At 69.6% G+C, this 53,699-nt stretch carries 62 protein-coding genes, 1 tRNA gene and 1 pseudogene (1 of these 64 running past the window's edge); 31 read left to right on the top strand and 33 right to left on the bottom strand.

The features are described 5' to 3' along the window. The 13 genes from ACTWQR_RS29810 to ACTWQR_RS29750 form a co-directional block, all read left to right on the top strand. Positions 1-410: the 3' portion of an ATP-binding protein gene (locus tag ACTWQR_RS29810; protein WP_443230290.1), read on the top strand. The gene continues 55 nt to the left of window position 1, outside the view; the window shows 410 of its 465 coding nt (coding positions 56-465); the start codon falls outside the window, past its left edge; its stop codon occupies positions 408-410. A gap of 62 nt (positions 411-472) precedes the next feature. Continuing rightward, the gene (locus ACTWQR_RS29805; protein ID WP_443230289.1) at positions 473-1,201 is read left to right on the top strand and encodes a GntR family transcriptional regulator; all 729 of its coding nucleotides are present in this window, start codon (positions 473-475) and stop codon (positions 1,199-1,201) included. A 123-nt stretch (positions 1,202-1,324) separates the two neighbouring features. Further along, positions 1,325-1,675, top strand: a complete 351-nt coding sequence (locus ACTWQR_RS29800) for an SCO3933 family regulatory protein (RefSeq protein ID WP_383392472.1) — start codon at positions 1,325-1,327, stop codon at positions 1,673-1,675. 5 nt (positions 1,676-1,680) lie between these two features. Further along, positions 1,681-3,054, top strand: coding sequence for an FtsK/SpoIIIE domain-containing protein (locus tag ACTWQR_RS29795; protein ID WP_443230288.1), 1,374 nt, complete (start codon positions 1,681-1,683; stop codon positions 3,052-3,054). 89 nt (positions 3,055-3,143) lie between these two features. Then, positions 3,144-3,350: a hypothetical protein gene (locus ACTWQR_RS29790; RefSeq protein WP_443230287.1), complete on the top strand. Its 207-nt coding sequence runs from the start codon at positions 3,144-3,146 to the stop codon at positions 3,348-3,350. Between the two features lie 3 nt (positions 3,351-3,353). Continuing rightward, a complete protein-coding gene (locus tag ACTWQR_RS29785; RefSeq protein WP_443230286.1) occupies positions 3,354-3,968 on the top strand; it encodes a DUF2637 domain-containing protein in 615 nt (204 codons plus the stop codon). Positions 3,969-3,987: 19 nt separating this feature from the next. Next, entirely contained in the window at positions 3,988-4,206 is a 219-nt protein-coding gene (locus ACTWQR_RS29780; protein WP_443230285.1) for a hypothetical protein, read from the top strand. After that, positions 4,206-4,397, top strand: a complete 192-nt coding sequence (locus ACTWQR_RS29775) for a mobile element transfer protein (RefSeq protein ID WP_443230284.1) — start codon at positions 4,206-4,208, stop codon at positions 4,395-4,397. The genes ACTWQR_RS29780 and ACTWQR_RS29775 overlap by 1 nt, the downstream gene beginning before the upstream one ends. Positions 4,398-4,413: 16 nt before the next feature. Next, positions 4,414-4,608 carry a hypothetical protein gene (locus ACTWQR_RS29770; protein WP_269246680.1) on the top strand — a complete coding sequence of 65 codons (195 nt, stop codon included), beginning with the start codon at positions 4,414-4,416 and terminating at the stop codon, positions 4,606-4,608. Between the two features lie 13 nt (positions 4,609-4,621). Continuing rightward, positions 4,622-4,882: a SpdD protein gene (locus ACTWQR_RS29765; protein WP_328845177.1), complete on the top strand. Its 261-nt coding sequence runs from the start codon at positions 4,622-4,624 to the stop codon at positions 4,880-4,882. A gap of 152 nt (positions 4,883-5,034) precedes the next feature. Then, a complete protein-coding gene (locus tag ACTWQR_RS29760) occupies positions 5,035-6,312 on the top strand; it encodes a replication initiator (protein WP_443230283.1) in 1,278 nt (425 codons plus the stop codon). After that, positions 6,309-6,521, top strand: coding sequence for an excisionase family DNA-binding protein (locus ACTWQR_RS29755; RefSeq protein WP_443230282.1), 213 nt, complete (start codon positions 6,309-6,311; stop codon positions 6,519-6,521). The genes ACTWQR_RS29760 and ACTWQR_RS29755 overlap by 4 nt, the downstream gene beginning before the upstream one ends. Beyond that, a complete protein-coding gene (locus ACTWQR_RS29750) occupies positions 6,521-7,723 on the top strand; it encodes a tyrosine-type recombinase/integrase (protein WP_443230281.1) in 1,203 nt (400 codons plus the stop codon). The genes ACTWQR_RS29755 and ACTWQR_RS29750 overlap by 1 nt, the downstream gene beginning before the upstream one ends. Before the next feature lie 49 nt (positions 7,724-7,772). On the opposite strand, the gene ACTWQR_RS29745 is transcribed toward ACTWQR_RS29750, so the two are convergent. Continuing rightward, positions 7,773-7,846 (bottom strand) — tRNA-Gly (locus tag ACTWQR_RS29745). Between the two features lie 273 nt (positions 7,847-8,119). On the opposite strand from ACTWQR_RS29745, the gene ACTWQR_RS29740 reads away from it, so the two are divergent. From ACTWQR_RS29740 to ACTWQR_RS29720, 5 genes are all read left to right on the top strand, one after another. Then, positions 8,120-8,281: a hypothetical protein gene (locus tag ACTWQR_RS29740; protein ID WP_443230280.1), complete on the top strand. Its 162-nt coding sequence runs from the start codon at positions 8,120-8,122 to the stop codon at positions 8,279-8,281. Between the two features lie 80 nt (positions 8,282-8,361). Beyond that, the gene (gene dcd / locus ACTWQR_RS29735) at positions 8,362-8,937 is read left to right on the top strand and encodes a dCTP deaminase (RefSeq protein ID WP_443230279.1); all 576 of its coding nucleotides are present in this window, start codon (positions 8,362-8,364) and stop codon (positions 8,935-8,937) included. Positions 8,938-8,972: 35 nt separating this feature from the next. Continuing rightward, positions 8,973-9,482, top strand: a complete 510-nt coding sequence (locus tag ACTWQR_RS29730; protein WP_443230330.1) for a phosphoribosyltransferase — start codon at positions 8,973-8,975, stop codon at positions 9,480-9,482. A 197-nt stretch (positions 9,483-9,679) separates the two neighbouring features. Beyond that, positions 9,680-10,681 carry a DMT family transporter gene (locus ACTWQR_RS29725; RefSeq protein ID WP_443230278.1) on the top strand — a complete coding sequence of 334 codons (1,002 nt, stop codon included), beginning with the start codon at positions 9,680-9,682 and terminating at the stop codon, positions 10,679-10,681. Between the two features lie 118 nt (positions 10,682-10,799). Continuing rightward, positions 10,800-11,483 carry a hypothetical protein gene (locus ACTWQR_RS29720; protein WP_443230277.1) on the top strand — a complete coding sequence of 228 codons (684 nt, stop codon included), beginning with the start codon at positions 10,800-10,802 and terminating at the stop codon, positions 11,481-11,483. Between the two features lie 25 nt (positions 11,484-11,508). On the opposite strand, the gene ACTWQR_RS29715 is transcribed toward ACTWQR_RS29720, so the two are convergent. Next, complete coding sequence (locus tag ACTWQR_RS29715) at positions 11,509-12,687, bottom strand: sulfite oxidase (protein ID WP_443230276.1); 1,179 nt, start codon at positions 12,685-12,687, stop codon at positions 11,509-11,511. A 276-nt stretch (positions 12,688-12,963) separates the two neighbouring features. Here ACTWQR_RS29715 and ACTWQR_RS29710 point away from each other — a divergent pair, with 276 nt between their 5' ends. Further along, positions 12,964-14,343, top strand: coding sequence for an FAD-binding oxidoreductase (locus tag ACTWQR_RS29710; RefSeq protein WP_443230329.1), 1,380 nt, complete (start codon positions 12,964-12,966; stop codon positions 14,341-14,343). 89 nt (positions 14,344-14,432) lie between these two features. On the opposite strand, the gene ACTWQR_RS29705 is transcribed toward ACTWQR_RS29710, so the two are convergent. The 3 genes from ACTWQR_RS29705 to ACTWQR_RS29695 all read right to left on the bottom strand — a co-directional run bounded on the left by ACTWQR_RS29705 (position 14,433) and on the right by ACTWQR_RS29695 (position 17,421). After that, the gene (locus tag ACTWQR_RS29705) at positions 14,433-15,431 is read right to left on the bottom strand and encodes a Yip1 family protein (RefSeq protein ID WP_443230275.1); all 999 of its coding nucleotides are present in this window, start codon (positions 15,429-15,431) and stop codon (positions 14,433-14,435) included. A gap of 37 nt (positions 15,432-15,468) precedes the next feature. Next, positions 15,469-16,929, bottom strand: a complete 1,461-nt coding sequence (locus ACTWQR_RS29700) for an FG-GAP-like repeat-containing protein (RefSeq protein WP_443230274.1) — start codon at positions 16,927-16,929, stop codon at positions 15,469-15,471. A gap of 96 nt (positions 16,930-17,025) precedes the next feature. Further along, on the bottom strand, positions 17,026-17,421 hold the full coding sequence (locus ACTWQR_RS29695) for a nuclear transport factor 2 family protein (RefSeq protein ID WP_443230273.1): 396 nt from the start codon (positions 17,419-17,421) through the stop codon (positions 17,026-17,028). A gap of 242 nt (positions 17,422-17,663) precedes the next feature. On the opposite strand from ACTWQR_RS29695, the gene ACTWQR_RS29690 reads away from it, so the two are divergent. Together ACTWQR_RS29690 and ACTWQR_RS29685 are read left to right on the top strand one after the other, a co-directional pair. Beyond that, positions 17,664-17,918, top strand: a complete 255-nt coding sequence (locus ACTWQR_RS29690; protein ID WP_443230272.1) for a Scr1 family TA system antitoxin-like transcriptional regulator — start codon at positions 17,664-17,666, stop codon at positions 17,916-17,918. A gap of 44 nt (positions 17,919-17,962) precedes the next feature. Further along, positions 17,963-18,118 (top strand): annotated as a pseudogene (locus tag ACTWQR_RS29685) (DUF397 domain-containing protein); the annotation flags it as partial. On the opposite strand, the gene ACTWQR_RS29680 reads toward ACTWQR_RS29685, so the two are convergent. The 6 genes from ACTWQR_RS29680 to ACTWQR_RS29655 all read right to left on the bottom strand — a co-directional run bounded on the left by ACTWQR_RS29680 (position 18,112) and on the right by ACTWQR_RS29655 (position 28,088). Then, on the bottom strand, positions 18,112-19,464 hold the full coding sequence (locus ACTWQR_RS29680) for an FG-GAP repeat protein (protein WP_443230271.1): 1,353 nt from the start codon (positions 19,462-19,464) through the stop codon (positions 18,112-18,114). The pseudogene ACTWQR_RS29685 and the gene ACTWQR_RS29680 overlap by 7 nt on opposite strands. 15 nt (positions 19,465-19,479) lie before the next feature. Then, positions 19,480-20,910, bottom strand: a complete 1,431-nt coding sequence (locus tag ACTWQR_RS29675) for an FG-GAP-like repeat-containing protein (protein ID WP_443230270.1) — start codon at positions 20,908-20,910, stop codon at positions 19,480-19,482. A gap of 73 nt (positions 20,911-20,983) precedes the next feature. Then, entirely contained in the window at positions 20,984-22,462 is a 1,479-nt protein-coding gene (locus ACTWQR_RS29670) for an integrin alpha (RefSeq protein WP_443230269.1), read from the bottom strand. Positions 22,463-22,655: 193 nt separating this feature from the next. Next, positions 22,656-24,098 carry an FG-GAP and VCBS repeat-containing protein gene (locus ACTWQR_RS29665; protein WP_443230268.1) on the bottom strand — a complete coding sequence of 481 codons (1,443 nt, stop codon included), beginning with the start codon at positions 24,096-24,098 and terminating at the stop codon, positions 22,656-22,658. A gap of 29 nt (positions 24,099-24,127) precedes the next feature. After that, positions 24,128-25,543 (bottom strand): FG-GAP repeat domain-containing protein, encoded by a 1,416-nt coding sequence (locus ACTWQR_RS29660; protein WP_443230267.1) that lies wholly within the window; start codon positions 25,541-25,543, stop codon positions 24,128-24,130. Positions 25,544-25,796: 253 nt separating this feature from the next. Further along, on the bottom strand, positions 25,797-28,088 hold the full coding sequence (locus tag ACTWQR_RS29655) for a (Fe-S)-binding protein (protein ID WP_443230266.1): 2,292 nt from the start codon (positions 28,086-28,088) through the stop codon (positions 25,797-25,799). Between the two features lie 388 nt (positions 28,089-28,476). Here ACTWQR_RS29655 and dnaK point away from each other — a divergent pair, with 388 nt between their 5' ends. The 4 genes from dnaK (at position 28,477) to ACTWQR_RS29635 (ending at position 32,808) form a co-directional block, all read left to right on the top strand. Next, on the top strand, positions 28,477-30,354 hold the full coding sequence (dnaK, locus tag ACTWQR_RS29650; RefSeq protein ID WP_443230265.1) for a molecular chaperone DnaK: 1,878 nt from the start codon (positions 28,477-28,479) through the stop codon (positions 30,352-30,354). Beyond that, positions 30,351-31,052 (top strand): nucleotide exchange factor GrpE, encoded by a 702-nt coding sequence (gene grpE / locus ACTWQR_RS29645; RefSeq protein ID WP_443230264.1) that lies wholly within the window; start codon positions 30,351-30,353, stop codon positions 31,050-31,052. Before dnaK ends, grpE begins: the two co-directional genes overlap by 4 nt. 81 nt (positions 31,053-31,133) lie before the next feature. Beyond that, positions 31,134-32,324 carry a molecular chaperone DnaJ gene (gene dnaJ / locus ACTWQR_RS29640; RefSeq protein ID WP_443230263.1) on the top strand — a complete coding sequence of 397 codons (1,191 nt, stop codon included), beginning with the start codon at positions 31,134-31,136 and terminating at the stop codon, positions 32,322-32,324. A gap of 7 nt (positions 32,325-32,331) precedes the next feature. Next, complete coding sequence (locus tag ACTWQR_RS29635) at positions 32,332-32,808, top strand: heat shock protein transcriptional repressor HspR (RefSeq protein ID WP_443230262.1); 477 nt, start codon at positions 32,332-32,334, stop codon at positions 32,806-32,808. Positions 32,809-32,970: 162 nt separating this feature from the next. Here the strand turns inward: ACTWQR_RS29635 and ACTWQR_RS29630 are convergent, their stop codons facing one another. The 10 genes from ACTWQR_RS29630 to ACTWQR_RS29585 form a co-directional block, all read right to left on the bottom strand. Then, positions 32,971-33,225 (bottom strand): hypothetical protein, encoded by a 255-nt coding sequence (locus ACTWQR_RS29630; protein WP_443230261.1) that lies wholly within the window; start codon positions 33,223-33,225, stop codon positions 32,971-32,973. After that, positions 33,212-33,364, bottom strand: a complete 153-nt coding sequence (locus ACTWQR_RS29625; RefSeq protein WP_443230260.1) for a hypothetical protein — start codon at positions 33,362-33,364, stop codon at positions 33,212-33,214. Before ACTWQR_RS29625 ends, ACTWQR_RS29630 begins: the two co-directional genes overlap by 14 nt. A gap of 86 nt (positions 33,365-33,450) precedes the next feature. Next, positions 33,451-34,320, bottom strand: a complete 870-nt coding sequence (locus tag ACTWQR_RS29620) for a peptidoglycan-binding protein (RefSeq protein ID WP_443230259.1) — start codon at positions 34,318-34,320, stop codon at positions 33,451-33,453. A gap of 7 nt (positions 34,321-34,327) precedes the next feature. Next, positions 34,328-34,969, bottom strand: coding sequence for a hypothetical protein (locus ACTWQR_RS29615; RefSeq protein WP_443230258.1), 642 nt, complete (start codon positions 34,967-34,969; stop codon positions 34,328-34,330). Between the two features lie 55 nt (positions 34,970-35,024). Then, positions 35,025-35,204 carry a hypothetical protein gene (locus ACTWQR_RS29610; protein ID WP_443230257.1) on the bottom strand — a complete coding sequence of 60 codons (180 nt, stop codon included), beginning with the start codon at positions 35,202-35,204 and terminating at the stop codon, positions 35,025-35,027. Then, complete coding sequence (locus ACTWQR_RS29605) at positions 35,201-37,582, bottom strand: hypothetical protein (RefSeq protein ID WP_443230256.1); 2,382 nt, start codon at positions 37,580-37,582, stop codon at positions 35,201-35,203. The genes ACTWQR_RS29610 and ACTWQR_RS29605 overlap by 4 nt, the downstream gene beginning before the upstream one ends. 3 nt (positions 37,583-37,585) lie before the next feature. Further along, positions 37,586-38,413: a hypothetical protein gene (locus tag ACTWQR_RS29600; RefSeq protein ID WP_443230255.1), complete on the bottom strand. Its 828-nt coding sequence runs from the start codon at positions 38,411-38,413 to the stop codon at positions 37,586-37,588. Positions 38,414-38,422: 9 nt separating this feature from the next. Continuing rightward, a complete protein-coding gene (locus tag ACTWQR_RS29595) occupies positions 38,423-38,797 on the bottom strand; it encodes a hypothetical protein (RefSeq protein ID WP_443230254.1) in 375 nt (124 codons plus the stop codon). 64 nt (positions 38,798-38,861) lie between these two features. Further along, positions 38,862-39,503: a hypothetical protein gene (locus tag ACTWQR_RS29590; RefSeq protein WP_443230253.1), complete on the bottom strand. Its 642-nt coding sequence runs from the start codon at positions 39,501-39,503 to the stop codon at positions 38,862-38,864. Positions 39,504-39,520: 17 nt separating this feature from the next. Further along, entirely contained in the window at positions 39,521-40,030 is a 510-nt protein-coding gene (locus ACTWQR_RS29585) for a hypothetical protein (protein WP_443230252.1), read from the bottom strand. A gap of 127 nt (positions 40,031-40,157) precedes the next feature. Between ACTWQR_RS29585 and ACTWQR_RS29580 the strand changes: the two genes are divergently transcribed. Further along, positions 40,158-40,553: a DUF3592 domain-containing protein gene (locus tag ACTWQR_RS29580; RefSeq protein ID WP_443230251.1), complete on the top strand. Its 396-nt coding sequence runs from the start codon at positions 40,158-40,160 to the stop codon at positions 40,551-40,553. 99 nt (positions 40,554-40,652) lie between these two features. On the opposite strand, the gene ACTWQR_RS29575 is transcribed toward ACTWQR_RS29580, so the two are convergent. The 6 genes from ACTWQR_RS29575 to ACTWQR_RS29550 form a co-directional block, all read right to left on the bottom strand. Further along, positions 40,653-40,943 (bottom strand): hypothetical protein, encoded by a 291-nt coding sequence (locus ACTWQR_RS29575; RefSeq protein WP_443230250.1) that lies wholly within the window; start codon positions 40,941-40,943, stop codon positions 40,653-40,655. A gap of 116 nt (positions 40,944-41,059) precedes the next feature. After that, entirely contained in the window at positions 41,060-41,350 is a 291-nt protein-coding gene (locus ACTWQR_RS29570) for a hypothetical protein (RefSeq protein ID WP_443230249.1), read from the bottom strand. A gap of 130 nt (positions 41,351-41,480) precedes the next feature. Beyond that, positions 41,481-42,077 (bottom strand): phage tail tube protein, encoded by a 597-nt coding sequence (locus tag ACTWQR_RS29565; RefSeq protein ID WP_443230248.1) that lies wholly within the window; start codon positions 42,075-42,077, stop codon positions 41,481-41,483. 46 nt (positions 42,078-42,123) lie between these two features. Then, on the bottom strand, positions 42,124-42,525 hold the full coding sequence (locus ACTWQR_RS29560; RefSeq protein ID WP_423690671.1) for a hypothetical protein: 402 nt from the start codon (positions 42,523-42,525) through the stop codon (positions 42,124-42,126). Positions 42,526-42,986: 461 nt separating this feature from the next. Then, positions 42,987-43,178, bottom strand: a complete 192-nt coding sequence (locus ACTWQR_RS29555; RefSeq protein WP_443230247.1) for a helix-turn-helix domain-containing protein — start codon at positions 43,176-43,178, stop codon at positions 42,987-42,989. Then, positions 43,175-43,690, bottom strand: a complete 516-nt coding sequence (locus ACTWQR_RS29550; RefSeq protein WP_443230246.1) for a hypothetical protein — start codon at positions 43,688-43,690, stop codon at positions 43,175-43,177. The genes ACTWQR_RS29555 and ACTWQR_RS29550 overlap by 4 nt, the downstream gene beginning before the upstream one ends. 388 nt (positions 43,691-44,078) lie before the next feature. On the opposite strand from ACTWQR_RS29550, the gene ACTWQR_RS29545 reads away from it, so the two are divergent. The 3 genes from ACTWQR_RS29545 (at position 44,079) to ACTWQR_RS29535 (ending at position 46,359) form a co-directional block, all read left to right on the top strand. Beyond that, positions 44,079-44,525, top strand: a complete 447-nt coding sequence (locus tag ACTWQR_RS29545) for a helix-turn-helix domain-containing protein (RefSeq protein WP_443230245.1) — start codon at positions 44,079-44,081, stop codon at positions 44,523-44,525. A 34-nt stretch (positions 44,526-44,559) separates the two neighbouring features. Beyond that, positions 44,560-44,877 (top strand): hypothetical protein, encoded by a 318-nt coding sequence (locus ACTWQR_RS29540; protein ID WP_443230244.1) that lies wholly within the window; start codon positions 44,560-44,562, stop codon positions 44,875-44,877. Between the two features lie 378 nt (positions 44,878-45,255). Beyond that, positions 45,256-46,359: a sugar ABC transporter substrate-binding protein gene (locus tag ACTWQR_RS29535; RefSeq protein WP_443230328.1), complete on the top strand. Its 1,104-nt coding sequence runs from the start codon at positions 45,256-45,258 to the stop codon at positions 46,357-46,359. A gap of 169 nt (positions 46,360-46,528) precedes the next feature. On the opposite strand, the gene ACTWQR_RS29530 is transcribed toward ACTWQR_RS29535, so the two are convergent. The 5 genes from ACTWQR_RS29530 to ACTWQR_RS29510 form a co-directional block, all read right to left on the bottom strand. Continuing rightward, complete coding sequence (locus ACTWQR_RS29530) at positions 46,529-47,371, bottom strand: transglutaminase family protein (RefSeq protein WP_443230243.1); 843 nt, start codon at positions 47,369-47,371, stop codon at positions 46,529-46,531. A gap of 8 nt (positions 47,372-47,379) precedes the next feature. Then, on the bottom strand, positions 47,380-48,312 hold the full coding sequence (locus tag ACTWQR_RS29525) for an alpha-E domain-containing protein (RefSeq protein ID WP_443230242.1): 933 nt from the start codon (positions 48,310-48,312) through the stop codon (positions 47,380-47,382). Positions 48,313-48,383: 71 nt separating this feature from the next. Further along, on the bottom strand, positions 48,384-49,928 hold the full coding sequence (locus tag ACTWQR_RS29520) for a circularly permuted type 2 ATP-grasp protein (protein ID WP_443230241.1): 1,545 nt from the start codon (positions 49,926-49,928) through the stop codon (positions 48,384-48,386). Positions 49,929-50,002: 74 nt separating this feature from the next. Further along, positions 50,003-50,137 (bottom strand): hypothetical protein, encoded by a 135-nt coding sequence (locus ACTWQR_RS29515; RefSeq protein WP_443230240.1) that lies wholly within the window; start codon positions 50,135-50,137, stop codon positions 50,003-50,005. A 12-nt stretch (positions 50,138-50,149) separates the two neighbouring features. Beyond that, on the bottom strand, positions 50,150-50,500 hold the full coding sequence (locus tag ACTWQR_RS29510) for a Scr1 family TA system antitoxin-like transcriptional regulator (RefSeq protein ID WP_443230239.1): 351 nt from the start codon (positions 50,498-50,500) through the stop codon (positions 50,150-50,152). A gap of 312 nt (positions 50,501-50,812) precedes the next feature. Between ACTWQR_RS29510 and ACTWQR_RS29505 the strand changes: the two genes are divergently transcribed. Further along, positions 50,813-51,856 carry a LuxR C-terminal-related transcriptional regulator gene (locus ACTWQR_RS29505; RefSeq protein ID WP_443230238.1) on the top strand — a complete coding sequence of 348 codons (1,044 nt, stop codon included), beginning with the start codon at positions 50,813-50,815 and terminating at the stop codon, positions 51,854-51,856. Between the two features lie 134 nt (positions 51,857-51,990). Here ACTWQR_RS29505 and ACTWQR_RS29500 read toward each other — a convergent pair whose 3' ends face one another. Continuing rightward, positions 51,991-52,974 (bottom strand): helix-turn-helix transcriptional regulator, encoded by a 984-nt coding sequence (locus tag ACTWQR_RS29500; protein ID WP_443230237.1) that lies wholly within the window; start codon positions 52,972-52,974, stop codon positions 51,991-51,993. A 322-nt stretch (positions 52,975-53,296) separates the two neighbouring features. Here ACTWQR_RS29500 and ACTWQR_RS29495 point away from each other — a divergent pair, with 322 nt between their 5' ends. Beyond that, positions 53,297-53,632 (top strand): hypothetical protein, encoded by a 336-nt coding sequence (locus tag ACTWQR_RS29495; protein WP_443230236.1) that lies wholly within the window; start codon positions 53,297-53,299, stop codon positions 53,630-53,632. Positions 53,633-53,699: the final 67 nt, after the last annotated feature.

The following is a 53,699-nucleotide window of genomic DNA, read 5'->3' as shown; positions in this document are numbered from 1 at the left end:
TGATCCTGCACCCGGCGCCGGAGTCCGTACCCCGGGCCCGGAGCTGGTTCCGGAAGTTCATCGCCGCGTACAACCCGGCCTGCTCGATCGACGACTGCACGCTGATGGTCTCGGAGCTGGTCACCAACGCGATTCTCTACGGACGGGCGGATGAACCCTGGCTTGTGCGCGTTGAGTGGTACCGCGTGGAGACGTCGCTTCGGATCGAGGTGCACAACCCGGGGTTCCCGGCGAACGTGCGACTGCGGCGCCCAGAGGCCAGCGAGGCACACGGACGCGGCCTGTTCCTGGTCGACGCCATCGCCGACTCATGGCACTCCGGGCCCAGTCGATTCGGCGGGACCGTGGTCTCCGCCGTGGTGGCTGGCGCCTGGCCGTCGAACGAAGGATTCGGCCCCCTTCTACTGTGAGTGTGCAAGTGTCGCTAGTCTGGTTGACCAGTTGACTGGTCCAATCCCGACGGGCGGCGTTCATGGCGTATGAAGTGGAGCCACCGAAGTACGTGCGCCTCGCGCAGACCCTTCAAGGTCGCATCGAGGACGGCACGTACCCGCCCGGCACACGGGTGCCCAGTGAGAACCAGTTGGTGCAAGCCTTCGCGATGTCCCGCCCGACCGTCGTGCGAGCGCTGGAGCTGTTGAAGCGTGACGGCTGGCTGGAGTCCCGGCAGGGATACGGCACGATCGTGCGGGGACGCCCCGAGGCTGGCGAGCAGAAGGACCGCCGCGGTCGTTCGGCGCTGGAGCGCGACGAATCGCAAGCGCCGGGCCGCCTGATTGATGTCGGCCATGTGCCCGTTCCTGCTCGCGTTGCCTCGGCGCTCGGACTGCCCAAGCGGGCGAAGGTTCTCGTGCGCCGGTTCCTGGTGGAGGAGGACGGCGAAGCGGTCGAGTTGGTCTCGTCATACTTCCCTGCCGGCTTGGTCGAGGGAACCGAGCTGGAAACTTCCGAAGCCCTGAGCGGCAGCGTCCGTGAGCATCTTGAGGCGCGGAAGAAAGTGCGTTTCGACCACGTGACGGAACGGGTCTCGGCGAGATTGCCCGACAGCGGGGAAGCTGAACTTCTGGAGCTCCCTGAGGGTGTTCCCGTCCTCAGCGTGATGGTCATCGCCTGCGACACCTCGGGGCAGGCCTTGCAGGTCGTCGACGTACTGCTGCCTGCGGACCGGCAAGAGCTGGAAGACACCTACCGGCTGAACTGAGCTTCCTTCGGGGTGAGTTCCACTTGGTAGCCACTTGACAAGTCAACCTGGCATCCTTAACGTCGAACTTGCTAAGTCAACTTGTCATGTGGCGAGTTGATCCACTCAGAAGGAGAAATCTCTGTGCGTGTGATCCGTATTGACGCCTCGTCCGCCACGATCCTGCTCACCGAGGCGCCGTCGCCGAAGGTGCGCGACCGGCAGACCGGTGAGATCGCGAAGGACGCGGTGAGCGGCGAGGCACTGATGACGGTTGGCGTCGTCTTCATCGATGAGGGGGAGTCGTCGCTGATTCAGGTCACCATCCCCGAAAGCGGTGTGACGGACGGGCTTTCGGTCGGTGCTCCGGTCTCCCTGCCGGGTCTGATCGCCCGGCCGTGGGAGAGCGTGTTCAACGGCCAGCAGCGGCACGGCATCGCCTACCGGGCCACGGCCATCACTTCGGGCGCCTTCCCGGTCGCCCAGGCGGGCTGATCGACGTGACCGACCTCGTGACGTTGGCCGAGCTGGGCGGGTCGCTCGCTGCGATAGGCGGCGCGGCTTACGCCCGGCACGCCCACCCGGCGGCGTACTGGTCCACGGTCGGGCTGCCGGTATCGGTGGTCCGGCTGATGGCCTCGTACTCCTCGACCATGGACGCGTGCGGCCTGACGGTCGCGCCGTCCCGGCTGCGGGTACTGGCCGTCAAGGCCACGACTCGCCGTGAGGTCCGGCCCGTGCCCCCGCGGCGGGGCATGATCCGGCCCACCACGACCGGCTTGCGGCTCCGGCTGCGGTTGGCTCCGGGCCAGGAACCGGCGGATGTGGCGGCCTCGGCCGAACGGCTGCGGCACGCCTGGGGCGTTCACGCCGTGTACGTGCGGGACGTGAAGCCTGGAGTCGTGGAACTGCGGCTCGTCGGCTTCGACGTACTGCGCAAGGTGCGCATGCCCCGCCGGTTCGATGGCGGGCTGCTGCGGGTGCCGGTGGCGCTGCGGCAGGACGCGACCGCGTTCGTACGGGACTACCGGGCTGTACCTCATGAGCTGGTCCTCGGCGCCACGCTGTCGGGCAAGTCCATGTTCCTGCGCAACCTGCTGACCGGGCTGGCGGCTCAGCCGGTGGTCCTGGTCGGCATCGACTGCAAGCGCGGGGTCGAGCTGGCACCGTTCGCCGCCCGGCTCTCCGCGCTAGCGACCGACCCGGAGCAAGCTGCCGAGCTGCTTCCCGTGCTCGTGAAGGAAATGGAGGACCGTTACGACCTGATCAAGGCCCGACAGGGCATCGCCCCCGGCACCCCGGACGAGTCGATCACCTCGGACATCTGGGGGCTGCCCGAGAGCGAACGCCCGGCTCCCATCGTGCTGTTCATCGACGAGGTGGCCGAACTCTTCCTCATCGCCACGCGAAAGGAGGAGGAGCGACGGGACGAGATGGTCACTCAGCTGATCCGGCTCGCTCAGCTCGGCCGGGCCGCCGGTATCTACCTGGAGGTCTGCGGGCAGCGGTTCGGCGCCGAACTGGGCAAGGGCGCGACCATGCTCCGCGCTCAGCTCTCCGGCCGGGTCTGCCACCGCGTCAACGACGAAGCCTCCGCCAAGATGGCGCTCGGCGACATCGCCCCGGAAGCGGTCGGCGCTGCCTGCGCCATCGCTGCTGAGCTGCCTGGTCTGGCCGTGGTCGGTGACACCTCTGGCGGCTGGTCTCGCATCCGCACTCCGTACATGTCCCTCGCCGACGCTGCCGTCACCTGCCGTGAGACGGCGCATCTCGCCCCTGACGTACCGGCGCTCACGTCCTTCCGGCCGTACGTTCCGCCGGTGCCCGTGACGGTCGCCGAACCGGTGGCCACACCGCGCCCGGTCACCGACTAGGCGCATCCCATCCCACCGCCGGCGCGGCCATCCCGCGCCAACTCCCTACCCCCGCCATGCCCGAATCCGACCGAAGAACGGGAATCCTCATGTCCCATCGCCCCACAGTCGACGAGATCGCCGCCTTCCTCGCGGACCTCAAAGCCGTCTGCACCATAGGCGGCGATCCGGTCGAGCTGGCCGCTCGTAAGGCGGATCTATTGGAAGGCATCGCCGACGCCATGCCTGGCGACCAGGAGGCGACCGAGGTCGCCCGTGCGGCTCGCGTAACTGCTGACGAGGCTCGGGAGCAGTGAGCGATGCGCATCGGCCGTCTCCCGGTTGATCCGGTACTGATCCAAGCGGTCATCGCCGCTTCGCTGTCCTTCGCCCACCTGCACGACCTGGCCTCGGCCGCCGGACAAGACGGGTGGAAGGCGTGGGCCTATCCCATCTCCGTCGACCTGCTGATGGTGGCGGCCTGGCATCGACTGCGCTCCGGCGAGGCGAAAGCGGCCGGATGGTGCTGGTTCCTCGTCGCGCTCACCGCCTCGCTGGGTGCCAACGTCGCCACCGCCGGACTCCTCGACCTGAACGACGTACCGGCCTGGCTCCGCATCCTCGTCGCCGGATGGCCCGCCGTCGCCTTCCTCGGCGGAACCCTGCTCGCCCACGGCGCACCGACGCCCACAGAGGTTCCGGCGGCGGAACCAGAGCCCGCCCCGACCACCACGGCACCCGAACTCCCCGCGGCAGCACCGGAAACCGCCCAACCTTCCACACCCCCTGTCCCGCCCGCGCTCGTCGCCCTGGCGCACAAGCTCGCCGACGAACACCGCGCCCGGACCGGAACCGCCATCGACACCCCGACGCTTCGCGCCCGCCTCGGCGTACCCGCACCGCTCGCCGAAGCCATCGCAGCCCAACTCACTTGATCCCGGAGGACTTTCCACCTTGCGCCCGACCACGCTCCGCGCGCTCAAGCGCGCTGCCGAGCTGACCCGACAGAACCGCCTCACCGAAGCCGTGCTGATCGCCGAGCCCGTGATCCTTGCCGCCGACAGCTACGAGGGCGACGAGATCTTGCGCTGGCTGGCCGACCACGTCACCGACTTCACCGGCGAGACCCACGACGACCACAACGGCCGTCACAACCCGAAGGAGTCCACCTGATGCCCGCCCATCGCCGGTTCCGCAACGTCGTCCGCATCGGCCCCGTCCAGGTCGCCACGTACTACGACGGCCGGGGCCACGAGAAGCACACCGCCGCATGCATGGCTCCGCGCTGCGGCTTCTCCACGGACTACGACAGCCGTGCCGCTGCCGAGCTGGCCGCCCGCACCCACCGCTGCCCCGCCCGCTGACCGCCGAGGAGCTCCCGTGACCGTCTCACTGCCGCTCGTCTTCGTCCTGGGCGTCATCGCCTGGGCCGCGATCAAGTTCCTCGGCGTCCGCCTCTGGGTCGCCGCCGTGATCGCGCTGTTCGGCTTCTGGCTCTCGCACACGATCCTCGCCCCCGCCATCGAGTCCGGCACGCGTTCCGGGGTCGACGTCGTCAACGGCACCCACGACTGAGAGGAGTCCGGCCATGTTCCGCCCCAAGCTGCCCGACGCCCCGCCCCTGCCGACAACCGTCACTACTCAGCAGCACGTTCAGGCTCCGGCCGTTCCATCCGCCGGCCGCCCGGTCGCCCCATACGTGGGCGTCGGAGTCGGCGCGGTCGCCGCTGTGGTCGTCGTCGGCGTCGTCCTCACCGCGCTCCTGGCGGCCGTCGCCATCACGGCCATCTCGGTCGCCATTTCCGCTGTGGTCCTGCGCTCGCTCGTCAACGGCGCCAACAGGCGCTGACCGGCCGCCGGGGCGGCATCAACGCCGCCAAGCATCCCGCCGCCCCGGGGCCGTCCCTCCCAACCGCGAAACAGCCGAAAGGAACTCCCATCATCACCCGGCAGACTCCGCCCCCGCTGGCGGAACTCTCCACGCTGGCCTCCCTCGGCACCATGCCCGAGCTGGCCCGGCAACTCTCAGGCCTGGGCGGCTGCACCCGCCCCGTGCGCCTCGACGGCCACCGCACCGAGTACGAGATCAACAAGGCAACCGGCGAGATCGGCCGCACCCTGCACCACCTGGACTCCGCCACCCTCCCAGCCGGTCACCTCCTCGTCCGCTGCAACAACCGCCGCGCCACACGCTGTGCGGCCTGCGCCGAGACGTACCGCCGCGACACCTACCACCTGATCACCGCCGGACTCCGCGGCGGCAAAGGCACCCCCGAACAAGTCGGCACTCACCCACGCGTGTTCGCCACCTTCACCGCCCCGGGCTTCGGCCCCGTCCACAACCGCCCCACCAGCGGCCGCCCCTGCCGCTGCGGCGTCCGCCACGACCAGGAGGACGCGACCTTGGGCACGCCCCTCGACCCGGACACGTACGACTACGAAACGGCCGTCCTCTGGAACGCCCACGCCGGGGCCCTGTGGCGCCGGTTCTCCATCTACCTGCGCCGTGAGGTTGCCAAGCGCGCAGGTCTCACGCAACGCGCCTTCCGTGAGCACGCGCGCATCTCGTTCGCCAAGGTCGCCGAGTACCAGAAGCGCGGCGCCGTGCACTTCCACGCGGTCATCCGCCTCGACGGCCCCGAGGGCGGCGACACTGCACCGCCCGCCTGGGCCACCGCTGAACTGGTCACCGACGCCATCGGAGCCGCCGCCCGCGCGGCGCAGGTCGACGGTCCGGTCATCGACGGCCGCGCCCACACCTTCACCTTCGGCCGTCAGCTCGACGTCCGTCCCATTCGAACCGCCGACTTCGACGGCGGCCAGGAGCTGACCGAACGGGCCGTAGCCGCGTACATCGCCAAGTACGCCACCAAGGGTGCCGAGACGGCGACTGGCACCCTCGACCGACCGATCCGCTTCCTCGCCGAGCTGGCCCAAGCCAAACTCACAGATCACGCCCGACGCATGATCCGCACCGCCTGGGCCCTTGGAGCGCGCCCCGAGCTGGCGGACCTCCGCCTCCGGGCCTGGGCTCACATGCTCGGCTTCCGCGGCCACTTCTCCACGAAGTCCCGCCGCTACTCGACCACCCTCGGCGCACTCCGCACGGCTCGTGCCGACTGGCGCCGAGCGCAGGTCACCCCCGCCCCGCAGGAAGGCGAAACCACCCTCGTACTCGCGCACTGGGTCTTCGCCGGAACGGGCCTCAGCGCCGGTGAGGCCTGGCTCGCCACATCCCTCGAACCGGCCCCCGGAACGGAAGGAGAACCAACCCGATGACCGAGCGCTACCTGTCCGTCGACCAGGTCGCCGAGCTGCTCGGTACGACCGTCCGCTTCCCTCGGCGCCTGATCGAGGAACGGCGCATCCGCTACGTGAAGGTTGGCCGGCACGTCCGTATCCCGGAGAGCGCGGTCGAGGAGTTCATCGCATCCCGCATGGTGCATCCGCTGAGGCGGCCCCGTGCCCGCTTCAGGAGGGCTGCCTGATGGCCAATAGCAGGGGCCGACGACGGCGGTTCGGGGCCATCAGGAAGCTTCCTTCCGGCCGATACCAGGCGCGCTACCCGGGTCCTGACGGCGTGATGCGACCGGCCCCGTTCACCTTCGAAACGACGGCGGACGCTGACGACTGGCTTGCTGAAAAGCAGACGGAGATCAGGCGTGGTGAATGGCGGGACCCCGAAGCAGGCGCGGTGGGCTTCCGCGTCTACGCAGAGAAGTGGGTCGAGGAGCGGGAACTAGCGCCTCTCACTCAGGACCTCTACCGGTATCTCCTCGACAAGTACCTGTTGGCCAGCTTCGCCGAGTCCGACTTGGACGAGATCACTGCGCCACATGTCCGTGAGTGGCGGACAGCGCAGCTGCGAGCCAACGGTGGCAAGACGATGACGGCCAAGGCGTATCGGCTACTCAAGGCCATCATGGAAACCGCCGTTGATGACGAACTGATCCAACGCAACCCGTGCCGGATCAAGGGGGCCGGTAAGGAGAAGGCTGCTGAGCGGCGCATCGCCACCGTCGCCCAGGTCGACGCACTTGCCGAAGCCATCGGCATGCGGTGGCGGCTCATGGTCTACCTCGGTGCGTACGGCCCGATGCGGCCCGAGGAGCTGGCCGGCCTACGTCGTCGAGACGTCGACCTCGACGCCCTGCGGATTTGCGTTCGCCTTGCCGAGCCGGAGCGGATGAACGGGCGGCGCGTCCAGGGCGACACCAAGTCCGAGGCCGGAACCCGGAGTGTGATCCTTCCCGCGTTCCTCCGCCGGGAGCTCCGGTGGCACCTGGAGTCGTACGCCGAGCCGGGCCCCGATGGGCTGCTCTTCGTCGGCGAGAAGGGCGCCCCCTTCCGCCGTAGCACCTTCGGCCGGAAGTGGAGAAAGGCACGTGAGATCGTCGGCATGCCCGAGGGATTCCGGTTCTACGATCTCCGCCACACCGGACACACGCTTTCGACGCGCTCGGGTGCCACCCTCAAGGACACGATGGTCCGGGCCGGGCAGTCCTCGGAGAAAGCTGCGCTGATCTATCAGCACTCCGACGACGACCGACAGCAGGAAGTTGCTGCCGGGCTCGACGCGACCGTTCGCAAGGCACGCCAGGAAGTGCAGGAAGCTGCGGCCGTGCCAGATGAAGACACCCATGATCCAGAAGATCAGCGTTCTGGCACGAATCTGGCACGCGGCGAGTGATCACAGCGGACAGCAAAAAGGCCCGGGCCGATGACCTGGGCCTTTGTCATGGAGCGGGTGACGAGAATCGAACTCGCACTCTCAGCTTGGGAAGCTGATGTTCTACCACTAAACTACACCCGCGTAAGACGCCGACCAGACGATCGTGACCGGTGTCGGAAACGCGAAATCACCATACCTCATGCCTGGCCCCCGGCGCTGGAAGCCGTGGGGCCAGGTGCCGTTTCGGGGAGTGGACGGGGCTGCGGGGGACGGGAGTTGGGGCGTACGGTGGAGGGGTTGAATAAGGGTCGGGCGGGTTCGGGGTGCCGCCTGGAGGGCCGTCTCTTTCGTCCCGTAATGTGGCTTTCGTCGTCAGTCAGACGCGGCTCCTGGGGAAGGGACTCTGAGGACTTGATGGAACGCAACACCGTCGTCCGTTGTGCCGAAGGGCACGTGTTCAGCACCGCTTCGCTTCCGATGCAGCAAGCCGAGCGGCTCGGCCCCGGCCGGCTGATCCGTTGCCCCCGTTGTGCCCGGCTCCGCAATGTCGTGCCGGTGGAGTTCGAGAAGCGCTAGCCAACCACGTTCACATCCCCGCGGGCCCACCATGATCACCGGATTGTGGTGGGCCCGCGGGCTCTGCGTATCCTCAGGGCGTGCTTCTCTCAGACAAGGACATCCGGGCCGAGATCGACGCCGGGCGGGTCCGTATCGACCCCTACGAGCCATCCATGGTGCAGCCCTCGAGCATCGACGTGCGGCTCGACCGCTACTTCCGGGTGTTCGAGAATCACCGCTACCCCCATATCGATCCGTCGGTCGAGCAGGCGGATCTCACTCGGCTCGTCGAGCCCGAGGGCGACGAGCCGTTCATCCTGCATCCCGGGGAGTTCGTCCTCGCCAGTTCGTACGAGGTCATCACCCTGCCCGAAAATCTCGCCTCGCGGCTGGAAGGGAAGAGCTCCCTCGGGCGGCTGGGGCTTGTCACCCACTCCACCGCCGGGTTCATCGATCCCGGGTTCTCCGGGCACGTCACCCTCGAGCTCTCCAACCTCGCCACGCTTCCCATCAAGCTCTGGCCAGGCATGAAGATCGGGCAGCTGTGCATGTTCCGGCTCAGCTCGCCGGCCGAGTTCCCGTACGGCAGCGACCGCTACGGCTCCCGCTACCAGGGGCAGCGCGGGCCGACCGCCTCCCGCTCCTTCCTCAACTTCCATCGGACCCAGGTGTGAGTGACGGCCACATAAGCGGCGGCGTGAGCGGCGAAGTGAGTCCCGTGCGCGAGAACCTCTCCTACGAGCGCTTCGGTGTCGCCGTCCGTGAGCTCGCTCAGGTCATCGCCGACGACGGTTACGAGCCGGACATCGTGCTCTCCATCGCGCGCGGCGGCGTGTTCGTCGCCGGCGGGCTCGCCTACGCCCTGGACTGCAAGAACATCCACCTCGTGAACGTGGAGTTCTATACGGGGGTCGGGACGACCCTCGAGATGCCGGTCATGCTCGCTCCCGTGCCCAACACCATCGACTTCTCCGACAAGAAGGTGCTGATCACGGATGACGTCGCCGACACCGGCAGGACGTTGAAGCTCGTGCACGAGTTCTGTGTCGACGCCGTCGCCGAGGTTCGTAGCGCGGTGATCTACGAGAAGTCGCAGTCGCTGGTGAAGTGCGAGTACGTGTGGAAGCGGACCGACGAGTGGATCAACTTCCCGTGGAGTGTGCTGCCTCCCGTGCGTAGGTCGGGCGAGCCCGTCACGCCGTCGAGGGAAGCGCTCTAGCTCTGGCGCACGGGTGGCGACCTGCCTCCTGCGCGCGCCTCCCGCCTCGAATAAAGCACCCGACCAAAGCACCCCGACTAAAGAAACGCTTGCGTTTCTCTCGGGGTCGTCGTAGCTTTTTCGGTACGAAACCGTTTCGTTCCGATGGGGGCCAGGGTCATGCCAAGCCGCAGCAGCAAGCTCTCGGTGGGTCGTCGATGACGACCACTCCGGTCCTCCTGGCCGTCGTACTCTCCCTGGTCTCCGCACTCTGTTACGCCGCGGCCGCCGTCATCCAGGAACGGACCGCCGCGGACACCGCGAACCTGCGTGGCACGCTCGCCCGCGGCTCCTGGTGGGGGTCGGTCGCCCTCAACGCCACCGGTGCGCTGCTGCACGTGGTCGCCCTGCGCTACGGACCGCTGACCCTCGTACAGCCGCTCGGCGCGCTGAGTCTCGTGGTGGCGGTGCCCCTGGGCTCGCTGGTCACCCGCCGCCGGACCTCGGGCACGCAGTGGCGCGGCATGGCCCTCACCCTGCTCGGGCTGACCGTGCTGCTGACCCTCGCCGCCTCGGGCGGTGCGCCGAACGACACCCTGGGGAGTCCCGAGGCCTTCGGGCTCGCGACAGCCGCCGTCGGAGTCATCGCGGTGCTCGTCTCCTTCGCCTCGGGCCGCTCGGCGCTGGGCGGCCTCGCTTTCGCGGCGGCTTCAGGCATCGCCTCGGGCGTCGGCTCCACGCTGGCCCAGAAGCTCGCCGTCGGACCTGAGCTGTCCTGGAGCGTGGCGCTGGTGGCGGTCCTCACCGTGGCGTTCGCCGTGGCGGGGCTGCTGCTCTCCCAGAAGGCGTACCAAAGCGGCCTCGGCGGGCCCCTCGCCCTGCTCACCCTCGTCAACCCCGTCACCGCGTCCGCCATCGGCATCACCCTGCTCGGTGAAGGCCTCCAGTACGGCGGGACCGGCACGCTGTTCGCCCTCGCCGCCGCCGCGGCGGCCGCCCGCGGTGTCGTTCTGCTCAGCCGCCCCCAGCTTCACGACTCCCATGGCTCCCGCGACCAGCTGCGAGGACCGCGCCGTACAAGGCCGGATGCCGTGCCAGGCCTACGACCTGTCCGGCTCTTCCGGCTCTTCCGGGTCTCCCGTTCCGGGGCGGCGTCCACCGGGCGTGTACATGTGCGCGTGGTCACGGTCGACATCGCCGGCACGAGCCGGGCCCTCTGAGACCAAGACGGAGAACACGGAAATGAGTACGGACATGGCTACCCTTCAGCGCCACCCTCGGACGACTGCTCAGACGACCGCTCGGACGACGGCTCGGACAAGCGCTAGGACAACGACCGTGCGCGCTGCGGGACTTGTGGACGTACCCGCCGTGGTGCGTCTCATCGTCCCGCCCTCGTCCCACGCCGCGGACGGCTGCCCGGGACACCCGGAGGACTGGGGGCAGGCGCAGCGCGCCATGCGGTTGATGCTGGCCCACTACGCCCTCGAAGAGGGGCAGGTGTGGGTGGCCGAGCGCCAGGACGGCGTGCTCCTCGGGGCGGGCATCTGGCTGCCGCCCGGCACCGATACCGAGCCTCCCGACACGCGCTTCAGCAGCCTTCTCTCCCGTGAGCTCGCCACCGGCCGTCAACTCTCCACCGGCCGTCAACTGGCCACTGGCCGTCGATTCGCCACCGGTCGTGAAACCGCCATCGGCCGACGCGACCGCGCCGCCGTGCCGGCGGCGATGGAGGCGGCCGCGCCGGACGAGCCGCACTGGAAGGTCGTCATCGTCGGTGCGCTGGACGACACGGACACCTGGGACCGCACCGTGGTCGCCGACTTGCTGGCCCCGGGGCTGCGTGCCGTCGACGACCAGGCCGCCACCGCCGTCGCGATCACGATCTCCGCCCGCCAAGGGGAGCGGCTGCGGCCCTTCGGGTTCGGCCGGCCGCGCGAGGTCCCCCTCACGCCGGGCGCGAGCGCTTGGCTGACGACTCGTCGGACTCGTCACCCGAAGGGCCGGCTGGGCGGCGGCTGACGGGGCGGCACGCTGGGCGCGCGGCCTAGTGGTCCCGCGAGCCCTGAACGTCCTGGTGGCCTTGGGCCTCGTGTTCCTGGGGGCAGAACACCCGGACCCGCTGGACCAGGTTGTTGCCGAAGCCGCCCCGGTTCCAAGGCTGGTCGAGCGGCTGGGTGTTGCCCGCGGCGTCCGTGACGCGGGTGGTCAGGACGTGGGTGCCGGGGGTGGCCGTCCAAGACGCCTGCCAGTGGCGCCAGGACCAGGTGTGGGCGTTCGGCGGGGCGAGTTCCGCCTCCTGCCAGGAGTGGCCGTCGTCCGTGCTGAACTCGACCTGGGCGACGGGGGCCCGGCCCGACCAGGCGCGGCCCTCCAGACGCAGTGGACCGGGGCGTACGACCCGGGTGCGGGACATGAAGTCCGGGAAGCCGGGCGGGACCATCAGGGCCCGGGGCGCGATCCGGGTGACCGGGGTGCCCGGGTCGTCGGGGGACTGGCGGTAGCGGTAGGCCACCGTCTGCTGGAAGCCGGTGAAGGGCGTGTCGGTGAGGGTGATGTCGCGCAGCCACTTCACGTGGGCCATGCCGTACCAGCCGGGGACGACCAGGCGGACCGGGTGTCCGTGTTGCGGGGGGAGCGGGGCGCCGTTCATCTCGTACGCCACCAGGACCTCCGGGTCCGCGGCCGTGGCGTCCGCCAGGGGGAGGCTTCGTGCGTAGTCCTGTTCCACACCGCGTTCCACTCCGTGGTCGGCGCCGGTGAAGACCGCCTCCACGGCGTCCGGCTCCGTCCCGGCCTCGGCGAGCAGCGTCCGCAGCGGGACTCCGGTCCAGTCGGCGGTGCCGACCGCCTCGACCAGCCAGGGCTGGCTCACGGGGCGCGGGGTGAGCTGTGCCCGGCCGTTGCCCGCGCACTCCATCGTCACCCGGTGGGTCGCGGGCGGAAGGGAGCGGAGGGTGGCCAGGTCCAGGGTCAGGGGCGTACGGACCCGGCCGCGCACCGTGAGCGTCCAGGTGTGCGCGTCGGCGAGCGGGATGTCGTAGTGGATCAGGAGGTAGTGCAGGCCGGGGGGCGTGACGTCGTAGCGCAGGGTCTCCAGGGGGAGGCCGTGGTTGCGGGCCGCGAGGGCGAGCTCCTCGTGGGTGATGCCTTCGGCTGGGTCGGCGACGCGGCCCGGCGCGCTGATGGCATCCAGCGAACCCACCTCGGCTGTGCGACTGTCCATGGCTCCATGGTGCCCCCGCCGACCGGTCCGGGCACCTCCCTCGCAGCGTCCCCCTGCGTCGTCCTCCGCAGGGCCTCCGATTGCCAGTGCCCCCGAGCGGCGAGACCCTGGTGATGTCAGCCCTGTGGCGCATGCGTGCCCCTGTGGCTCATGACGAGGGCCATGGCGAGGCGATGGTGGTGGCGCAGGGAACGGCCGGGCGGTCACGCCGGACGGTTACCGGGCCTCGCGAGGAGATCGATCGTCATGAACGCTGCTAAGGCTGCCAACGCCGCCATGGACGGCCCCACGTTGGAGGCGATGCGGACCGTGCTGCGCGGCCCGGTCATCGGTCCGCAGGATGCGGGGTACAACGAGGCCCGCGCGATCTACAACGCGATGATCGACCGGCGGCCGGCCGCCTTCGTGCGGTGCGCGGACGCCGGGGACGTCATGAACGCGGTCGACTTCGTCCGCGACCACGGACTCGAACTCGCCGTGCGCGGCGGTGGACACAGCGGTCCCGGGCTGTGCCTGGTGGACGGCGCGGTCACCCTCGACCTGTCGCCGATGCGCTGGGTGCGGGTCGACCCCGTCGCGAAGACCGCGCAGGTCGGTGGTGGCAGCACGCTCGGCGACCTGGATCACGCCGGGCACGCCTTCGGTCTGGCCACCCCTGCCGGGATCATGTCGACGACGGGCGTCGGGGGCCTGACCCTCGGCGGCGGGCACGGCCACCTCACCCGCAAGTACGGGCTCACGGTGGACAACCTGCTCTCCGCGGACGTGGTCCTCGCCGACGGCAGTTTCGCCACCGCGAGCGACAACGAGAACCCGGACCTGTTCTGGGCGCTGCGCGGCGGGGGCGGGAACTTCGGGGTCGTGACGTCCTTCACCTACCGGCTGCACCCGGTGCACTCCGTGGGCGCCGGGATCACGGTGTGGCCCGTCGACCACACCCGCGAAGTACTGCGCTGGTACCGCGAGTTCCTGCCGCAGGCGCCCGAGGACCTGAACGGCTTCTTCGCGATGCTCGCCGTGCCGCCGGGCCCGCCGTTCCCGGAGGAACTCCACGGACACAAGATGTGTGGTGTCGTGTGGTGCTGGACCGGTGACCTGGCCGTACTGGACGAGACGCTCGCGGTCGTGAACGACGCGGGCCGGCCCGCCTTCCACTTCACGGCGCCGATGCCGTACCCCGGGCTGCAGACCCTGTTCGACGAGCTGATCCCCAAGGGCCTGCAGTGGTACTGGAGCGGCGACTTCTTCGACCGGATCACCGACGAGGCCGTGGACATCCACCTCAAGTACGGCGAGAACCTCCCCACCGACCTGTCGACGATGCACCTCTACCCGGTCGACGGCGCGGCCGCCCGGATCGGCCCCGACGACACGGCCTGGAGCTACCGCGACGCCGTCTGGTCCGGCGTCTTCGCGGGCATCGACCCCGACCCGGACAACGCCCAGCTCATCAGGCAGTGGGCCGTCGACTACCGGGAGGAGCTGCACCCGTACTCGATGGGCGGCGGGTATGTGAACTTCCTCGGCCCGAGCGAGGGCCGGGAGCGGGTCAGGTCCACCTACCGCGACCACTACGACCGGCTCGCGGAGATCAAGCGGACCTACGACCCGCTCAACCTCTTCCACGCCAACCAGAACATCGAGCCGGCGCCCTGAACGAGCCGGCGCCCTGACCGGGATGACCAGGGAGCTCCGACCCAGCGGGGGCCCCGGGACCGACCGGGCGCCCCGAACCGACCGTCGGTCTAGAACGTACCCAGCTTGATGATCGACAGCAGCGCGATCAGCTGGATCGCGGACGCGCCCAGGGCCTTCGGCCACGGCAGGTCGTGCGAATTCTTGACCATCAGCGTGAACAGCACGCCGGCCGCCACCCACGTCGCCCAGCCCAGGAGCTGCACGAACGACGCGTCGCCGCCCGCGAACATCGCGACGACCAGACGCGGGGCGTCGGTCAGCGACATGATCAGCATGGAGAGGCCGACCGTGGGCTGCCACGCGCCGTCGCCGCCGAGCTGGCGGGCGAGGGTGTGCGTGACCACGGCCAGGATGAACGAGCTGATGACGATCGCGATCGCCGTGGTCAGGACGATCGGCACGGCGGACGACAGCGTCGCGTTGATGACGTCCTCGCGGGCGCCGTCGAAGCCGAAGACCGCCAGCAGGCCGTAGAGGAACGTCACGATGAGGGCCGGGCCCCACATCGAGAAGTCGCGCATCTGCAGGAAGGTCTGGTTCGGGCGCATGACGACGCCGCTCAGCAGTTCCTTCCAGTGCAGGCGCGGGCCCACCGGGGGCGCGGTCGTCTGGCCCGCACGGTAGGTCCCGCCCTGGTTGTAGGGGTCTTCGCCGACCGAGAACGCCGTGGTGTGGCCCGGTTGGTTGGCCGCGTACGGGTCCGGGCCCTGGGCGTGGTGGTCGTGGTCGCCGAAGTACTCCGGCTCGCCGTGCCCGTTCGCCTGGGGCCACTGCTGCGGGCCGTTGCCGCCGCCCTGGCCGCCGCCGTACTGCTGCTGCGGGTACGGCTGAGGTGCGGGCGGATGGCCGTACGCCGGGCTGCCCTGGGGGGCCTGCCGACCGTACGGCTGCTGCCGCGGGTGTTGTTGCGGAGGCGCTTGCTGAGTGCGGTTGTCCCGGCCGCGTCCGATCCTGAATCCAGCCACGTAATCGAACGTACCTGGTCCCGCGAAGTGACGTGCCGGGCCCGGACCATCGGACCCGGCTTTGCGGCCGACCTGTGACATCCCCTAAGGGGTTTGCCAGGCGTTCCTCAGGGGCTTTTCAGTGGCTGCTCAGGGTTTTGCCGTACGTGAGCGCGCTTGACGCGGTGGGCAGGCCGAGCTTGGCGGGCGTGAAGGCGTAGGAGCCGTTGGCGGAGGCTCCCGGCAGGACCCAGACACCGCCCGACGCGGCGTTCTCGCCGGGTGAGCCGACCGCCACGTCCGGGGTGCCGTCGTGATCGTAGTCGCCGGACACGACGGCCGCGCCGAAGGCGTCCCCCGCCTCCGCGATGCCCGGGACGCGCGGGGTGTCCTGCTGGTACGCCACCGAGTGACCCTCGCCGTACGCGTCGACGAGGCCGGTCTCGCCGCCGAGAAGCAGGGTGGCGGAGCCCGCGCCGGCGCGTGTGCCGATCGCCTCGCCGGGGGCGCCCGCGACCAGGTCGTCGCGGCCGTCCCCGTTCCAGTCGAAGGCGGCGAGGGCGGCGCCGAAGCGGTCACCGTTCTCGGCGCGTCCGTACACGCCCACCGTGTCCTGGTTGAGCGTCTGCCTGCGGGAGCCGAAGCCGCCGGGCGCGGCGTTGCCGTAGTGGATGTGGATGCCGCCGCCCTTCGCGTACTCCTCAGGGCCGCACGGGTCGTCGATGTTCTCGTCGGCGATCTCGCGGCACTCGCCGAGGGCCAGGTCGTCGTTGCCGTCTCCGTCGAAGTCGCCGACCGCGAGCGCGGAGGCGGCCGCGTTGTCCGTGTTCCAGGTGTTGGCCATGCGCTCCTCCGCCGCGTCCCACGCCCACAGCCGCACGTGGGACTGGGTGTACGGGGCGTTGACCGTCCAGTACGCCAGCGCCAGGTCCGCCGTGCCGTCGCCGGTGAAGTCGCCGGTGGCCATGATCGGGGCGCGGCCGCCCATGGGGGTGGTGAGGACGGTGGTGAGGATGCCGTCGGCGGTGCGCAGGACGACCTTGTCCCTGCCGCCGATCAAGATGTCACTGTTGCCGTCGCCGGTCAGGTCGGCCGCCGCGACCGACCAGCCGTACGCCGACGACGCCGACGGGCCGATGAGGACGTTGGCCCCCGGACCCGGACCGTCCTTCGCACCGCCCACGACGGTGACCGCGCCCGCGTCCGCGCCGCGGCCGGTGACGTCCTCGCCGGGGGCGCCGACGAGCAGATCGGCGATGCCGTCGCCGTTGGTGTCCTCAAGGGCGACGGAGGCGCCGAAGCGGTCGCCCGCCTCCGGGGTGCCGGGGACCTCGGCGGTGGCCTGGTGGACGCGGATGCTTCCGTGGGCGCCGACGCCACTCCGGCCGCCCCAGACGACGTTGACGTACCCCGCCCTGGCCTTGCCGCCCACCGCGGCGTCGGGGACGCCGACGGCCAGGTCCGCGTAGCCGTCGCCGTTGAAGTCGCTGGGCACGGGCCGGGGCGCGATGGCGGCCGCGGTCGGAGTCGGCGTGAGGGTCAGTCCCGCGGTGGCCGCCGCGGCGACGGCGGCGGCCAGGGTGTACTTCCGTATGCGCACGGGCGCTCCAAGCGGTGGGTGAATCCCCGGGGGTTCGCGGGTTCACCTGTGTGACACCTGGAGGTCGTGCGGGGTTGTGCGGGGGCGTGCGAGGGTTTATGACCAGAACTCATCGACCCGGTCGATGTTCTCGACGCACTCGTCGAGATCGGTGACCTTGTCTCCGACGATCCGGAAGACGATGGCCCCGTTCTCGTCGAGCTGCTTGCCGCCGCGCTCCGCCGTCATGCGGTGCACGGAGACCACGTGGCCCCTGCCGTCGACGAGGAGGTTGCGCAGTTCGGCCTTGAAGGTGCTGTTCGTCTCCTGGAAGAGCCGCCCGTACATGTCGATGACCGAGTCCTGGCCCTTGTAGTCGCCGGACAGCGTGTTGTTGCCGGGCACGTGGTGCGTGACGTCCCCCGAGAACAGCTGGCGGAGGCCGTCCATGTCACCCCGGGAGAAGGCCTCGTAGCCCTTGCGGATGAGTTCGGCGTGCGGGTGTTCAGCCATGGTGATCGCCCCTTGCCGTTGTAGGAGATATACGGCTTACAGGACTAATTGTCCAGCTCTCCCAGTCTCGGGGCCACTGGAGGTCGGGTCCGGTCAGGTTCCCTTGGCGCCGAGTTCACACCAGACGTACTTGCCTGCCGAGCCGTTGACCTGGAACCAGCCCCAGTCGTCGGCGTACGCGTCGACGATGTGCAGGCCGCGGCCGGACCAGTCGCAGATGGGTGTGGGGGACGCGGCGGGGGGTGTCGGGTCCGTGTCCCAGGCGCCCAGGCGCCCAGGCGGACGGCTTCGCCGGAGTCGCCGATCCGGTGGTGTACGCGCGTGGCCCGGTTCCGCAGTTGGACACCGTCATGGTGGACAGCCAGCTTGGCGGTGCTTTCCTGGATGCGGAGGCGCAGCTCGCGCGCTATCGCGAGGTGCTCCGCAAGGTGGAGACGGCCGCGTTGGGGGTCGTAGAGTCCCGTGAGCTGATCCACCGACTCGCACAAGACTTGTGAAGGGGCAGAGCATGGCGCACGACATCGTGTAGCAGAAGTCCTCGTACTCCGGTGGCGGTGACTCGTCCAACTGCGTCGAACTCGCCGCCACCCAAGGAACCCTCCGCCTCCGCGAAAGCGACGAGCCCGACACCCTGATATCCACCACTGGTGCCGGACTCGCTGCCCTCATACGTCACCTGCGCGACGACCGTTACTGAAGGAACCCGTCCACCAACTCGTACTCCACCTCGGAGATCCCCGTGGTGGTGAGGCCGGATGCCGATCCCGGCAGACGGTAGGAGCCCAGGAAGCCCGTGACGAACAGGTCGGCGCGGCCGTCCTTGTTCGTGTCGCGGAGCCGGACCGTGGTGCCGAGCTGGTCGGCGGTGGACACCGCGCCGGGCACGCCCGCGGTGTTGCGGGCGAACCACTGGGAGCCTGTGCCGGTGAGGCCGCCGGAGCCGCCCTTCAGGAGGTGGAACCCGCCCGCGCTCTCCGCGCCGTCGATCGTCTCGCCCGGGGCGCCGATCGCCAGGTCCTTGTAGCCGTCCCCGTTGACGTCGGAGGCCGAGACGCTGCCGCCGAAGTAGTCGTCGGTCTCCGGGCTGCCCGCGACCCCGCTCGTGGCCTGGGTGATGCGGGTCATCGTGCCGGGGGCGGATGCCCCGCCGCGCCAGACGGCCACCGCGCCCGAGTACGTCTTGTACAGGGGCACGCCGATGGCGATGTCGCCGTACCCGTCCTTGTTGAAGTCGGCGATGACGCCGTCTTCGGGACTGTTGTGGGACGGGTCGAGGCGGATCGTCGCCCCCTTGGTGAGGGAGGTGCTGCCGCCCTTGATGAACCAGGCCTCGGTCGCCCCGGCCCCCCAGTCGCTGCCCAGGACGACCAGATCGGTCTTGGCGTCGGAGGTGACCTTCCCGGCGATGAGGTGCTCGGCGTCGAAGGTGGTTGAGTCCGACTGGGCCAGCTTGGTGACCGCGCCCGTGGTGCCGGACCTGGTGAAGCCGCCCCGGTAGACGAGTGCCTGGTGGGCGTTGACGACGGCGAGGTCGGCCTTGGCGTCACCGTTGAAGTCGCCGACGGCGAGGTCGTCGCCGAAGTTTCCGTAGGTCAGTTTCTCGCCCTTGTTGGCGAGGGCGGTGCCGCCGTTCAGGCCGGAGGCGGAGCCCCAGAGGATGGTCACCCCGCCCTGGTTCTCGTTCTCGCCGACGTCCTCGCCGACGGCGCCGACCGCGAGGTCGCCGTAGCCGTCGGAGTTGAAGTCGCCCGCGGCGCGGGTGTCGCCGAAGAAGTCGTCGGTCTCGTCGGCACCGGGGACGCCGTCGCTCGCCTGGGTGACGACCTGGGTCTTGGTGCCGGGACCGGTCGCCGTGCCGAAGGTGATACGGACACCGCCGCCCTTGCTGCCGGGGCCCCAGGCGTTGGCGTAGTCGCGGTAGCCATCGCCGTTGAAGTCGTCGGCGTACTTGGCCGGCGCGGCGGCAGCGGGGGCGGCAAGGGTCAGCGGGGTGAGCCCCGCTGCCAGGACGGCGGCGAGGGTCGTGGTGGTGCGGATGCGCATGATGGTTTCTCCTGATCAGCCCGCGAGGACGTTGCCGAAGTACGCGTCGCCCGAAGGGCCGCCCAGGGTCGTGCTGTTGAAGGACTTGGAGCCCGTGGCGGTGATGCCGGTGGAGGTGGTCTTGAAGAGCCAGGCCGCGCCGTCGCCGGTGTTCTCGCCCATCGCGCCCGCGACCAGCTCCGTACGGCCGTCGCCGTTGCTGTCGGTGAGCGCGACCGCGTCGCCGAAGTGGTCCTCGGACTCGGCCGTGCCGGGGACGCCCGACGTGCTCTGCGAGAACGCCTTGGCGCCGCTGCCGGTCAGGCCGGAGGCGGAGCCGCGCAGGACGACGACCGAGCCCGCCCACCTGGCCGAGCCGAGGGTCTCGTTCGAGGCGCCGACCGCGATGTCGGCGTACCCGTCGCCGTTCACGTCGCCCGCGGACAGGCTCCAGCCGAACGCGTCGTTCTTCTCGGCGGTGCCGGGGACGCCCGTGGTGTCCTGGTTGATACGGACCGGGGTGCGGGTGCTCAGGCCGCCCGCCGCGCCGTAGGTGACCGTGATCGTGCCGCCGAGGCCGCCGTTCGGCTCGTCCGTCGACTTCTCCATGAAGTTGCCGGTGACGATGTCCCCGTAGCCGTCCTTGTCGACGTCCGCGATGGTGGCCGCGTACCCGCCCGCCGCCTTGCTGCCCGGCTTCAGGCCGGTGGCCGAGCCGGTGTAGAGGACGCTGCGGGTGCGGTAGCCGCCGGTGATCTCCTGCTGGCCCATGACGAGCAGGTCGGTCGCGCCGTCGCCGTTGACGTTGCCCGCGACGATCTTGTCGGTGTTGATGCCGGTCTGGTCGTACGTGTCGATGCCGACGAGGGCCGCCGCCTTGCCCGTACGGGAGATGGGGCCCTTGAAGACGTTCAGCTCGGGGAAGGCGAGGTTGGCGGCCGCCAGATCGGTGGCGCCGTCTCCGTCGAAGTCGCCCACCGCGACGTCCCAGCCCAGCTCGTTGCGGTTCTCGGGCAGCGGCGAGCTGATGTCGGTGGCCGTTCTGAGGCCGTCCGCGCCGCCCCAGACCACGGTGATCGCGCCGGACTCGTCCGTCGAGCCGATGTGCTCGGCGTGCACGCCGACGACCAGGTCGGTGTACCCGTCGCCGTCCAGGTCACCGGTGGTGAGCCGGTCACCGAAGTAGTCGCCCGACTCCGGGGTGCCGGGGATGCCGTCCGTGGCCTGGCTGATCACCTGGCGCTTGGAGGTGTCGAGACCGCTCGCGGTGCCGTAGACCACGGCGACGTACCCGGCGCCGGACCTGCTCGACACCTTGGCGATGGGCGCGGCGATCGCGAGGTCGCGGTAGCCGTCGCCGTTGAAGTCGCCGCTCAGACCGGAGGGCGCGGCCGACCCGGTGGCGGGGAGGGCGGTGAGGAGGCCGGTGGCCAGGGTGGCGGCCAGGAGGAGGGTGCGCTTGCGCAAGGTGGCTCCATGGGGGAAGCCGGGCCCGGCACCTGTGGGGTGCGGGGCCCGGCCGGTTGGTGAGGGGGCGGGCTCAGTCGGCGAAGTTCGCGCCGAAGCCCGGGGAGCCGGTCGTCGCGACGCCCGAGGAGCTGGGGGAGACGGACCGCGAGCCCGTCGTGGTGATCTTCGTGCCGTCGGAGGGCAGGTACAGGACCGAGCCGTTGCCGCTGTTCTCGTACGAGGCCGCCAGCAGGTCCGCCTTGCCGTCACCGGTGACGTCGTCGAGCTTCACGTCCGAGCCGAGGCGGTCGTACTTCTCGTCGGTACCCGGGACGCCCGCCGTGCTCTGCGCGAAGTACTGGGCGCCGGACGCGGTGTTGATGCCGTTCGCCGAGCCGTACAGAACGGTGAGCGCGCCGGTGTCGACGACCGAGTTCAGGTTCTCGCCCGCGGCGCCGACGATCAGGTCCTGGTAGCCGTCGGCGTTGACGTCGCCCAGGTCCAGCTCGTAGCCGAACTCGTCGTTTTTCTCCGACGAACCCGGCACGTTGCCGGTGTTCTGGGTGATGCCCGTGGTCGAGCCGGGGCCGGACTCGGTGCCGTAGGTGATGTTCACCTTGCCGCCGAGCGCGGAGTCCGGGATGGCAGTGCCGTCGCCCGTCTCGTTGTTCCAGGCCGCGCCCGAGACGACGTCGGCGAAGCCGTCGCCGTTGACGTCGCCGATCGCGGTGATGATGCCCGGCTTCATGGACTGCCACGCGGACGCGTCGAGGCCGCTCGCCGTGCCCGGCACGAAGTAGTTGGTGTTCCAGCCCATGGCGGTTTCGGTCTCGTAGCCGTCGACCACGAGGTCCGTCTTCTTGTCGCCGTTGATGTCGCCCGCGGTGAGGTTGATCGGACCCCTGGCGTCGCCGCCGGACTGGATCGGGGGCTCGATCGTGTACCGGCCGCCCACCGCCGTGCCGGACGAGCTGATGCCGCCCTTGTAGACGTAGATGGTGCTGGACGTGTTGCCGACGGCCAGGTCGTCCGTGCCGTCGCCGTCGAAGTCGCCGGCGGCAAGGTTCTTGCCCCAGTGGTCGTGGGCGGAGACGGCCGGGTCGGCGACGGTGACGCCCGCGCCGGTCAGACCGCTCGCCGAGCCCCACAGGACGGCGACGGTGCCGCCGTTGACGTCGGTGCCGACCTTCTCGGCGACCGCGGACACCGCGAGGTCGTCGTAGCCGTCGCCGTTGAAGTCGGCGTACGCGGTCTCAGCGCCGAAGTAGTCACCGGTCTCGGAGGTGCCGGGGACCCCGGAACTGTTCTGGCTGAGCACGGTCCGCTTGGCGCCGGAGACGCCGCTCGCCGTGCCGTACAGGACGACGAGCTGGCCGGCGGCCTCCTTGCCGTTCACATACGCGCCCGCGGCCGAGAAGGCCACGTCACCGATTCCGTCGCCGTTGAAGTCGGCGTGCGGAACCGTCGTCGAATCGGCGGCCGTGGCCGTCACCGCCGAGAACGTGAGCAGACCACCCGTCAGCGCGGCAGCGGTGGCCGTCGCGAGGGTGAGTCGCAGGTGCTTGTGCATGCGGGATTCTCCTGCTGCATGCGGGGACGCCTGGCGGGCGCCCGCAGTCAATGGGGTGCGCATACCGTCCGCGTTTGCCCGGAGTTTTCCTTGGGTTCGCGGACGGTTGGCGATCAGGAGACCCGCGCGGAGGCAAGAGGGTTGTACGTGACTCCTGGGAATTCTGAGAACTTCTGAGGTCGGCCCGCGCAAGTCACTTCAGCCGCAGCGGTACCCCGATGTCCTCAGGCGTGAAGAGCCGCACCTTCTCCGCGTCGAACCCGTCATCCGTCCCCCGCAGCACCAGATACGCCCCCTTCCGCTTCTCGTACAGCGGCCCGAAGACGATCGCGTCCGCGTGGTCGTCGCCGTCGACGTCGAGCAGCGGCGGCCGGTGGTGGAAGGCGTTCCAGTAGTACGGGTTCGGGGTCCCCGGCAGCCCTTCGGTCTCGGCGTCGACCGTCTGCTCACCGTCCGCGGACGGCACTCCCCGCGATCCGCCCGGCAGCAGCGTGACCTTGCCGTCGTGGCGCCGGAAGCCCGGGGTGTTCACGACGACGTCCGGCTTCCCGTCGCCGTTGACGTCGCCGACGGCGGGCGAGCTCCCGAAGTCGATCCGCCGCTTCTCGCCGCCCTTGCCCTCGATCATGGACTCCGGACGCCCGCTGCCGAGACCCGACTCGGCGCCGTACAGAATGGTGAGCGCGCCGCCCGTCCGCGGCATGTCCGCCGGGGCCACATCGAGCTGTGTGGGCAGCAGCAGGTCGTCGACACCGTCGCCGTCCGCGTCGCCGGTGGCCGGGTTGCGGGGGCCGTCCTGGGTGTCCAGGGCCTCGCTGATGCGCGACTCCAGCCGGGTGTCGCGGACGAGTCCGTCCGCGCCGCCCTCGTAGACGCCGACCGTGTGCAGGCCCGACGGCGCGCTCTCGTCCTCCTCGGAGTCGAAGCGGTACGTGAACACCACCTCCGCCCGCCCGTCGGCGTCGAAGTCGCCGGTGGTGGCGGTACCGGGCGTCGCGTACCCGCTCTGCCCGAGGTCGAGCCCGGCCTGGCGCTTCGGGGTGCCCTTGCGGTCGAACGGGCCGTACAGCAGCAGCCCGTCGGTGCCGGCCTCGGTCGCGGAGGGGTCGCCCGCGCCGCCGTGTCCGCCGTCGAGCAGGTCCACCGAACCGTCGCCGTCGAAGTCGGCGGCGGCCTGCGCGCGGAAGCCGTCGGGCACGTCGAGCGGGCGAGCGGCGCTCAGACCGCGGGGGCCGCCGAAGAGGGCGAAGGTCTCGCGCGAGGTGTCGCCCTCCCCGCGGCTGCCGACCAGATCGGTGAAGCCGTCCCCGTCGAGGTCGGTACGCAGAGGGCCCGAGGCGAAGTAGAAGAAGGAGCCCTCCTTGCCCGCCGAAGTCCGCTGCGCCGACGCTGTGTCGAGGCCGCCGGGGGAGCCGTAGACCACGACCAGCGTCTCGGCGACCCGCTCCTTGTCCTTGGACTGCGAGGTGACGACGCCCATGTAGTCGTCGTAGCCGTCGCCGTTGAAGTCACCGGGATCGGGGTTCTCGGAGGGCTTTCCGACGCCGGGCTTCCTCTCTGCGGTGGAGGGCCGGTCCGAGGAGCCGTCCCCGCCGCCGCACCCCGCGGCCAGGCTCGCGAACAGGAGGGACGCCACCAGGGGCAGAGGTCTCCGTCTCCGCCGCATCAGTCCGCCATGCCCAGGAACTGGGAGGTGGAGAAGGTGAGCTCGGGCTCCCGCGCGATCAGCCCCTTCTCCGCCCCCGCGTACACGGCGATCGTGTCCTTCGTGTCCCCGCGATACGTCCGCACCACCAGATCGGCCCTTTCGTCCCCGTCGAAGTCGGCCACTGTCAGGACCCGGGTGGCACCCTGGGCCGGCGGCGGCACGGTCACCATCCCGGACGTGGACAGTCCGTCCGTACGCCCTCGCAGGACTCTCAATTCCGAACCGCTGGACACGAGTTCACTCAGCCCGTCCCCGTCGAAGTCACCGGAGTCCAGGACCGTACCCGCCACGCCGAGACTGTCGGGCTGGGCGCCCGGTACGTCGTACCGCAGCGCGGTCCCGCTCATCGAACCGACCGCCGCGTCGAGGCTCTCGCCCTTGCCGAACCGGCCGAAGTCGACGTCGATGCCGCTCGGGAGGGCGACTCCGGCGCGGGTGGGCCCGGCCGGTCCGCCCAGGACGACGGCGGAGGTGGCCGGGCCGTTGGTGGTGCGGCCGTCGGCGGTACGGACGAGAAGGTCGTCGTACCCGTCCCGGTCGACGTCGACGGCCGGCGGCGTGGGGACGTTGCCGGGCGAGGTCAGGGGGCCGCCGGCCGCTTTCGGCACGCCTTCGCGGCTGAACGGGCCGCGCAGATAGCTGAGCCGGCTTTCGGAGGCGTGCACCACCAGGTCCTGGGCTTCGTCGCCGTCGAAGTCCCCGCACACCGGCTGGTCCGGCCAGTCGTTGCCGAAACGTGCCTGCGCGGGGATCGTCAGCTTCACCGCCCGGTCCACCAGCCCCCGGGGCGAGCCGAAGAGGACCTGCAACGGCACCGGAGGCTGTCCCTGTCCGTCGAACGGCGGATCGGTCGAGACGACGAGATCGGTGAACCCGTCGCCGTCGAGGTCGCAGCTCGCCTCGGCGTCGAAGACGGCGGGCAACTGACCCTCGGTGGGCGCGGCCTGCTTCGCCGGGCTCAGCAACTGCCGTGCCGCCGGGGCGAGTCCACGCCCGGGTCCGGACCCGGACCCCGACCCGGACCCCGACCCGGACCCCGACCCGGACCCCGACCCGGATCCGGAGGTGGACCCGGAGCCGGAGCCGTAGACGACACCGATCCCCGCGTCGTCCCCGTGGCTGTCCCCCTTGCCCTTCACGAGGTCGTTGAGGACGAGGTCGCGGTTGCCGTCGCCGTTGAAGTCGTCGGGGATGCGGCTGCCCTTGCCGAGCGGGACGGGGAGCCGGGCGGGGGCCTTCGCGACGGTGACGGATTCGTCCCGCGCGGCACCTGCGCTGCCCTTGTCACCCTTGTCGCCCTGTCCGCGGTTGTCGTCCTCGGCTGCTCCGAGACACCCGGAGAGAAGCAGGGCGCAGCTCGCCACCGCGCTCATCACTCGTATCCCGCTTTTCCCCTTGGTCACGTCAACCCCGAGCGCATCGTGAGACAACAATTCTGCACATGATGCGCGTCGCGGAGCCATAAGTCACCCGTCAGTAACCAGAACGGCCGATCATCTGCGCCCCAGCCACACATGGCTCCCCACCGAGGCCCGAACGACAACAAATGACCATCAGGAACGACAGCACCCCATGCCCGGTGAGGGCATGGGGTGCTGGCTGCCTGGCTGCCTGGGTGGCGTCGCCCTACTTCACCGGCTGAGGCTCCGGCTCGCTCTCCGACTCGGTCTCGCCCGCCGGGGGCTCGTCGTCGACCGGCGTCCTGACGGAGTCGAGCAGCAACTGGGCGACGTCGACGACCTGGATGGACTCCTTGGCCTTGCCATCGTTCTTCTTGCCGTTGACCGAGTCGGTCAGCATGACGAGGCAGAACGGGCAGGCGGTCGAGACGATGTCCGGGTTGAGGCTGAGGGCCTCGTCCACACGCTCGTTGTTGACTCGCTTGCCGATCCGCTCCTCCATCCACATCCGCGCACCACCGGCGCCGCAGCAGAAGCCGCGCTCCTTGTGGCGGTGCATCTCCTGCTGACGCAGGCCCGGGACGGCCGACATGATCTCGCGCGGGGGCGTGTAGACCTTGTTGTGACGGCCCAGGTAGCAGGGGTCGTGGTAGGTGATGAGGCCCTCGACCGGCGTTACCGGCAGCAGCTTGCCCTCGTCGATGAGGTGCTGGAGCAGCTGGGTGTGGTGGATGACCTCGTAGTCGCCGCCGAGCTGCGGATACTCGTTGGCGATGGTGTTGAAGCAGTGCGGGCAGGTGGAGACGATCTTCTTGGCGGACTTCGGCTTCTTGGTCGACTCGTCCACCTCTCCCTCCTCGTTGAGGGACTCGCCGAAGGCCATGTTCAAGGAGGCGACGTTCTCCATACCGAGCTCCTGGAAGAGGGGCTCGTTGCCCAGCCGTCGGGCGGAGTCACCGGTGCACTTCTCGTCGCCGCCCATGATCGCGAACTTGACGCCCGCGATGTGGAGCAGCTCGGCGAAGGCCTTGGTGGTCTTCTTGGCGCGGTCCTCGAGAGCACCGGCGCACCCGACCCAGTACAGGTAGTCGACCTCGCTCAGGTCCTCGATGTCCTTGCCGACGACCGGGACCTCGAAGTCGACCTCCTTCGTCCACTCCAGGCGCTGCTTCTTTGCCAGCCCCCAGGGGTTGCCCTTCTTCTCCAGGTTCTTGAGCATCGTGCCGGCCTCGCTCGGGAAGGCGGACTCGATCATCACCTGGTAGCGGCGCATGTCGACGATGTGGTCGACGTGCTCGATGTCGACGGGGCACTGCTCGACGCAGGCACCGCAGGTGGTGCAGGACCACAGGACGTCGGGGTCGATGACGCCGTTCTCTTCGAGGGTGCCGATCAGCGGCCGCTCGGCCTCGGCGAGCGCGGCGGCGGGCACGTCGGCCAGCTGTTCCTTGGTGGCCTTCTCGTTGCCCTCCATGTCCTTGCCGCCACCGGCCAGCAGATACGGGGCCTTGGCGTGCGCGTGGTCGCGCAGCGACATGATCAGCAGCTTCGGGGAGAGCGGCTTCCCGGTGTTCCAGGCGGGGCACTGCGACTGGCAACGCCCGCACTCGGTGCAGGTGGAGAAGTCCAGCAGGCCCTTCCAGGAGAACTGCTCGACCTGACTGACACCGAAGACGTCGTCGTCACCGGGGTCGGTGAAGTCGATCTCCTTGCCGCCGGAGGTCATCGGCAGCAGCGCGCCGAGCGCGGTCGAGCCGTCGGCGTTGCGCTTGAACCAGATGTTCGGGAAGGCCAGGAAGCGGTGCCAGGCCACACCCATGTTGGTGTTCAGCGAGACCACGATCATCCAGATGAACGAGACGCTGATCTTCACCATCGCGGTGAAGTAGACCAGGTTCTGCAGCGCGGAGACGCTCAGCCCGTCGAAGGCGAGGACCAGCGGGTACGAGGCGAAGTACCCGGCCTCGTAGCCCTCCACGTGGTGCAGCGCGCCCTCCAGGCCGCGCAGGGTGTAGATCGCCAGGCCGATGGTGAGGATGACGTACTCGACGAAGTACGCCTGGCCGGCCTTGGACCCCGTGAACCGGGACTTGCGGCCCGCCCGTGAGGGCAGGCTCAGCAGGCGGATCACCATGAGCACGGCGATGCCCAGGACGGTCATCACGCCGATGAACTCGGTGTACATCTCGAACGGCAGGAAGTCGCCGATGACCGGCAACAGCCAGTCGGCCTGGAAGAGCTGGCCGAACGCCTGCACGAGGGTCGGCGGAAGCGTCAGGAAGCCGACCGCCACGAACCAGTGGGCGAAGCCGACGACGCCCCATCGGTTCATCCGCGTGTGGCCGAGGAACTCCCGCACCAGCGTCACACTGCGCTGGTAGGGGTTGTCGATACGGCTCCCTGCGGGTGCGGGCTGGCCGAGCTTGAAGTACCGGACGAACTGGCCGATGGCGCGTGCGAGCAGCGCGACGCCGACCACGGTCAGAACCAGCGACACGATGATCGCGGCGAGTTGCATTTTGGGGCTCCTCGGGCCTGCGAGGGTTCCTCCGAGCGGCCTCCACGACCTCTCGAAGCTCATTACTAAGCGGTAACTTATGCAGTCCTCTGAGACTACCCACTTCTACTGCCGCACTGTAGCCAGGGGTGCGGTGATCTGCGTCGCTGAGGCTTGCCTGAGGCGTGCCCCGCAAGGGGCGCGAGGCTGTGACATATGCGGCTCCGCCGCGTGGGCGCGACCAGCCCCCCGTGGCCCGCGCCCGACAGTCAACCCCGCAGGTCAAAGCCTAATTGCGCGTAAGGGCGAGATAAGAGTTGAGCCACCCCGACTCAGCTCTGTTGACCCAGCGGCGAGCGTCGTGCACACTTGAGTCCGTTCCACTCAAGTCATTGCTGGAGGAATTGAAATGGCACGTGCGGTCGGCATCGACCTGGGCACGACTAACTCCGTCGTCAGCGTTCTGGAGGGCGGTGAGCCCACCGTCATCACCAACGCCGAGGGCGCCAGGACCACGCCGTCCGTCGTCGCCTTCGCCAAGAACGGTGAGGTGCTCGTCGGAGAGGTCGCGAAGCGCCAGGCGGTCACCAATGTGGACCGGACCATCAGGTCCGTGAAGCGTCACATGGGTACTGACTGGAAGATCGAGCTGGACGGGAAGCCCTTCAACCCGCAGCAGATCTCCGCCTTCATCCTGCAGAAGCTGAAGCGGGACGCGGAGGCGTACCTCGGCGAGAAGGTGACCGACGCGGTCATCACCGTCCCGGCGTACTTCAACGACTCCGAGCGTCAGGCGACGAAGGAAGCCGGCGAGATCGCGGGTCTGAACGTCCTGCGGATTGTCAACGAGCCGACGGCCGCCGCCCTGGCCTACGGTCTCGACAAGGACGACCAGACCATTCTCGTCTTCGACCTCGGTGGCGGCACGTTCGACGTCTCGCTGCTCGAGATCGGCGACGGCGTCGTCGAGGTGAAGGCCACCAACGGCGACAACCACCTCGGTGGTGACGACTGGGACCAGCGCGTCGTCGACTACCTGGTGAAGCAGTTCAACAGCGGCCACGGCGTGGATCTCGGCAAGGACAAGATGGCGCTCCAGCGTCTTCGCGAGGCCGCCGAGAAGGCCAAGATCGAGCTGTCCTCGTCCACCGAGACCTCGATCAACCTGCCCTACATCACCGCGTCCGCCGAGGGCCCGCTGCACCTGGACGAGAAGCTCACGCGCGCCCAGTTCCAGCAGCTGACCGCGGACCTGCTGGAGCGCTGCAAGACGCCGTTCCACAACGTCATCAAGGACGCGGGCATCAACCTCTCCGAGATCGACCACGTCGTTCTCGTCGGTGGCTCCACCCGTATGCCCGCCGTCGCCGAGCTCGTCAAGGAGCTGACCGGCGGTCAGGACGCCAACAAGGGTGTGAACCCGGACGAGGTCGTCGCCATCGGCGCCGCACTCCAGGCCGGTGTCCTCAAGGGCGAGGTCAAGGACGTCCTGCTCCTCGACGTGACCCCGTTGTCCCTCGGTATCGAGACCAAGGGAGGGATCATGACGAAGCTCATCGAGCGGAACACGACGATCCCGACCAAGCGGTCCGAGATCTTCACCACCGCCGAGGACAACCAGCCGTCCGTCCAGATCCAGGTCTACCAGGGCGAGCGCGAGATCGCGGCGTACAACAAGAAGCTCGGAATGTTCGAGCTGACCGGTCTGCCGCCCGCCCCGCGCGGTGTCCCGCAGATCGAGGTCGCCTTCGACATCGACGCCAACGGCATCATGCACGTGACCGCGAAGGACCTCGGCACGGGCAAGGAGCAGAAGATGACCGTCACCGGCGGCTCCTCGCTGCCGAAGGACGAGGTCGACCGCATGCGCCAGGAGGCCGAGCAGTACGCGGACGAGGACCACAAGCGCCGCGAGGCCGCCGAGAGCCGCAACCAGGGCGAGCAGCTCGTCTACCAGACGGAGAAGTTCCTCAAGGACAACGAGGACAAGGTCCCCGGCGACGTCAAGACCGAGGTCGAGACGAGCGTCGAGGAACTGAAGGCCGCGCTCAAGGGTGAGGACACCGCCGAGATCCGTACGGCCACCGAGAAGGTCGCCGCCGTCTCGCAGAAGCTCGGCCAGGCGATGTACGCCGACGCCCAGGCCGGACAGGGTGCCGCGGGCGGCGCCGACGCCCCGGGTCCCGACGCGGACGCGGGCGCCAAGGCCGGCGGCGCGTCCGACGATGACGTGGTCGACGCCGAGATCGTCGACGACGAGCGTGACCGGAAGGATGGTGCCGCGTGACGGAGGAGACCCCGGGCTTCGACGAGCAGCAGCCGCAGCAGGCCGCTCAGCCGCAGCAGCCCGACGTCCCCTCCGGCGCCACCCCTGAAGACGCCGAGCCCAAGGCCGCCCCCTCCGCCGAGGAGGGGGCCGCCCGGGCCGGGGACGCGGCAGCAGCAGCGCAGACCGCAGGACTGACGGCCCAGCTGGACCAGGTCCGTACGGCGCTCGGTGAGCGCACGATGGACCTCCAGCGGCTCCAGGCCGAGTACCAGAACTACCGCCGCCGGGTCGAGCGCGACCGGATCGCGGTCAAGGAGATCGCCATCGCGAACCTCCTGACCGAGCTCCTGCCCGTGCTCGACGACATCGGCCGCGCGCGGGAACACGGCGAACTGCTCGGCGGATTCAAGTCCGTCGCCGAGTCGCTGGAGACCGTCGCGGCCAAGATGGGCCTGCAGCAGTTCGGCAAGGAGGGCGAGCCCTTCGACCCGACGATCCACGAGGCCCTGATGCACTCGTACGCGCCGGACGTCACGGAGACGACGTGCGTGGCGATTCTGCAGCCGGGGTATCGGTTCGGCGAGCGCACCATCCGCCCCGCGCGGGTGGCGGTGGCCGAGCCGCAGCCGGGCGCGCAGACCGTCAAGGCCGACGAGGCGGACACGGCGACAACGGCGGCCGACGACAAGGAGAACGGTGGCCCGGAAGAGGGCTGACGTGAAAAAGGACGTACGCGAACCTGTATGCGGGGCTGTACGGCGCGTACGTAGGGACGTACGGAAGGAGGGACGTCGAGGATGAGCACCAAGGACTTCATCGAGAAGGACTACTACAAGGTCCTCGGCGTCCCCAAGGACGCCACCGAGGCCGAGATCAAGAAGGCGTACCGGAAGCTCGCGCGCGAGTTCCACCCGGACGCCAACAAGGGCAACGCCAAGGCCGAGGAGCGCTTCAAGGAGGTCTCCGAGGCGAACGACATCCTCGGCGACCCCAAGAAGCGCAAGGAGTACGACGAGGCACGCGCCCTCTTCGGCAACGGCGGGTTCCGGCCCGGACCCGGCGCCGGCGGCGGCTCCTTCAACTTCGACCTGGGGGACCTCTTCGGAGGCGCCCCCCAGGGCGGAGGACAGGCGGGGGGCGGCTTCGGCGGCGGGATCGGTGACGTCTTCGGGGGCCTGTTCAACCGCGGCGGCGCGGGCCCGGGCACCGGCACGCGTACGCAGCCCAAGCGCGGCCAGGACATCGACACCGAGGTCACGCTGAGCTTCACGGAGGCCGTGGACGGCGCGACGGTTCCGCTCCGCATGACCTCGCAGGCGCCCTGCAAGGCCTGTTCGGGCACCGGCGACAAGAACGGCACACCGCGCGTGTGCCCGACCTGCGTCGGCACCGGTCAGGTGGCGCGCGGCTCGGGTGGCGGGTTCTCGCTGACCGACCCCTGCCCGGACTGCAAGGGCCGCGGCCTGATCGCGGAGCACCCGTGCATGGTCTGCAGCGGCTCGGGGCGCGCCAAGTCGTCCCGGACCATGCAGGTCCGTATCCCCGCGGGGGTCAGTGACAGCCAGCGCATCCGCCTCCGCGGCAAGGGCGCACCCGGCGAACGGGGCGGTCCCGCGGGCGACCTGTACGTCACCGTCCACGTGGACGCGCACCCGGTCTTCGGCCGCAAGGGCGACAACCTGACCGTCACCGTGCCCGTCACCTTCGCGGAGGCGGCACTCGGCGGCGAGGTCCGCGTACCCACGCTCGGGGGACCTCCGGTCACCCTGAAACTGCCGCCGGGCACGCCCAACGGCCGTACCATGCGCGCCCGCGGCAAGGGCGCGGTCCGCAAGGACGGGACGCGCGGAGACCTGCTGGTCACCGTCGAGGTCGTCGTCCCCGCGGATCTGACGGGCAAGGCTCGCGACGCGCTGGAGGCGTATCGCGAGGCGACCGCGGAGGAGGATCCGCGGGCGGAGCTGTTCCAGGCCGCGAAGGGAGCATGAGGACACCATGGACGCAACCGGACGCCGTCGGCAGAACTCATTCACCGGTAGGGCTTATGAGCTGACGGAAGAAACACCGGTGTACGTCATCTCGGTGGCCGCCCAGCTCTCCGGCCTGCATCCGCAGACCCTGCGCCAGTACGACCGCCTCGGCCTGGTCTCCCCCGACCGCACGGCCGGCCGCGGCCGCCGCTACTCGGCCCGTGACATCGAGTTGCTGCGCACCGTCCAGCAGCTGTCGCAGGACGAGGGCATCAACCTCGCCGGCATCAAGCGCATCATCGAGTTGGAGAACCAGGTCGCCGCACTCCAGTCCCGCGTCGCGGAACTGGAGTCGGCCCTGGACGGCGCGGCGCTGGCGATGCAGCAACGCGAGGCGGCGGTCCACGCCTCGTACCGCCGGGACCTGGTGCCGTACCAGGAGGTTCAGCAGACGAGCGCGCTGGTGGTGTGGCGGCCCAAGCGGCAGCAGTCGTCGGACTGACTCGGATTGACACGGACTGACGCGTGCACGTGAGAGGGGCCCGGGATGCTCAGGTTTTGCCACCTGAGCCCCCGTGCCCCTTACGTGGTGGACGGCCCCCCACGGCAGCCACACATCTCCGGCTCGGCTGGCTCGCGGTTGCAGCGCTCCCGCAGGGCTGGGCTACCGGCCCATCGACTGCCAGATCGTCAGGGCCAGTGCCGTGCACGACGTGGCCGCCGCCAGGGAGGGGAGCGGCCAGCGGGTGCGTTCCAGGGCCTCGATTCGGGACTCGTGTTCGTCGAGGGTCTTGTCGGTCTGGTCGGCGCGTTGGAGGAGCAGGGCGAGGTCACCGCGGGTGGTGGCGAAGCCGACGTCGACCGAGCGGCGCAGGCGTTCCAGTTCCAGCGCGACGGCCTCCGCCTCAGTCGCCGTCATCGGGTACCTCCAGGCGATCGTCCGCCACCATCGGCCCCCCGGCGATCAGGGCGAACAGAGAGAACAGGGAGAACAGGGAGAACAGGGAGAACAGGGTCTGGAAGGTCGTACGCAGGGTTCTGCGCGTGGCATCGGTCATCGTCGTGCTCCTTGTGCTCCTCGTGTTTCTCGCGCTCTTCGGGGCTTCCCCTTGCTTCTCGGTGCTCCTCGCTCCTCAGCTGCTCGTCACCCGCGCGGCACGCGCAGCTTGTCCCAGCTGATCCGGCCCGGGATGCCGTCCGCCGCCGCGCCCACATAGCCGAGCTTGCGCTGCCAGGCCGCGTACGAGAGGACGTCGGCGCCCGTCCAGACGGGGCCGGGGCCGGTCGCGTACCGGCCGCAGCCCTCGGCGACCAGGCGCCTGCCGACGGCTGTGATCAGCTCGCTGCGGCGGCCCGGTACGAAGAACGCGGCGCCCGGGAAGGGTTCGTACGCCACAGGGGCCGGGACAGGAGCGGGGGGCGGCGGCTTGGGGCCGCTGTCCAGCCGTGCCGCGATCCGTGCGCGTATCACCAGCATCGGGAACGACGGGTCGATCTTTCGCCGCGTCCACTCCTTGTGGGCGATCACGCTCGCCGCTGACCAGCCGTGGGCGCGGCAGATAGCCGTCGACAACCGTTCCGCTGTGGCGAGTTGGGCTGCGGGGTACGGGTCGCGGCCGTTGCCGAGGTTCTCGATCTCGAAACCGTAGAAGCGGGCGTTGCCGTCGACGGCGTCCGGGCCGGGGGCAGGCAGAGGTCGCTCGGCCCGTACCGCTTCGAGTACCGCCGCCGATCCCGAACCCGCGTGGTTCGTACGGCCGTTGCCGAGCAGGTGGAGCGTGCCGTCCTTCGTGATCAGGCCGGTGCACAGCGGACCCGGCAGCGCCGCGGTGCCGGCGCGGCACAGGCGGAGGCTGTCGGTGCCCGCGGTGTGGTGCAGCATGACGCCGTGGACAGGACCCCAGGGGCCCTTGTGATTGCGGTTGTGGGTACGCCAGTTGGTGTGTTCCGAAAGGGCGACGCCCTCGCCGCGCAGGGCGCGGGCGAGGGCGTCGGCGGTCAGCGGTGTGGCCATGGCGTCCTCAGCTCACGGGGGTGACGGTGATGAACCGGAAGGCGAACGTGGCGGTTCCGGCGGTGCACCTGTAGGCGGCGCTCGCCGTGTACACACTGTTCGGGGTGAGGCCGCTGACCAGGTACTGGGTGCTCGCCGAGATCTGGCCGGTGCCCGTGGAGATCGCCGAGCGGCCGTCCCCGGCGGCCAGCACCACCGTCGAACTCGAACTCAGCCGGACGTACGCCGACATGAAGCACGTACCGGTGGCGCTGTTGCTGATGCGCGAGCCCAGCGAGACGAGTACCGAGCCGGAGGCCGGCGCCGTGAAGGTGGCGACGGTCGGGTCGCCGGTGGAACCGGTGAGCGTCTCCACGAACGTCGTCGAGGCAGTGGTGCCGCCCGTCGAGTTCGCCTTGTGGACCGGGGCGGGCGCCAGCTGGGTCCAGACGCTGCCGGTGTGGTACCAGTACTGCTTCGGTGTGCTGAGCCAGCAGAGCATGCCCGCCACCGGGGCCGTCACCTTGGCGTCACGCGCGACGCTGTCGGCGAACCGCAGCACGGTGCGGCCGTCGACCGCCTCGGCGAGCGACTGGATGTGCACGGGGATGTTCGCGGCGTCGGCCGGCTGTGGGTAGGGGAGACTGCCGAGCGGAGTGAGCAGGGCCATGACGGCTTCCTCCTGGAGCTCGTGGGAGATGCGAGACGGGAGACGAGGTGCGCGGTCAGCCGCCGAGGACGGGCGGAAGCGAGTCGGCCGGTGTGCCGCCGTCGCCGTCCCGTGTGGTGGGGCTGTCGATCGGGACGGGATGGGCCACGTTCCCGTCGTACTCGGTGGGGTCCGACTCGGTGGGGTCCGACTCGGCGGGATCCAACGGCGCGCCCTCCGGAGGCAGTTCGCTCATGCCGCACCTCCCGGTGCCTTGAGCAGCTCGCGATAGGTGATCGCGCTGGTGGTCAGGGCGTCGAGCGTCGCGTTCTGCGCGTCGATCAGGGAGTACGTGCGCTGGGTGCCGTACTCCGGATCGACCGGTGGGTCCGGGCTGAGCCCGGAGTCGGCCGGGACGCCGTTGTAGGAGGTGCCGCGCAGGGTCAGGGTCTGCTGCGGGGCGGCGCCGGACGCGCAGGTGGTGCGGATTCCGACGACCCAGGCGAGCGTGTCGAGCGCGGCACCGCTGGTGTCCACCACCCGTACGACATCGCCGAGTTGGATGCGCGGGTCGTGCAGCACCTCCACGTCGCCGAGGACCGGCACCGGATAGCGGCCGGCGTTGAGCATGGCGTACGACAGGTCCGAGGCGACCTGCCGCTGCTGCACCCACTCGGACGCGGCCGCCTGGTAGACCTGCTTGCCGTAGTGGAACTGGCTGGTGGTGTTGTACCAGGCGTACGAGCGCTGTCTGGGGTCGCCCGTCCGCTTCTGCGGCACGAGCTGCACGGACGGCTTGCCGTCCTTGGTGACCGTCCAGGCGCTCGCCGTACCGTGGTTGGTGAAGCGGACGATGTAGTTCGGGCCGTCGCGCCGCGCGCCGACCGTCACCCTGCCCTTGACCGAGGTGCCGCCGGTCGCCGCGCTGCCGAAGCGGACCCGGTGGCCGCCGGTGGGCGCCACGTCGTCCTCGATCTGGAGCGGCCCGATGTCGAGCTCGTCCTCCGCGATGGCGTAGGCGACCTCCACCGAGGTGCCCGGCTTGATCTCCCGTACGGCGGTGTCGGTGACCGTGTCGGAGAAGGTGTGGCTGATGCCCGTCCAGTCCTGGTAGGGCTGTTCGCAGTAGTTGCGGCAGGCGTCGATCTCCTCGGAGACGGTGAGTGCGGCGATGTCGCGCCGGGTGGTCACAGTGAGGTCGGGCCGGGCCGGCACCGACTGGAACCGGCCGGGCCCGCGCCAGTGGAAGACGCCCCGCTCGTCGAACTCGGCGGTGGAGAGGGTGGCGCGGGCGATCTCGGTGATGGCGTCCCACTGGGAGCCGGAGACCTTCGGCACGTCGTACAGCGGCACCGTCGAGTCGTCGAGCACCGCGCCCTTGGCCCAACGGCCCTTCTGCTCCCACTCGTCGGCGGTGTACGAGTCGAGGTCGGGCCAGGAGCGGTCGGTGACCTGGAGGCACTCGACGGCCACGTCCGTCTTCAGATTGACCTGGAACAGCTCGGAAGGGGGCTGGAGAGCCGACGCCTCGGTGAAGGTGTAGGGCGCGGTCGGCGGGATGACGTACTCCCCGTCGGGTGCGGTGAGCCGCGGATACACGGTCGCCGGGGTGTTCCCGCCGGTGGTTCCCGCCCGGGTGTCCACGGTGAACCCGAGATGCCACACCCCTTTGAGGGAGGCGAGCTTGGGAATCGTCCAGCTGGCGACGGTGCCACCGCCGTCGACCGTGCCCGAGGTGATCTTCACGACGCCGGTCGCGAAGTACACGTTCAGCGCGTAGTTCCCGAACGCGCCCGCGCTGCGGTCGAAGACCAGCTTGAGCTCCAGTTCGCTGCCCACCGAGAGGGCGGTGTTCACATGCAGCTCGGCCTGGAACACCTTCCCGGCGACGACGAAGCGGGACCGCGGCATCCAGGACACCGCGAGCCCGGCCGCCTTCGGCATCAGCGCCGTCTCGAACGGCGCTCCGTCCCGGATCCAGGAGTGCGACGCCGGGGCCGGCAGCGTCTCGGGCTGCCCGTACGAGGCGTTGAAGCCGCCGTGCAGCGAGGCGTAGAGCACGGTGAACGGCTTGGCGGGGTCTTCGGCCACGGCCGGTGCCCGGGGCGGTGGACAGCTGTGGATGCCGCCCCGGCGCAGGAGTTCGTCCACGCACCAGGTCGCGGTCGCCACGGGCTGGCCGTGGCGCAGCCCGTGGTAGGGGCGTGGCAGCTCCGCCGGTCCACGCAGCCGTTCCGCGCCGTCCAGCGCCTGGACGGTGACGGTGTCACTGCCGGACGCGGCCGTACGGGACCGGACGGTGCCGCGGAAGGCGGGGACCGTACGGCCGTTCGCCCCCGCCTCGTGGACGACGGACTGGCCGGGGCGTACGACGTCGCCGGTGCCGCGGCCCGCCCAGGGCGAGTACAGCCGGGGCGCGGGGACGTCGGTGCCGCCGAGCGACAGTTCCAGCTGGGCCGACGCGCTTCCGGAGAAGGCACGCATGGCCTCGGGCAGATCGGTGCTGTAGGCCCGCTCCACCTTCCAGGACTGCACCTGCCCGCCCAGCTCACGGCCGCCGAGCCGGGTGGCGTGGGCCGGGATCCGGTCGGGGGCGGTGAGGGCGGCGCCGAGCACTTCGTCGGAATCCTGCACGTTCTACACCTCCACCAGGTCGATGCTGATGTTCCGGTACGGCAGCCGGGCCGCCGGGGCGTCGCTGTACGCGGTCACGGTCATGGCCGGGCAGCCGTCGCCGAGCGCGTGGGCGACGGGGGCCGCGTCGATCGTCAGGCAGGCACCGGCCAGCCCGGCGATCACGGTCTCGCCCGGCCCGCCGACCGGAGTGACGAAGGCGGCCTCGGCGGGAGCAGTGCCGGTGACGCTCGGCCCGGTCGCGGCCGTGGTGCTCAGATACGTTCCGTCGGCGCGCTTCCAGTCCAGCTGGGCGATGGCGAGTGCCGGGTCCCAGTCGGGCGGCACCAGCCAGGACACCCGCATACCGGGCGCCACGGGCCAGCCGGTCCACATGCCGTGCTTCCAGCCGATCCGAGTGGTCTCCTCGAAGCCGCCGACGACGGTGTCACCGGTGTGGGGGAGGACGCCCAGGGTGCCGGTCACGGTGAACCAGTTGTCGCCGCCGCCGGGTTCGGCGCTCTGGGCGGCGGCCTGGTACGGGCCCAGCAGGTTGACGGAGGCCGGGTCGAGCACCGCGAGCGGCCCGTACGACGGCTGCGAACTGCCCTGCAGACCAGGGCCGTTGACGCGACGGGCGAGCCGGGACAGATGCTGGGCGTCGCCGGGCTCGAGCCAGTCCCAGGAGAGCTTGAGCCGACGGACCGTACGAGGTGGCGCGATGGTGGTGATCCGCCCTTCGAGGGACTTGAACTCGGTGACGTTCAACTCGGCCGTGCGGTCCCAGCTCTTGGCGGCCTGGTCGATTTCACGCAGCAGTCCGGGCTTGCCGATCCAGAGATTCCTGGCCATGTCCCTGCCTCACCTCCGGGCGAGCTTGCGCTGTCCGAGGAGGACGGCGCGCGCGATGGTCTGGGAGTCCACGTCGATCTGGACGGGCCGCTCGGCAAGCGCCTCCACGGCCGCGGCGAGCCGGCGCATGCCGCCGCCGGAGCCGAGCATCCGCTCCAGCTTGGAGAGCGGGATGACGGCCTCGGGCTCGCCGCCCTCACCGACGAGGGCGAGCGTGCCGCCGGTGCGGGCCCGCACGATGCCGCCCTTCGCGAGCTGCGGCACGGGGAGGGTGGGCAGGTTGAAGGCGAACCCCCTGCCACCGATGACCGGCACCCAGTCCGGGACTTTGAACTTGACGCGGTTGAGCCCGCCGATGAGCACGTTGAGCCCGCGGATGAGCATGCGGCTGGGCGTCAGAAACCCGTTGACGACGCCCTTGAAGAGTGGACGACGGACTGGCCGAGGATTACGACGTCGCCGGTGCCGCGGACTGCGAGGAGCTCTTGATGTGACTCCAGGCGGCGCTGAGGCCCTTGCGGACCGCGGCGGCGACCTTGTCCATGTTGACGAACTGGGTGATGAGCGGGGCGAGCAGCGTCATGATCAACCCGAACGGGTTGGCGCGCATGGCGAGATTGAGCCCCTTCTGCGCGGTGGACGCCCCCTTGAGCCCCTTCCCGAGGCTGCCCATGGACTTCCCGCCCCTGTCGGCGTTCTTGCCGGCCTGGCCGACGGACTTCTCCACGGCGTCGGCCTGCCGCTTGACGTCCCGCAGGGCGTTCTTCGTCTTGTCGGCGGAGGATTTCAGGCGGTCGAGGGAGGTCCTGAACTTGTCGGTGGCGGACCTGGACTTGTTGAGGGAGCCGTCGGCGCCCCGGGCCGCGGAACCGATCTTCGTGAGGCCGCTGCCGCTCTGCGAGGCAGCCGTCCTCAGCCGGCCCAGCGAGGTGTTGAGCTTGTCGGAGCCACCGCGGATCTTGTCCAGTGCGGGATTGGCACCGCCGGCCGCGGTGCGCAACTGCCGTACGGAGGACGATGCCTGGGAGACCGCGCCGCGCAGCCGCGAGAGCGCTGCGGCGGCGGTGGCCGAACTACGCGCGAGTGACATGGGAACTCCCTGTTGGGTCAGGCGATCTGCCGTGCGGCATTGCCCGCTTCTTTGGTGAGATCGCTCAGCGAGCGGGACAGCGCGATGGAGGCGCTGCGCATGCCCTTGAGGCGGTCGACGTCGATGCTGGTGACCGGAACCTGAGGGGTGGGCTGGGCGCGTGGGATCCGGCCGATTCCGCCGAATTTTTCGGGCTTCAGCTCCAGCCGAATACCCCTGAGCAGATTCTTTCCGAGTACATCCCAGTTGAGGAATTTGATCCCCAGAACGCCGATCGCCGCGATCCCGAGCGGAATCCATTCCTTCTTCATGAAGTTGGTGATGATTTCAGGGGCTCCGGTCAGCGGGGCGAGTTGCTCGGCGACCCCGGGGCTGCTCGACGCGGGGGCCGCCGGCGTCGGCTTCGAGAGCTTGTCGATGGCTGCGTCGAAGTGCGCCTTCGTCAGGCAAGCGCTCTGTTTGTCTGCCAGTAGCGTCTTTACTTCGGATACTTTTTGGTAGATTTCGTCGGTTGTTCTCGGGCTCACCGTTTCTCCCCGGGTTGTGTCGAAGATGGAGGGCCGCCGTGCCGATGGCTGCTCCCTAGGCAGTCCGACGGTGGGCCGCTAGGGTTCGAAGAGCCTGTGTGTTGCTTGAGGGATGGGAGTGGGGGGCGTGTTTGAGGCGCTGCGTGACTATTCGCTGGGCGTGCTGATTCTGGGAATTCCCTTACTGCTCGGATCCCTGCTCTTCATCTGGCGTGACGGAAATCTCAGGCGCCGGGGCGTGGTCGTCCAGGCTGAGTGCGTCAATCACGGACGCAACGCGGAAGGCCATGTTCGTCTTCAGCTCCGTTTCGTCGCGGAGGGGGCTGTGTACACCTGCGAGACCCAGGGCTACAAATTCCCGCCCGCCGCCGTGGGCGAAAAGGTCGACGTGATATACGACCCGAAGGACCCGCGGGGAGCCGTGATGGCGAAGGAACTCGGCCGCGGTGTGGTGCCCTTGGTGATCGGCGCGACTTCCGGAATCCTCCTGCTGCTTACCGCCGCTGCTCAGATCTCTATCTGACGGATTTCGTGTCCACGCGTCCGGAGAATCTCAGGTCCGGAGAATCTCAGGTCCGGAGAATCTCAGGTCCGGAGAATCTCAGCTCCGGAGAATCCCAGGTCAGGAGAAGAAGTCCACCAGTTCCGACAGACTGGGCCGCCCGGCCTCGGTCGTGTCCCCGCTCGGTTCCTGAGCCGGCGGGAGGGGGGAGCCTCCGGGCCGGGGGACCTGCTGCGGGTAGTCCAGCGGTTCGCTGTCCTCGTCGCGGTTGACCGTCGCGAACATCCAGTTGGCCTCGGCGAGTTGGTCGACGACGGTGGCGAGGAGGTAGTCCGTCGCCGTCCACTCGGCGGCCTCGCCGTGGAGTTCCCTCAGCAGGGCGCTGTCGCGGGGCAGATGCCGGACGAGCACCGCGAGCCGCCGCGAGGACAGCCGCCCCCGGTGCCAGTCCAGCAGGTCGGCCCCGTAGTGGCGGAGCAGGTCCGCCTCCAGGGCCTCGGCGTGCTCTTCGACGAGCTCACCGAGGCTCAGTCTTCCCCCAGGCCCAGCCCCGTCTCCTTGCCGTAGGCCTCCAGGATGGCGGCGATGTCCTGCATGGTGACGTTGTGCTCCTCGAACCGGGCGAACTGCCCCTCTCCGAGGAGGAGTCGGAGCAGCCCGTCGACGTCGTTGTCGTCGAGGTCGCGCAGCTTGCGCGCGGTCGTACGGGTGAGCTCGGTCGGCAGCTCGAAGCTGTCGTCGTCGAGTTCGAAGGTCCAGTTCCGGCCGAGCGCCTCCAGGCGCTGGGCGCGGGCCGCGTTGACGTTGAATCCGGCCATGGGTGAACTCCCTTGCGGCTGTACGGGTGTGGCTGTACGGGATTGAGGGCCGGGGCGGCGGGTGGGGGAGCCCGCCGCCCCGGGTGACGAGCCCGACCGGGCTGTCACGGAAGGTGGATCAGAAGGTCCGTCACAGGGCGGCGTACGCCTTGTCCTTCATGATCCACTTGGCCAGTTCGCGGTTGGCGGACTCCGCCTCCAGCGCGGTGAAGGTGACGCCCAGCTTCACGGACCCGGTCCGCGTGAAGCCCAGCTCCTCGGTCTCGGTGACCTGTCCGCGCGGCAGGATGAAGCGGTACACGGCGTCCGTACCGTCGGTGAACTCGATGCCGAGCGCCCGCTCGTCCTTCAGCGGAGTGCTCGGGATCAGGAACTCGTACGTGTCCGCCACGGCCGTGCCGCCCACGGAGGTCTGGGTGATGCTCGTGGCCGGGATGCCCATGAAGAAGGACATCGTGCTCTTGTTCATCTGGAGCAGCTGGAACTTCACGGTCAGGTCGCGGTCGGAGTAGATGAAGCGGCCCGGGCTCGCCGACTGCCAGGTGTCGACCGGGTCGATCTTGTCCTTCTTGTTGAGCTTGATGCCGTCGACGGAGGTGTACCCCAGCTCCACCCAGCCGGCCGGCCAGGCGTCGTCGGACTTGGCCGGCGCGGTGGTCCCGGCGGGGGACACCAGGACGCGGCCGGTGCCGGCGACGCGGATTTCCTTGCCGTTGTTCGTTGCCATGCGAACTCCTTGAGTACGTAAGGAACTTGACGCCCTTCCGGGCGGCTCAGCCGAGCCGCAGCAGCAGGCGGATAGTGGAGCGGTAGCGGTTCGCCGCCGAGCGCGTGTAGTCGGGCAGCCAGCGCGGCCCGTCGGCCTCGGAGACATCGACGACGGCCGCGGAGCCGTACACGGTGTCGGCCAGCTCCAGGACGCAGGCACGGGCGGACAGCGCCACGGTGTGGGCCGTGGGCTTGTCCGGGCCGTACGCCTCCAGGTCGAGCAGCGGCTGGTCGAGATGCTGGTCGTCGACCCAGGCGCCGCCCATGTGGGAGACGAGGACGACCTTCTGGGTGCCGTCGAACCCGGCCGGCGGGCGGCTGTCGACGGTGACACCGGTCAGCTCGGCCCGGTTCTTGAGAAAGTCGACGACCAGCTGCTCGGCGTCGGGGAAGGTCAGGATGGCCACATGGACGCTCCCTTCGGGAGACGGGGTTTTGGGCCGGGCCCGGAGATTCCGGGCAACACAAAGCGGCAGGTCCGCCGCCCGTCCTGCGGGCGCAGCTCTGCCGCTGCATCCAATGTGACACGGCTTCCGGGAACATGCAACAGGCTTATGCCAGGCGGCTATTCGAGCGGACAGACACATAGAAGGGGTCCCGCCGCTGTGTGCGGCGGGACCCTTGAGGGGCGCGGGGTTGTGTGCGGCGGGACCTTTTGAGGCGCGGCCGCGCCCCGTCAGGGGCGCGGGGAACTGCGCGCCCAGCCACTGACGGCCCGCATCGTACGAACCGGCGTGAGGCACCGTTTTCAAGGGGCGCGGGGAACTGCGCGCCCAGCCACTGACGGCCCGCACTTTCGCCACCGCATGGCCCGCGGAGTGCTCGACGCTCAGGCCCGGCGCTCAGCCTGAGCGCCCAGGCTCAGCGCTCAGTGGCCGTCGCGCCGGGCGCGGTGGGTCGTGCGCTCGGCCGCGAAGACGTCCTCCAGGCGGAAGAGGCGGCGCCGGCCCCGGGTGTCGGCGGGCCGCAGATGGCCGCGCTGCACCCACTTGCGGATGGTCGCGGGCGTGACGCCCGCCTCGTCGGCGGCCAACTCGGCAGTGATCAAAGGGGTGTTCATGAGTCCTCGGTCTCCAGTACCTGTACCTGACGGCATACGGGATTGACGCACCGCACCTCGGCCCGCTCCGGGAACGCCCGCAGTGAGACGCAGTCGCAGGCGGGGCAGCGGCCGGGCAGCCGTACGAACTGCTCGGGGTCGCCGAGCGCGCGGGCGCAGCGCGCGGCCATCCGCCGGGTCTCGTCCTCGACGTGCCCGGCAAGCAGCGGATCGGCGGCGATCCGCTCCAGCAGGCCCGCGATCCGGCGCAGGCGCACCGGTACCGGGGCGGGGGGCACCGGCTGCAGCCCGAGCCGTTCCCGTACGGCCTCCTCCAGTTCGACGACCCCGTCGGTGATGTCGCGCACGGCATCGGAGACGTAGAGGCGGACCGGGGCGGTCGTACCTCCCGTGGGCCCGCCGCCACGGCGCTCCCGCGCCCCTCCGCGGACCGCGGGCACCAGTTCGTCGACGAGATCGGGGAACCGGCGGACGAGCGAGGCGATCCAGACGGCGCGGCGGTCGTCACTCATCAGGTGACCTCCCCGCCGTGGTTGCAGGCGCGCAATACCGTGCGGGCGGCAGTCCCGGGGTGGTCGAGCTCCTCGCACATCCTTGGAAATCCCCAGCTCATGACGTGGATGGATGCGATCGGCCTGCTGGACACGTGCAACGCCTCCCCAGCTATGGGAACATGTGTTCGATGGTCGCGAACGAGCGAGTAGAGTTGCATGATGCGAGCGCGTGCGCAAGTGGTTACGCTCCGTGAAGGGTGATGTGATGACGGCACTGCGGACGGTGTGCGAACTGCCTCTGACAAGGCCTGCGTTGCCGAATCTCCACAGTTACGCGCGAGCGCGCACACATGTTGGTGCGTGCGCGATCGGTACGCTGTCCCGGCGACGAGGGGAGAGCCGACACATGGGTGCCAGCTCACGGGCCGGGGCCCGTATCGACCAGAGTTACCGGGCGGCGGGGCTCGAGGAGTTCGCCGGCTGGATCGAGGAACTCCTGCGCGGCCGCGGCTACGACATCGACAGCCCGCGCGGCGGCGGCCGTTCGAAGCTCGCCGACGACGCCGGGGTGCACCGCGCCGCCGTGAGCCGGCTGCTGCAGCGGCAGTCCATGCCCGACCTGGAGACGATGCGGCGCATCGCGACCGTGCTCGGGGTCCCGTTGCGGGAGATGCTCATCCGCTCGGGCCGGCTCACCGAGGACGACCTGCCGCTGTCCGGCGTTGAGCACGCCACGGCCGGCGAGGATCCTCGGCTGAGCCCCGAGGAGGCGGCTCGCCGCATGGGCGTACCGCCCGAACTGCGGGACCTGTTCGCCAAGGTGGCCCGGCAGTTCCTGCCGGAGGGCGGCTGACGGCGAAGGGGCCGGGGCCTCGAAGGAGCGCGGCATGGGGAATCCGGAAGGCCGGGGCGACGAGGCGGAACGTGTCTCCAGGCTGGTGGGCGAACTGCTCATCGGGCTCGGCGAGAAGGTCCGGGCGGCCGGCCCGGAGGGCGTCCGCATCCTCACCGAGGAGGAGCTGCAACGGCATCAGCTGAGCTGGTTCCGTGCGGGCTGGGACGAACACGCCCGCGCGACCGACCCGGGCCGACCCGACGACCCGTCCGCCCGCCCCGGCCAGCATCCCGACAGCGAGGACTTCCCGGTTCCCCCGGCCCGCCTCCTCCACTTCCCCGACCGCTTCCCGAACGACCCCGAGGACTGACCCGAGGACTGACCCGAGGACTGATCCGAGGACTGATCCGAGGGCTGATCCGAGGACTGAGCAGGGTGGGACTGAGAAGGGCGGGACTGAGAAGGGCGGGCGCCGAGGAGCGAGTGGGCTCAGGCGGCCTCGGCCCGTTTGTGGCGCAGGAGTGGTGTTCTGCCCCCTTCCGCCCCACCTCCATGCCCGCCGTACGACGAGGCTGTGGACCCCCGTGCGACAGATCCCCCCTACTTCACCCCGGTCTCTCCACACAATTCTGTTGCGATCTCGTTAGCAGTTACTCCTTGACGCCTCGGGAACCCCCGCGTTGGCTTTTGGACACTGGGCCCGATCTCTTGCGCCCTCGTTCGGAAGGCACCTGAAGTGAACAGCCGTATGCGTCGTACCGCCCTGACCATCGCCGCTTCCAGCATGGCCCTCACGCTCGCCGCGTGCGGAGTCCTCGACGGGAGCGGCGACGCAGGCGGGGAGGAGACCCCGGCCAGGGGCGACGACATCACGGTGGGCCTGCTGCTGCCGGAGAAGACGAACTCCCGCTACGAGAAGTTCGACTACCCCATCATCAAGAAAAGGGTCGACGACCTGACCAACGGCAAGGGCAAGGTCGTCTACGCGAACGCCGAGCAGGACGCCGACGTGCAGAACACACAGTTCGCGCAGATGGTGAACGACAAGGTCGATGTGATCCTCGTGGACGCGGTGGACTCGAAGACCATCGCCGCCGGTGTGAAGAAGGCCAAGGACGCGGGGATTCCCGTCGTCGCGTACGACCGGCTGGCCGAGGGGCCGATCGACGCGTACGTCTCGTTCGACAACGAGCTGGTCGGCCAGGTGCAGGGCCGTGCCCTCAGCGACGCGCTGGACGGCGACAAGTCCCAGAAGATCGTCATGATGAACGGCGCGCTGACCGACCCGAACGCCGCCCAGTTCAAGGCGGGCGCCCTCGGCGAGCTCACCGGCAAGGTGACCATCGCCAAGCGGTACGACACCAAGGACTGGAAGCCGTCGAACGCCCGGGCCAACATGATGGCGGCCATCTCCTCCATCGGCGCGGAGAACATCGCCGGGGTGTACTCGGCCAACGACGGCATGGCGGGCGGCGTCATCGCCGCGCTGAAGGCCGCGGGCATCACCGACCTGCCGCCGGTCACGGGCCAGGACGCGGAGCTGGAGGCGGTGCAGCGCATCCTCGACGGCGACCAGTTCATGAGCGTCTACAAGCCGTACCCCAAGGAAGCCGAGACCGCCGCCGAGATCGCCGTGGCCCGGGTCCGCGGCTACGGCATCGAGTTCGACTCCCTCACCCCTGACAAGATCACCAGCCCGACCAACGAGAACATTCCGGCCAACCTCCTCCAGGTCTCCGCCCTGACCAAGGAAAGCATCAAGGAGACGGTCATCCGGGACGGCACCTACACGGTCGACGAGATCTGCACGGCCGAGTACGAGGCGGAGTGCGAGGAGCTCCGCATCAAGTAGGCGGGGGTGCCTCCGGCGGTTGGGCGGTTGTTTGGTGCGGGTGGGTGGGGGGCTGGGTGCGCAGTTCCCCGCGCCCCTAAAAGCGCCCCTCAGGTCGGTTCGTACAGTGCGGGCCGTCAGTGGCTGGTCGCGCAGACAATCAACCGCCCAACCGCCGGAGGCAACCCGTTCACGCCACCCGCGTGAACTCCACCGTCACTTCAGGCGGCCCCCCGGCCACCCCCCGATAGACCCCCTTGTGCGGCGTCACGTCGTCGTAGTCGCGGCCGCGCCCGACCACGACGTGGGACTCGTTCGCGCGGGTGCGGTTGGTGGGGTCGTAGCCGGTCCAGTCGCCGGCCCAGTACTCGACCCAGGCGTGACTCTGGCCCTCGACGGGGCGATGGAGTTCGGCGTCGCGTTCGGGGTGGAGGTAGCCGGAGACGTAACGGGTCGGGAGCCCGAGGCCGCGCAGGAGCCCCGCCGTGAGGTGGGCGATGTCCTGGCAGACGCCCGCGCCCTGCTCCCAGGCCTCCGCCGCGCTGGTGTTCACGCCGGTGGAGCCGGGGATGTACGAGACGTGGTCGGCGACGAAGTCCGACACCGCCGCCGCCGTCTCGTGCGGGTCCAGGCCCGCCGCCACCGCGCGGGCCCGCTCGATCAGCTTCTCCGGGACGGCCGTACGGGACGTCTGGACCGCGTGTTCCAGCAGGCGGGAGCCGACGGCCCGGTCAGCCACCTCCGCCCAGCTCGGCGCGGGCCGCAGGGCGCCGGGCGGAGCCGTCTCCACCAGGCTCACCGCGGTGATCGTCAGGTCGGCGTGGGGTTCCATCAGGTCGAAGCCGGTGACCTGGGTGCCCCAGTAGTCCCAGTACGACCAGGTCGCCGTGGACGGGTTCACCAGCACCCGGGCGTCCAGAGTCGTCTGGCCGGGCAGCGTCAGCGGGGTCATGCGCACCTCGTTGTGGGAGGAGACCGCGGCCTGCGCGTACGACACCTTGGTGATGTGACGGATGCGGAGTCGGTGTGTCATCGGCGTACTCACGCTCCTTCCTGGGCCCATTCGACGGGCCCCTGGTACGGGAAGAACCTCTCGGCGACCGCCTCCGCGGAGGCCATGCAGGACGACTGCAGCTCCCGGAGGAGGGACGGGAGTACGTCCTCCAGAGCCGTCGAGTCCAGGTACTCCAGGCGCGTACGCATCCGGCCTATCGGACGCCGCGCCGGGTCCTGGCGCGGACGGCCGAGCGCGGCCAGGCACTCCTCCGCCGTGGTCAGCGCGTGCAGCACCGAGCGCGGGAACTCCCGGTCCATGATCAGGAACTCGGCCACCCGGGCGGTGTCCCCGAAGCCGCCGTACACCCGCGCGTACGCCTCGTCCGCCCCGCTCGCGCTGAGCAGCGTCGGCCAGTCGGGGGCGTGCGGCGCGTCCAGGACGCGTACGGACAGGAGCCGTACGGTCATGTCCACCCGCTCCAGGCTCCGGCCCAGGACGACGAAGCGCCAGCTGTCGTCCCGGCTCATCGTCGAGTCGGCGAGGCCGAAGAAGAGGGCGGCCCGGCGGCGGACCAGTTCCAGATAGGCGTACGGGCCGGTGCGGCGGGCGGCGAGGCGCTGGTCGGCGAGGGCGTGCCAGGTGGAGTTGAGGCACTCCCACATCTCGGACGACACGGCCTCGCGGGCACTGCGGGCGTTCAGCCGAGCGGCGCCAAGGGCCCCCTCGATGGCGCAGGTCGAACGGGCGTCGAAGGCCAGATGGTCGAGGACCTGCTGCATGTCGACGGGGTCCGTGCCCGCGTCGACGCCGAGGATCGCGTACAGGGACCGGCAGGCCACGTCCTCGTCCCGCCAGGGGTCTTCGAGGAGCCGGTGCAGATACGCGTCGAGGATGCGGCCGGTGGCGTCGGCCCGCTCGACATAGCGGCCCGTCCAGGTCAGTGCTTCGGCTATGCGGGAGAGGATCACGTCGTTCACGGCCGTACCTCCTCCAGAAACTCCAGGAACTCCGGGGCTTGCGGGGACTGCGGGGATTCCTTGGGTGGGCGTCACTGCTGCTGCGCCTCTTCCTGCGCGAGGGCGCGCTCGCCGTCGGGGCCGAGCTGGCGCGGGGCGACCTCCGGGACGACCGTGGACTCCTCCGGGAGCGGCCCGTCCTTCGGTCCCTCGGCGAGGACCCAGGTGTCCTTGGAGCCGCCGCCCTGGCTGGAGTTGACGATGAGGTTGCCCTCCTGGAGCGCGACCCGGGTGAGCCCGCCCGGCAGCACCCACACGTCGCTGCCGTCGTTCACGGCGAACGGCCGCAGGTCGATGTGGCGCGGAGCCATCCGGTCGCCCGCGAGGGTCGGGGAGGTGGAGAGGGCGACGGGACGCTGCGCGATCCAGCCGCGCGGATCGGCGATGACCTCTTTGCGTACGCGATCAAGGGTGTCCTTGTCCGCGTGCGGGCCGATGACGATGCCCTGTCCGCCGGCCCCGTCGACGGGCTTCACGACCAGCTGGTGGAGCTGGTCGAGCACCGCTTCCAGTTGCCCCGGTTCATCGGGGCGGAACGATTCGACGTTGGGGAGAATCGGTTCTTCGGAGAGGTAGTACCGGATGAGGTCGGGGACGTACGTGTAGAGCAGCTTGTCGTCCGCGATGCCGTTCCCGACGGCGTTCGCGAGTGTGACGTTCCCTGCCTGGGCGGCGTTCATGATGCCGGGGCAGCCGATCACCGAGTCGGGCCGGAAGTGCAGCGGGTCGAGGAAGTCGTCGTCGAGCCGCCGGTATACGACATGGACGGGCATCTCACCGCGCGTGGTCCGCATCCACACGCGGTTGCCGCGGCAGACCAGATCGTGCCCTTCCACCAACTGCACGCCCATCAGCCGGGCGAGCAGAGCGTGTTCGAAGTAGGCGGCGTTGTTCGGGCCGGGGGTGAGGACGACGACGCGCGGATCGCCGACCCCGTCCGGCGCGGCCGCGCGCAGCGCCGCGAGCAGGCGCTGCCCGTAGCCGTCGACCGGCAGGACGTGCTGCTCGGCGAAGAGGGAGGGGAAGATGCGGGTCATCGCACGCCGGTTCTCGATGACGTACGAGACCCCGGATGGGACCCGTACGTTGTCCTCGAGCACCCGGAAGTCACCCGCCTCGTCCCGCACGAGATCGATGCCGGCGACGTGGATGCGTACGCCGCCCGGGGGTTCCACGCCGTGCGCGGCTCTGTGGAAGTGGGACGAGTTGAGGAGGAGTCTCCAGGGGACGACTCCGTCCTCGAAGGCCCGGCAGGGTCCGTACGCGTCCGCCAGATACGCCTCCAGTGCCCTGACCCGCTGGGACACCCCGCGTTGGATCAGATCCCATTCCAGCGCGTCCAGGACCCGGGGCACGAGGTCCAGCGGCCAGGGCCGCTCCTCGCCCGCGAAGGCGTACGTGACGCCCCGGTCCGTGAACGCCCGTGCCATCTGGTCGGCCCTGAACCGAAGTTCGGCCGGTTCCATCGGTTGAAGTGCTGCCAGCACCGGCTCATAGGCGGTCCTGACCTCACCCGGCCGCTCAAACATCTCGTCCCACGCGTCGGCCAACGCGTATGCGTCAAATATGTCCGCCATGGCCTGACGTTAAGTGCGGTACGTAACGTGCCGATCACTCGACGATTTCCGGCAGCTCACGTGGTGTTTCACGGTCATGCCGGGGTGGGCGGTTCGGCCTTGAGACGGTGGAGGAGCGCGGCGAGTCCCTCCGGGATGGTGGCGATGTTGAGGCACTCGCCCTGCGGGCCGCCGCTGAACGTCGACTTCTGCCAGTCGAGGTCGGACATGTTGGCTTCCCTCTAAAGCGTGTAGAGAAGGTGCTGGATGAGGGTCAGCGAGTCCTTCACTGAGTGTGCTTCCGGGGCCAACGATACGTCGATGGGGGCGAGGGCGTTCTCTGCGAGCCGGTCGAACATCTCGCTGTACTGCTGAAGTTGGTTCATCTCGCACAAGTACCTGGCGCCTGTGGGCTGTTCCAGCACCACTGTGCTGAGCTGCGAGGTGCTCGGGATGATGTGGACGAAGTTCCCGCTCGGGGCGGCGTGCGCCTGGGCGCTGAACGGATAGATCTGGATGGTCACGTGCGGCACGGCGATCACCGGCCCCAGGCGGGGATGAACGTTGGGGCCGTCGATGGAGGCGTACCGCATGATCCACCCACGGCCGAGATCGTGTTGACGTCAGAGGGAAAGCGTCGTTTGAAGCGCTTGCGAGCGTGCGGTGCGTTCGGAGCCCAGGTTGCTCAGGCGCCTTGGTGGCCGGGGGAACCGGTTCCATCATCATGCGCTGGGAGTGCGTGCCGTTCCCACCACCAGCTTGTTGCAATGAGCCAAGCTGAGGTGGGGGCAAAAGCGCATCGACCTTGCCAATGCCGGACATAAATGCGGCGGACCAGTGTTGCGGAGGCTTGAGCGGCCGCGCATAGTGGCGCTCCGAAGAGGCTGGAACCGGGGGTTGGGGAGATGGCCGGGCACAGGACGGAAGCGCATCCGCACGGTGCTGACCGCCTGTGCGAGGCGGGGGACCGGGTGTACTCCCGGGCGGTACGACGCGGCCGGGTGGCCCGCGAGGACGCCGAACCCGTGCCCTGTCTCGTCGAGCTCGCGCTGCTCCATCCCGACCCCGACGACATGCGGTGGCTGGTGCCCACCTCGCCGCAGGAGGTCATGACGCGGCTGCTGCGGGAGATGCACGGGCACGTCGCCGCGACGCAGTCGCGGATGGGCGCGGCGGTGGCCGCCTTCGAGTGGTACGCCACCCTCGGTGGCGACGAGCGGGCGCCCGCCGAGGGCGCGGCGATCCGGGTGCTCGACGGACTGCCCCGGATCCGTGCCGCGATAGACGAGGCGACCGAGGCGTGCAGGTCCGAGGTGCTGGCCGTCCAGCCGGGCGGCATCCGCCGGGAGGACGAACTCGCCGAGGGCCTGCACCGGGCGATGGAGCTCCGCCGGCGTGGCGTACGGATGCGCGACCTGTACACGCACGTGGCCCGGCACGGACAGGGTCTGCTCAACTACATGGAGCTGATGGGCGACGCGGCCGAGGCCCGTACCCTCGACGAGGTCACCGAGCGGCTCATCGTCTTCGACCGCACGGTCGCCTTCATCCCCGCCAGCCCCGACCGCACGATCGCCCTGGAACTGCGCCACCCGGCGCTGGTGGACTACCTGGTCACGGTCTTCGAACGGCTCTGGCGGCTGGCCATCCCCCTCACCGCGCCCATCCCGGACAGCGGCATCGAGGGCATCACCCACCGCGAACGCTCCATCGCCGCGCTCCTCGCCGAGGGCCATCAGGACGCGGTGGTCGCGGAGCGGCTGGGCATCAGCGTCCGCACCTGCCGGGCGCACATCGCCCGGCTCTCGGAGACGCTGGGCGCGGCGAGCCGTACGCAGTTGGGGGTGCGGATCGCGCAGGCGGGCCTCGACGGCCCGCCCCGCTTGCCCGAACCGCTGCCGCTCACCGCTCCTGGCCCGGCTGCTCCAGAATCCCCGACCGGCCGATGAGATAGCCGAGCTGGGCGCGGCTCTCGCTGCCGAGGGTCTCGGCGAGTTCGGCGATGTGGACGCGGGCGGTGCGGAGTTCGTCGGCCCTTGCCCGTGCGGCCCGTTGATCACCTGTGACTCTCTTCTCTCGGCATTCAATGATCCTGGTTCAGGATCCCCGACTGTGCGATGAGAAAGCCGAGTTGCGCCCGGCTGCCGCTGCCGAGAGCGGAGGCCAGCTTGGCTATGTGGGCGCGGCAGGTGCGGACGTTCATACCCAGGCGGCGGGCTATGGCCTCGTCGACGTAGCCCTCTATGAGGAGTTTGGCTATGGAGCGCTGGACGACGGTGATGCCGTTGGGATCGACGTCGTTCGGGACATCCTCCGTCAGCGGCACCGCGCGCTGCCAGAGCTGCTCGAAGACCTTGCTGAGGTACTGGACGAGTCCGGGGTGACGGAGCTCGAGAGCCACCCGCCGGTCGTCGCTGGCCGGAATGAAGGCGACGGTACGGTCGAAGATGATCAGGCGCTCGATGAGTTCTTCCAGTGTGCGGACCTGGATCTTGCCGTCGGATATGCGCTCTATATAGGCGAGTGTGCTCTGGCTGTGCCGGGCGGTGTGCTGATACAGCGTGCGCATCCGGACCCCGCGATCGGTGAGGGGCCTGTCGCGCTCCAGGGCCTGCATCAGAGTGTCGGCATTCCGGCCGCCGCCGGGCTGGATGGTCAACATCTCGGTATGGCACTCGGCGGTGGCATAGTTGAGCGCCGTATTGATCCGGTCGAACCCCTCCAGCACGGTGATGGCGTGGATGCTCGTCTGGGTCTGGGTGCTGATCGCGATGAACGCATCGAAGGTTTCGGTCAGTTCGATCGTGTGGCGTCTGCGCTCCTGGATCTCGCGCTCCAGCGGCTGAAGCCGCCGTGCGAGCGCGACGGTCGGAGGCACTGGGCGCAGCCAGTTCGCGTCATCCGGATCGGGATGGAGCAGTGCGAACTCAAGCAGGCACGGAGCGGGTTCCACCTCCCCGCGGGTGATTTTTCCGGAGCGCAGAGCGCTGGCGTAAAGCCGCTCTCCCTCGTCACACAACTCAGTGACGGCATGGGGATGTGTCTGGTTTGAGTTGTTTGTTGTCATTTCTCCACCCCCCAGGGTCCTGAACGTGCAGGAACATGATGCATCGCTCCTGTGGCATTGACGTGCCTGAATGAGCCATCGTCTTGTCACGACGGGGGAGAAGATTCCATCAAGTGAGGACGAAGCCGACTATGCGCGCGAGATTGCTTGGTTCAGTACTTGCCGCCGTCTTCTCCGTTGCAGTGGCCGTTGGTGCTCTTGGCGGTACGGGCCTGTCCGCGGGAGACCCGCCCGACAGTGGATGGGACGTCGTCCAGGCGGCGGGTCCGGCGGCTCCGAAGGACAGTGGCTGGGACGCTCCTCGCCCTACGGACGCGGAAGCATGACCACGCCCCCTGACGACCGCTCCTTCCGTCGCGAAATGGCCACCGCCTACCGCTCCGGCTGGCACTTCATCGACCTGGCCACCGCTATCCCCCACAGCGGTGACTCGTTGATGGTGACCGTCTTCGGAGAGCCGGTCGTGGTGACCCGGGACGACGACGAGGATGTCCGGGCGTACCGGTGTCTGCGGCGGCCCCGGGGGGCGCCACAGCCGGTCCGGTGCGCCATTCGGTACGGCATGATCTTTGTGAACCTCGATCAGCGAGACCACCTGCTGGACGAGCCGGAAGCCCCGGACGTACGAACCATCTCAGCCACCCCCCGCAGTGCCTGACGCGATTCCCCCGTCGTTTTAAATCGCTCAGGCGCTTCCCCCCCGCAGCGGGGGGGGGGGGGGGGGG

This window comes from Streptomyces sp. 2A115 (assembly GCF_052245575.1).
In the GTDB taxonomy this organism is placed as follows: Bacteria; Actinomycetota; Actinomycetes; order Streptomycetales; family Streptomycetaceae; genus Streptomyces.
The sequence above is the reverse complement of the archived record's forward strand: the minus strand, read 5'-3'. Positions and strand labels throughout refer to the sequence as shown.

Bases quoted from the DNA above. Each gene is read 5' to 3' on its own strand.
- ACTWQR_RS29805 (WP_443230289.1), top strand. From the start codon at position 473: ATGGCGTATGAAGTGGAGCCACCGAAGTACGTGCGCCTCGCGCAGACC.
- ACTWQR_RS29790 (WP_443230287.1), top strand. From the start codon at position 3,144: ATGTCCCATCGCCCCACAGTCGACGAGATCGCCGCCTTCCTCGCGGAC.
- ACTWQR_RS29785 (WP_443230286.1), top strand. From the start codon at position 3,354: ATGCGCATCGGCCGTCTCCCGGTTGATCCGGTACTGATCCAAGCGGTC.
- ACTWQR_RS29775 (WP_443230284.1), top strand. From the start codon at position 4,206: ATGCCCGCCCATCGCCGGTTCCGCAACGTCGTCCGCATCGGCCCCGTC.
- ACTWQR_RS29765 (WP_328845177.1), top strand. From the start codon at position 4,622: ATGTTCCGCCCCAAGCTGCCCGACGCCCCGCCCCTGCCGACAACCGTC.
- ACTWQR_RS29760 (WP_443230283.1), top strand. From the start codon at position 5,035: ATGCCCGAGCTGGCCCGGCAACTCTCAGGCCTGGGCGGCTGCACCCGC.
- ACTWQR_RS29755 (WP_443230282.1), top strand. From the start codon at position 6,309: ATGACCGAGCGCTACCTGTCCGTCGACCAGGTCGCCGAGCTGCTCGGT.
- ACTWQR_RS29750 (WP_443230281.1), top strand. From the start codon at position 6,521: ATGGCCAATAGCAGGGGCCGACGACGGCGGTTCGGGGCCATCAGGAAG.
- ACTWQR_RS29740 (WP_443230280.1), top strand. From the start codon at position 8,120: ATGGAACGCAACACCGTCGTCCGTTGTGCCGAAGGGCACGTGTTCAGC.
- ACTWQR_RS29725 (WP_443230278.1), top strand. From the start codon at position 9,680: ATGACGACCACTCCGGTCCTCCTGGCCGTCGTACTCTCCCTGGTCTCC.
- ACTWQR_RS29715 (WP_443230276.1), bottom strand. From the start codon at position 12,687: ATGGACAGTCGCACAGCCGAGGTGGGTTCGCTGGATGCCATCAGCGCG.
- ACTWQR_RS29710 (WP_443230329.1), top strand. From the start codon at position 12,964: ATGGACGGCCCCACGTTGGAGGCGATGCGGACCGTGCTGCGCGGCCCG.
- ACTWQR_RS29705 (WP_443230275.1), bottom strand. From the start codon at position 15,431: ATGTCACAGGTCGGCCGCAAAGCCGGGTCCGATGGTCCGGGCCCGGCA.
- ACTWQR_RS29695 (WP_443230273.1), bottom strand. From the start codon at position 17,421: ATGGCTGAACACCCGCACGCCGAACTCATCCGCAAGGGCTACGAGGCC.
- ACTWQR_RS29680 (WP_443230271.1), bottom strand. From the start codon at position 19,464: ATGCGCATCCGCACCACCACGACCCTCGCCGCCGTCCTGGCAGCGGGG.
- ACTWQR_RS29670 (WP_443230269.1), bottom strand. From the start codon at position 22,462: ATGCACAAGCACCTGCGACTCACCCTCGCGACGGCCACCGCTGCCGCG.
- ACTWQR_RS29660 (WP_443230267.1), bottom strand. From the start codon at position 25,543: ATGAGCGCGGTGGCGAGCTGCGCCCTGCTTCTCTCCGGGTGTCTCGGA.
- ACTWQR_RS29655 (WP_443230266.1), bottom strand. From the start codon at position 28,088: ATGCAACTCGCCGCGATCATCGTGTCGCTGGTTCTGACCGTGGTCGGC.
- dnaK (WP_443230265.1), top strand. From the start codon at position 28,477: ATGGCACGTGCGGTCGGCATCGACCTGGGCACGACTAACTCCGTCGTC.
- dnaJ (WP_443230263.1), top strand. From the start codon at position 31,134: ATGAGCACCAAGGACTTCATCGAGAAGGACTACTACAAGGTCCTCGGC.
- ACTWQR_RS29635 (WP_443230262.1), top strand. From the start codon at position 32,332: ATGGACGCAACCGGACGCCGTCGGCAGAACTCATTCACCGGTAGGGCT.
- ACTWQR_RS29630 (WP_443230261.1), bottom strand. From the start codon at position 33,225: ATGACGGCGACTGAGGCGGAGGCCGTCGCGCTGGAACTGGAACGCCTG.
- ACTWQR_RS29625 (WP_443230260.1), bottom strand. From the start codon at position 33,364: ATGACCGATGCCACGCGCAGAACCCTGCGTACGACCTTCCAGACCCTG.
- ACTWQR_RS29620 (WP_443230259.1), bottom strand. From the start codon at position 34,320: ATGGCCACACCGCTGACCGCCGACGCCCTCGCCCGCGCCCTGCGCGGC.
- ACTWQR_RS29615 (WP_443230258.1), bottom strand. From the start codon at position 34,969: ATGGCCCTGCTCACTCCGCTCGGCAGTCTCCCCTACCCACAGCCGGCC.
- ACTWQR_RS29610 (WP_443230257.1), bottom strand. From the start codon at position 35,204: ATGAGCGAACTGCCTCCGGAGGGCGCGCCGTTGGATCCCGCCGAGTCG.
- ACTWQR_RS29600 (WP_443230255.1), bottom strand. From the start codon at position 38,413: ATGGCCAGGAATCTCTGGATCGGCAAGCCCGGACTGCTGCGTGAAATC.
- ACTWQR_RS29595 (WP_443230254.1), bottom strand. From the start codon at position 38,797: ATGCTCATCCGCGGGCTCAACGTGCTCATCGGCGGGCTCAACCGCGTC.
- ACTWQR_RS29590 (WP_443230253.1), bottom strand. From the start codon at position 39,503: ATGTCACTCGCGCGTAGTTCGGCCACCGCCGCCGCAGCGCTCTCGCGG.
- ACTWQR_RS29570 (WP_443230249.1), bottom strand. From the start codon at position 41,350: ATGGCCGGATTCAACGTCAACGCGGCCCGCGCCCAGCGCCTGGAGGCG.
- ACTWQR_RS29565 (WP_443230248.1), bottom strand. From the start codon at position 42,077: ATGGCAACGAACAACGGCAAGGAAATCCGCGTCGCCGGCACCGGCCGC.
- ACTWQR_RS29555 (WP_443230247.1), bottom strand. From the start codon at position 43,178: ATGAACACCCCTTTGATCACTGCCGAGTTGGCCGCCGACGAGGCGGGC.
- ACTWQR_RS29550 (WP_443230246.1), bottom strand. From the start codon at position 43,690: ATGAGTGACGACCGCCGCGCCGTCTGGATCGCCTCGCTCGTCCGCCGG.
- ACTWQR_RS29545 (WP_443230245.1), top strand. From the start codon at position 44,079: ATGGGTGCCAGCTCACGGGCCGGGGCCCGTATCGACCAGAGTTACCGG.
- ACTWQR_RS29540 (WP_443230244.1), top strand. From the start codon at position 44,560: ATGGGGAATCCGGAAGGCCGGGGCGACGAGGCGGAACGTGTCTCCAGG.
- ACTWQR_RS29535 (WP_443230328.1), top strand. From the start codon at position 45,256: ATGCGTCGTACCGCCCTGACCATCGCCGCTTCCAGCATGGCCCTCACG.
- ACTWQR_RS29530 (WP_443230243.1), bottom strand. From the start codon at position 47,371: ATGACACACCGACTCCGCATCCGTCACATCACCAAGGTGTCGTACGCG.
- ACTWQR_RS29520 (WP_443230241.1), bottom strand. From the start codon at position 49,928: ATGGCGGACATATTTGACGCATACGCGTTGGCCGACGCGTGGGACGAG.
- ACTWQR_RS29515 (WP_443230240.1), bottom strand. From the start codon at position 50,137: ATGTCCGACCTCGACTGGCAGAAGTCGACGTTCAGCGGCGGCCCGCAG.
- ACTWQR_RS29510 (WP_443230239.1), bottom strand. From the start codon at position 50,500: ATGCGGTACGCCTCCATCGACGGCCCCAACGTTCATCCCCGCCTGGGG.
- ACTWQR_RS29505 (WP_443230238.1), top strand. From the start codon at position 50,813: ATGGCCGGGCACAGGACGGAAGCGCATCCGCACGGTGCTGACCGCCTG.
- ACTWQR_RS29500 (WP_443230237.1), bottom strand. From the start codon at position 52,974: ATGACAACAAACAACTCAAACCAGACACATCCCCATGCCGTCACTGAG.
- ACTWQR_RS29495 (WP_443230236.1), top strand. From the start codon at position 53,297: ATGACCACGCCCCCTGACGACCGCTCCTTCCGTCGCGAAATGGCCACC.